This is a genomic window from Streptomyces sp. NPDC005566, from assembly GCF_040605575.1.
GTDB lineage: Bacteria > Actinomycetota > Actinomycetes > Streptomycetales > Streptomycetaceae > Streptomyces.
Genome location: NZ_JBEXDB010000011.1, coordinates 171,528 through 220,585, shown reverse-complemented (window position 1 = coordinate 220,585; position 49,058 = coordinate 171,528). Strand labels below are relative to the sequence as shown.

Annotated in this window: 36 protein-coding genes and 2 pseudogenes (1 of these 38 only partly in view); 17 read left to right on the top strand and 21 right to left on the bottom strand. The window is 68.5% G+C overall.

The features are described 5' to 3' along the window. Positions 1–1,779, bottom strand: a 1,779-nt coding sequence (locus tag ABZS61_RS19560; protein WP_356422337.1) for an FG-GAP-like repeat-containing protein, incomplete at its 3' end; no start/stop codon positions are given. Positions 1,780–2,372: 593 nt separating this feature from the next. On the opposite strand from ABZS61_RS19560, the gene ABZS61_RS19555 reads away from it, so the two are divergent. Together ABZS61_RS19555 and ABZS61_RS19550 are read left to right on the top strand one after the other, a co-directional pair. Beyond that, on the top strand, positions 2,373–6,245 hold the full coding sequence (locus ABZS61_RS19555) for a polymorphic toxin-type HINT domain-containing protein (RefSeq protein ID WP_356422334.1): 3,873 nt from the start codon (positions 2,373–2,375) through the stop codon (positions 6,243–6,245). Further along, entirely contained in the window at positions 6,242–6,757 is a 516-nt protein-coding gene (locus ABZS61_RS19550; protein ID WP_356422331.1) for a hypothetical protein, read from the top strand. Before ABZS61_RS19555 ends, ABZS61_RS19550 begins: the two co-directional genes overlap by 4 nt. Positions 6,758–7,613: 856 nt before the next feature. Here ABZS61_RS19550 and ABZS61_RS19545 read toward each other — a convergent pair. The 4 genes and pseudogenes from ABZS61_RS19545 to ABZS61_RS19530 form a co-directional block, all read right to left on the bottom strand. Continuing rightward, positions 7,614–7,857, bottom strand: a pseudogene (locus tag ABZS61_RS19545) (serine/threonine protein kinase); the annotation flags it as partial. A gap of 24 nt (positions 7,858–7,881) precedes the next feature. After that, positions 7,882–8,738 (bottom strand): annotated as a pseudogene (locus ABZS61_RS19540) (IS3 family transposase); the annotation flags it as partial. A gap of 198 nt (positions 8,739–8,936) precedes the next feature. Then, entirely contained in the window at positions 8,937–9,134 is a 198-nt protein-coding gene (locus ABZS61_RS19535; protein ID WP_356422328.1) for a DUF397 domain-containing protein, read from the bottom strand. Then, on the bottom strand, positions 9,134–9,979 hold the full coding sequence (locus tag ABZS61_RS19530; RefSeq protein ID WP_356422325.1) for a helix-turn-helix transcriptional regulator: 846 nt from the start codon (positions 9,977–9,979) through the stop codon (positions 9,134–9,136). The genes ABZS61_RS19535 and ABZS61_RS19530 overlap by 1 nt, the downstream gene beginning before the upstream one ends. Before the next feature lie 353 nt (positions 9,980–10,332). Here ABZS61_RS19530 and ABZS61_RS19525 point away from each other — a divergent pair, with 353 nt between their 5' ends. Beyond that, complete coding sequence (locus tag ABZS61_RS19525) at positions 10,333–10,839, top strand: ATP-binding protein (RefSeq protein WP_356422322.1); 507 nt, start codon at positions 10,333–10,335, stop codon at positions 10,837–10,839. Positions 10,840–10,861: 22 nt separating this feature from the next. Here the strand turns inward: ABZS61_RS19525 and ABZS61_RS19520 are convergent, their stop codons facing one another. The 5 genes from ABZS61_RS19520 to ABZS61_RS19500 form a co-directional block, all read right to left on the bottom strand. Further along, the gene (locus ABZS61_RS19520; protein ID WP_356422319.1) at positions 10,862–12,730 is read right to left on the bottom strand and encodes a DUF1998 domain-containing protein; all 1,869 of its coding nucleotides are present in this window, start codon (positions 12,728–12,730) and stop codon (positions 10,862–10,864) included. 3 nt (positions 12,731–12,733) lie between these two features. Beyond that, a complete protein-coding gene (locus ABZS61_RS19515; RefSeq protein WP_356422316.1) occupies positions 12,734–15,985 on the bottom strand; it encodes a helicase-related protein in 3,252 nt (1,083 codons plus the stop codon). Next, positions 15,982–17,895 (bottom strand): UvrD-helicase domain-containing protein, encoded by a 1,914-nt coding sequence (locus tag ABZS61_RS19510; protein WP_356422313.1) that lies wholly within the window; start codon positions 17,893–17,895, stop codon positions 15,982–15,984. The genes ABZS61_RS19515 and ABZS61_RS19510 overlap by 4 nt, the downstream gene beginning before the upstream one ends. Next, positions 17,892–22,697, bottom strand: a complete 4,806-nt coding sequence (locus tag ABZS61_RS19505) for a DEAD/DEAH box helicase (protein ID WP_356422310.1) — start codon at positions 22,695–22,697, stop codon at positions 17,892–17,894. Before ABZS61_RS19505 ends, ABZS61_RS19510 begins: the two co-directional genes overlap by 4 nt. 119 nt (positions 22,698–22,816) lie before the next feature. After that, positions 22,817–23,194 (bottom strand): hypothetical protein, encoded by a 378-nt coding sequence (locus ABZS61_RS19500; protein WP_356422307.1) that lies wholly within the window; start codon positions 23,192–23,194, stop codon positions 22,817–22,819. Between the two features lie 308 nt (positions 23,195–23,502). Here ABZS61_RS19500 and ABZS61_RS19495 point away from each other — a divergent pair, with 308 nt between their 5' ends. The 3 genes from ABZS61_RS19495 to ABZS61_RS19485 are packed head-to-tail and all read left to right on the top strand — an operon-like array spanning position 23,503 to position 27,475. After that, positions 23,503–25,599 (top strand): helix-turn-helix transcriptional regulator, encoded by a 2,097-nt coding sequence (locus ABZS61_RS19495; RefSeq protein WP_356422304.1) that lies wholly within the window; start codon positions 23,503–23,505, stop codon positions 25,597–25,599. A gap of 26 nt (positions 25,600–25,625) precedes the next feature. Further along, the gene (locus ABZS61_RS19490) at positions 25,626–26,573 is read left to right on the top strand and encodes a hypothetical protein (protein ID WP_356422301.1); all 948 of its coding nucleotides are present in this window, start codon (positions 25,626–25,628) and stop codon (positions 26,571–26,573) included. After that, positions 26,570–27,475, top strand: a complete 906-nt coding sequence (locus ABZS61_RS19485; protein ID WP_356422298.1) for a DUF6339 family protein — start codon at positions 26,570–26,572, stop codon at positions 27,473–27,475. Before ABZS61_RS19490 ends, ABZS61_RS19485 begins: the two co-directional genes overlap by 4 nt. An 86-nt stretch (positions 27,476–27,561) precedes the next feature. Here the strand turns inward: ABZS61_RS19485 and ABZS61_RS19480 are convergent, their stop codons facing one another. The 6 genes from ABZS61_RS19480 to ABZS61_RS19455 all read right to left on the bottom strand — a co-directional run bounded on the left by ABZS61_RS19480 (position 27,562) and on the right by ABZS61_RS19455 (position 31,880). Then, a complete protein-coding gene (locus ABZS61_RS19480; protein ID WP_356422295.1) occupies positions 27,562–28,806 on the bottom strand; it encodes a DNA cytosine methyltransferase in 1,245 nt (414 codons plus the stop codon). A 46-nt stretch (positions 28,807–28,852) separates the two neighbouring features. Next, the gene (locus tag ABZS61_RS19475) at positions 28,853–29,809 is read right to left on the bottom strand and encodes a DNA cytosine methyltransferase (RefSeq protein ID WP_356422291.1); all 957 of its coding nucleotides are present in this window, start codon (positions 29,807–29,809) and stop codon (positions 28,853–28,855) included. Next, on the bottom strand, positions 29,806–30,258 hold the full coding sequence (locus ABZS61_RS19470) for a very short patch repair endonuclease (protein ID WP_356422288.1): 453 nt from the start codon (positions 30,256–30,258) through the stop codon (positions 29,806–29,808). Before ABZS61_RS19470 ends, ABZS61_RS19475 begins: the two co-directional genes overlap by 4 nt. A 136-nt stretch (positions 30,259–30,394) precedes the next feature. Next, positions 30,395–30,652 carry a hypothetical protein gene (locus tag ABZS61_RS19465; RefSeq protein WP_356422285.1) on the bottom strand — a complete coding sequence of 86 codons (258 nt, stop codon included), beginning with the start codon at positions 30,650–30,652 and terminating at the stop codon, positions 30,395–30,397. Between the two features lie 147 nt (positions 30,653–30,799). Then, a complete protein-coding gene (locus ABZS61_RS19460; RefSeq protein ID WP_356422282.1) occupies positions 30,800–31,315 on the bottom strand; it encodes a hypothetical protein in 516 nt (171 codons plus the stop codon). Between the two features lie 352 nt (positions 31,316–31,667). Next, on the bottom strand, positions 31,668–31,880 hold the full coding sequence (locus ABZS61_RS19455) for a DUF4287 domain-containing protein (RefSeq protein ID WP_356422279.1): 213 nt from the start codon (positions 31,878–31,880) through the stop codon (positions 31,668–31,670). A 262-nt stretch (positions 31,881–32,142) separates the two neighbouring features. On the opposite strand from ABZS61_RS19455, the gene ABZS61_RS19450 reads away from it, so the two are divergent. Next, positions 32,143–34,221: a SpoIIE family protein phosphatase gene (locus tag ABZS61_RS19450; RefSeq protein WP_356422276.1), complete on the top strand. Its 2,079-nt coding sequence runs from the start codon at positions 32,143–32,145 to the stop codon at positions 34,219–34,221. Between the two features lie 87 nt (positions 34,222–34,308). Here ABZS61_RS19450 and ABZS61_RS19445 read toward each other — a convergent pair whose 3' ends face one another. Beyond that, a complete protein-coding gene (locus ABZS61_RS19445; RefSeq protein ID WP_356422272.1) occupies positions 34,309–35,316 on the bottom strand; it encodes an SEC-C domain-containing protein in 1,008 nt (335 codons plus the stop codon). A gap of 249 nt (positions 35,317–35,565) precedes the next feature. Here ABZS61_RS19445 and ABZS61_RS19440 point away from each other — a divergent pair, with 249 nt between their 5' ends. Beyond that, positions 35,566–35,895 carry a DUF6412 domain-containing protein gene (locus ABZS61_RS19440; protein WP_356422270.1) on the top strand — a complete coding sequence of 110 codons (330 nt, stop codon included), beginning with the start codon at positions 35,566–35,568 and terminating at the stop codon, positions 35,893–35,895. Between the two features lie 88 nt (positions 35,896–35,983). Next, the gene (locus ABZS61_RS19435; protein WP_356422268.1) at positions 35,984–36,754 is read left to right on the top strand and encodes a YidC/Oxa1 family membrane protein insertase; all 771 of its coding nucleotides are present in this window, start codon (positions 35,984–35,986) and stop codon (positions 36,752–36,754) included. 32 nt (positions 36,755–36,786) lie between these two features. Here the strand turns inward: ABZS61_RS19435 and ABZS61_RS19430 are convergent, their stop codons facing one another. Next, positions 36,787–37,131 (bottom strand): hypothetical protein, encoded by a 345-nt coding sequence (locus tag ABZS61_RS19430; RefSeq protein WP_356422266.1) that lies wholly within the window; start codon positions 37,129–37,131, stop codon positions 36,787–36,789. A gap of 309 nt (positions 37,132–37,440) precedes the next feature. Between ABZS61_RS19430 and ABZS61_RS19425 the strand changes: the two genes are divergently transcribed. Beyond that, positions 37,441–38,301 carry a fumarylacetoacetate hydrolase family protein gene (locus tag ABZS61_RS19425; protein ID WP_356422264.1) on the top strand — a complete coding sequence of 287 codons (861 nt, stop codon included), beginning with the start codon at positions 37,441–37,443 and terminating at the stop codon, positions 38,299–38,301. Positions 38,302–38,457: 156 nt separating this feature from the next. Here ABZS61_RS19425 and ABZS61_RS19420 read toward each other — a convergent pair whose 3' ends face one another. Both ABZS61_RS19420 and ABZS61_RS19415 read right to left on the bottom strand, forming a co-directional pair. Next, a complete protein-coding gene (locus ABZS61_RS19420) occupies positions 38,458–38,937 on the bottom strand; it encodes a heme-degrading domain-containing protein (RefSeq protein WP_356422262.1) in 480 nt (159 codons plus the stop codon). Then, positions 38,934–40,040, bottom strand: a complete 1,107-nt coding sequence (locus tag ABZS61_RS19415) for a Gfo/Idh/MocA family oxidoreductase (RefSeq protein WP_356422260.1) — start codon at positions 40,038–40,040, stop codon at positions 38,934–38,936. Before ABZS61_RS19415 ends, ABZS61_RS19420 begins: the two co-directional genes overlap by 4 nt. A gap of 56 nt (positions 40,041–40,096) precedes the next feature. Here ABZS61_RS19415 and ABZS61_RS19410 point away from each other — a divergent pair, with 56 nt between their 5' ends. From ABZS61_RS19410 to ABZS61_RS19385, 6 genes are all read left to right on the top strand, one after another. After that, positions 40,097–41,227 carry an ROK family transcriptional regulator gene (locus ABZS61_RS19410; RefSeq protein WP_356422259.1) on the top strand — a complete coding sequence of 377 codons (1,131 nt, stop codon included), beginning with the start codon at positions 40,097–40,099 and terminating at the stop codon, positions 41,225–41,227. A gap of 160 nt (positions 41,228–41,387) precedes the next feature. Next, positions 41,388–42,377: a hypothetical protein gene (locus ABZS61_RS19405; protein WP_356422257.1), complete on the top strand. Its 990-nt coding sequence runs from the start codon at positions 41,388–41,390 to the stop codon at positions 42,375–42,377. Between the two features lie 144 nt (positions 42,378–42,521). Beyond that, entirely contained in the window at positions 42,522–43,316 is a 795-nt protein-coding gene (locus tag ABZS61_RS19400; protein ID WP_356422255.1) for an HAD-IIA family hydrolase, read from the top strand. Between the two features lie 87 nt (positions 43,317–43,403). Beyond that, on the top strand, positions 43,404–43,955 hold the full coding sequence (locus tag ABZS61_RS19395; protein WP_356422252.1) for a hypothetical protein: 552 nt from the start codon (positions 43,404–43,406) through the stop codon (positions 43,953–43,955). Position 43,956: 1 nt separating this feature from the next. Beyond that, entirely contained in the window at positions 43,957–44,634 is a 678-nt protein-coding gene (locus ABZS61_RS19390; protein WP_356422248.1) for a class F sortase, read from the top strand. Between the two features lie 278 nt (positions 44,635–44,912). After that, positions 44,913–45,959 carry a glycoside hydrolase family 6 protein gene (locus ABZS61_RS19385; RefSeq protein WP_356422245.1) on the top strand — a complete coding sequence of 349 codons (1,047 nt, stop codon included), beginning with the start codon at positions 44,913–44,915 and terminating at the stop codon, positions 45,957–45,959. Between the two features lie 189 nt (positions 45,960–46,148). On the opposite strand, the gene ABZS61_RS19380 is transcribed toward ABZS61_RS19385, so the two are convergent. Beyond that, positions 46,149–47,141, bottom strand: coding sequence for a LacI family DNA-binding transcriptional regulator (locus tag ABZS61_RS19380; protein WP_356422242.1), 993 nt, complete (start codon positions 47,139–47,141; stop codon positions 46,149–46,151). 374 nt (positions 47,142–47,515) lie between these two features. On the opposite strand from ABZS61_RS19380, the gene ABZS61_RS19375 reads away from it, so the two are divergent. Then, a protein-coding gene (locus ABZS61_RS19375) for a discoidin domain-containing protein (protein WP_356422517.1) crosses the window boundary here: on the top strand, positions 47,516–49,058 show its 5' portion. 161 nt of this gene lie beyond the right edge of the window; 1,543 of the gene's 1,704 nt are visible here — the first part of the coding sequence; its start codon is at positions 47,516–47,518; the stop codon falls past the right edge of the window.

Sequence of the window (49,058 nt, the reverse complement as noted above, 5' to 3'; positions counted from 1 at the left end):
GGTGGCCTGGCCGCCGTTGTAGAGGACGGTGAGGTCGTCCTTGCCGTCTCCGTTGTGGTCGCCCGAGACCGGCTTGCTCTTGCTCCAGTCGAAGGAGCCCGAGCTGGTCCAGGAGGTGGTGGGGTTGTTGAACGCGGTGCCGTTGCTGGTGAACGTGAAGGCGAGGGAGACGTACTTGCCGTCGGTGGCCTGGCCGCCGTTGTAGAGGACGGTGAGGTCGTCCTTGCCGTCTCCGTTGTGGTCGCCCGAGACCGGCTTGCTCTTGCTCCAGTCGAAGGAACCCGAACTGGTCCAGGTCTGCTTGGGGGCGGCGAAGCCGCTGCCGTTGCTGGTGAACGTGAACACGGTGGAGCGGTACTTGCCGTCGGTGGCCTGGCCGCCGTTGTAGAGGACGGCGAGGTCGTCCTTCCCATCCCCGTTGTAGTCACCGGAGGTGAGCTTGCTGGCGGCTGCGCTGAAGGATCCGGTGCTGGCCCAGACCTTCTTGGGCTCGGCGAAACCGGTGCCGTTGCTGTAGAACGCGAAGAGTGAGGACCGGTGCTTGCCGTCGTCGCCGGTGCCGTTGTTGTAGAAGGCGGCGATGTCCACCTTGCCGTCCGCGTTGAAGTCCCCGGAAGCCACCTGCGGGTCCTGCGGCAGATTGCGGATCTGCTGCACCCAGTCGGTGATGTCGTCAGCGCGGGCTCCCACCGCGTCGGCCTGTGTCTCATCCTCGCCAAGGCATCCGCCCTGGCGGGACCGGCTGCCAATAGCCACGAGGGCCGGCTTGTCGTTCTCGGTGCGCAGTGCGGGTGCGCCGGCGTCGCCCTTGCAGAGGGTCGTTTCTGCCGGGGCTTTCGCGGTGAGGTCGATGCCCGTCGCCGAGATTGCTCCGGCTGAGACGGTGGCGGTGTGGAGCTTGGTCGGTGCCCATTCGTCGATGGTCCGGCCGTAGCCGGCGACGGTGAGTTCCTCGCCGGTGGCCGCTGCCGTCCCCGAGATCGCCACCGGCGTGACGTCGAAGGCGGGCTGGTCCAGCTGCACCAGCGCAAGGTCGCGTTCGGGCCGCGGTACCAGGTAGGAGATGGTGCTGGTGTGGGTTCCGGCGGAGCCCAGGTCGGACCCGCCGAGCGTGATGGTGGCCTTGTCCTTGGGGGCGCCTGGCGCAAGCTCGATGCTTTCGGCGGGGTTGTCGGCGAAGCAGCTCTTGGCAGTGACCGCCCAGCGCGGGTCGACGAGAACCGCGGTGCACGCGCGGGTGTCCCCGATGCGGAGCTTTCCTGTGAACGCGTGTGTGGTGTCTCCGGCCGGCGGCGGGGTGGTCGCGGGTGCGTTCGTCCCGGTGACTCGCATCTCCAGCAGGACAGCCTGCTTGGGATCAGATATGTCGGCCTCGCCGAAGCCCTTTGAGGTGTCGCGGGGGACTGTCAGGTTCTCGGTGGTGCCGTCGATCGAGACGTTTGCTTTGATGTCCCGGTCGTAGGTCTCGATGCGGTAGGCGCGGGGGATGCTGACGCTCAGGTAGCCGGTGTCTGCGGCTGCGAAGCAGATCCTGGACTCGTCGGTCTTCAGGTTCCGTGCCCACACCTTGATCTGGTAAGTGCCCGAGCACGAGGTCACGGTGATGTTGCCGTCGCCTGCGATCAGATCGGCGCCGGTCAGTTCGAGGATGTCGGCACGGTAAGGGTAGGCGCCGTCCTCAACGGCGTATGGGGTGCCGGTATCGGCCGGTGCCTCACCAGCTGCGGCGGCCAGAGGCGTGGGCGCCCCTACGGCGACGGCGATCGCTGCGGCCGTCACGGGCATCCATCTGTGTATGTGCACTGATGTTTTCGCTTTCCAAGACGAAACCCCCTGCGAGTGCCGGAGGGTTCAAACCGAATCGGGTGACCGTGCCGAGTACGGCATGCGGTCGTGTTCGCCTGGGGAGGCCGCCGGGTCAATATAGCCACAGGTCCTGGACGCAGCGGCATGGCCCGGTGCCTGGCCTGGCAGATGAGACGTGACCTGTCACGTTTGGATCACGTTCGGCTATTGGTGCACAACCATGTGTCCCTCGAGTGGATCTTCCACAGGAAATACACAACAAGGTCGTGCCAGGTCCGAGGACTTGGGTGGGGTCTGCCGCATTCAGCCTGGGGAGGCCGAAGCACAGAAGGCGGCAGGCCCTGTTCGGCGCGCTTGACCGAAGGAGCACTGCAGCCCGGGCGTTCTGGCTTGTGTGCCCTTCGGTCCTCACCAGGTGAAGGAACGAATCAGTGCGTCAGTTTGCAGGCCTTGAGCGTAAGGGGAGGGGATTCCGGTGGGTCGGCAGGTCAGCCCGCGGGCTCCTGCCCCTGGCTCTCGTGGCCACCCTCCTTTCGGCGGCGCCAGTCGGCGCCGAGGATCTACCCGTGCCCCCGCTCTCCGACCGGGCCCAGGCGCTGGATGCGTGGAAGTCTTCTGGACCGGCGGTCAAGGCTGCTGCGGAAGAGGCCCTCACGGGCACCGACCAGCAGGTCCGGGAGTACTTGGAAAGCGGCCAGAAGGTGGCGGAGGAGCTGGATCTGCGGGAAGCCGCGCTCACGCTCGTCACCGAGGCCGGACCGGGGGTGAGCGAAGCCGCCGCCAACGCGCTCAAGGGGACCCCGGAAGAGCTGGCTGCGTTCATGAAGGACGGCTGGAAACAGCCGTTGGAGGACGATCAGAGGGTGGCCGCCGCTAGTGCCACCGAAGCCGGTGGGGCGGGTCTGCGTGAGGCCGGCGACGCGGCGATGAACGGGACCATCGACGACGTCCGTGCCTTCCTGAACGAAGGCCAGTACAAGCGCCGCGACGACGACGCCCGGGTCCGTGTGGCGCAGATCGAAATGACAGGGGGGCCCGCTACCAAGCGGGCCGCGACCGCCGCGCTCAACGCGGGCATCGGCGAGGTGCGCGACTTCCTCGCCTACGGGCAGTACATCACCCGCGCCCAGGATCAGGAACACGCCAGCATCAGCGACTTGGCTGAGCAGACCTCCGACGCCGCGTCGGCTGCCGACAAGGCCAAGTCCAGTGCGGAAGCGCAGTCCAAGAAGGCTGTGACCGCCGCCGGCCTGGCGAAGAAGGAGGCCGCGACGGCGGCGGCCGAGACCTTGGCCGCGAAGAACGACGCGGACAAGGCCGAGGATGCTGCGCGCCGGGCGGCCGAAGCCTCCCGCCGTGCCGCCGCTGCGGCGAAGACCGCCATCTCGGCAGCCCGCGCCGCCAACGCCGCCGCACAGACCGCGATCGCCGCTGCGGCCAACGCCTCCACCGCAGCTCAGCGTGCCTCCCAGGCCGCCAGCAAGGCGTGGTCGGCCGCAGCATCGGGCAAGGTCAACGAGCAGGCAGCCGCAGACGCGCTGAAGGCCGCCACCGACGCCGAAAAGATTGCCAACACCCTCGACGCGATGCTGAAGACGGCAAAGGCGGCGAAGGACGCGCTTACCGCTTCGCTCGGGGCCATCGACGACATGCACGCGGCGGCGGCGAGCGCGAACGCCGCCGCAGGACATGCGGCTCAGGCCGGTGCCAGTGCGGGCCAGGCCAAGGAGGCAGCCGCCGCAGCTGAGCGTCACGCCGCAGAGGCCAGACGGGCCTCCCTGGCAGCGCAGGCCCACGCGGACGATGCCATTGTCGCCGCCACCGAGGCCCGCGACTTTGCACGTTCCTCGGCTGCCCATGCTCGCAAGGCCGCGGAAGCGGCACGCAAGGCGAACGAGCACGCCGGCGATGCCCAGGCCGCAGCCAACCAGGCGAAGATCAACGCCGCCGAGGCGCTGAAGGCTGCCCAGGCGGCCACCACCGCGGTAACCAAGGCCCAGGAGATCCAGGCCACCACCCGCAAGGGCGAGGCGAATGAGATCGCCGCCCGTACGACCCTGCTGGTCAACGAGGCCCGCGATGCCAAGGAGTCCGTCGACGCGGCCAAGGCCGAGGTCGTCAAGGCGAAGCAGGAAGCGCTCCAGCTCCAGACGGACTTCGACACCCTCGCGGTCCAGGCCGCCAAGCCGGACGCACAACCCGCAGAGGTCGCAGCCGCCGGCCGCCGGATGGCGATGACGGCGCTGCAGATCCGCGGCCCGTGGAGCCGCGCCGCTGCCGAGAGCGCCCTCGTCGGCGACGACGACGCCGTGCTCGTATATGCGCGCACGAGCTGGAAGCTGGCCGAGGAGGAAGACGAACGGGAAGCCGTCGACGTCCTCGCCCAGCAGTCCGCATACGAGGATGTCCGCACGGCGGCGACCGCCGCCCTCGCCGGTACCCCGGCCCAGGTCCACACCTTCCTCACCACCGGCCAGTACCAGGCGGCAGCCCCCGACAACCGCATCGAGGTGGCCCGTCTTGCAGAGGCCGGTGCAGTGGGAGTCAAGGAAGCCGCCCAAGCCGCGCTCGACAACCCCGACCCCAAGGCCCTCGACACCTTCCTCCAGCGGGGCCTGCACCAGGCGCGGATCGAGGACTACCGCGTCGAAGCAGCCCAGCTCGCCGAAGGCGGGGGGCCGGAGGTCAAGGCAGCAGCCGAAGCCGCCCTCGCCAGCCCCGACACCCACCTGATCGACTTCATCACCTCAGGCCGGCACAAGGCCATCCGGCGCGACCAGCTCAACGCCGCACACGTTGAGCAGATCCAGACCATCATCGCCACGGCCGGCGCCACCGCCGCCCTCGCCTACCAGTCCGCCCACGACGCGGCCAAAGCCGCCGAAACGGCTCAAGGCCACGCGGATCTCGCCGCAGGCCACGCACAAAAGGCCACCGAATACGCCGCCGAGGCCGCCGACCACGCCGACAGGGCGCTGAAGGCCGCCGACCGCGCCAGCGCCTCGGCCCGTTCCGCGAGCGCTTCCGCCGCCGCCGCCCAGAAGGCCGAGGACGAAGCCGCTGGCAGCGCCCGCAAGGCCAGGAACGCGGCGATATCCGCCGAGGCCAGCTACGGCGCCGCCCAGGGGTATGCCACAAGCGCCTTCCAGGCAGCGGAACAGGCCCGGCAGTCCGCCCTCAACGCTGGCCAAAGCGCCACCGAGGCCTACGCAAAGTACCGCTCCACGGTTGACCGATACCAGACAGAGCGCTACGAGGCGGAGCAACAAGCGCTTCAGGACCAGAGACAGGCCGACCACGAGGCCTCGCTCCAGCAGGACGCCGACGCGGACGGATCCTCCGGGGCCTTCACTCTGCTCCAAGGGCTCATCGGCAGCGATGTTCCCCCCGGCATGAGCCTCAAGGACTTCATCCACCTCAGGCTGGACATGTTGGGTCTGATCCCCTTCCTCGGGGAGCCTGCCGACGCTGTCAACTGCATCGCCTACGGAGTGGAATCCGGCCTCAACAAGTACGGAGTGGGCGAGAAGGACGCATGGAAGGATGCCCTCCTCTCCTGCGCGTCCATGCTCCCGATCGCAGGCTGGGCCGCCGCACCGATCAAGTCCACGCGGTGGTTGGAGAAATACGGGGGGAAAACCAGCGAGATCTTCGAGGCGCTCGGCAACCTCTTCAAGCGGAACCCGTGCAGCCCGAAGCACAGTTTCCCTGCAGGGACCCCAGTGCTCATGGCGGATGGATCTCATCTGCCTATTGAGCGGGTGCGCAGAGGTGACCTGGTGCGTTCCACCGATCCGCTCTCGGGTGAATCAGGTCCGCGCCGCGTCATGGCCACGATCTATACGCCGGACGACCGGGAGTTCACTGGCATCACGCTGAACGGTGCCACGGGGCCGGGCGCGCTGACGGCCACCGATCACCACCCGTTCTGGACTCCTGAGACGCAGAGCTGGACCAATGCGGGACAGCTCAAAGCCGGCGACGGCCTTCGCGTCGCAGACGGCACATCTGTAAGGATCACTCAGATCCGGCGATGGAACGAACTCCAGCCGGCATACAACCTGACCGTCGCGGACCTGCAGACGTACTATGTACTGGCGGGCAGAACCCCCGTTCTTGTCCACAACAGCCGGTGTCTGACCGGTGACGTTGTCGGGCCTCAGGGAGAAACCCTATGGCTTCCCAAGGGGCGAAAGGCTGTTGCCGAGGCAGACAACGGGAAGGGGTGGTTCTTTGACATCAAACCGTCAGAAGCCAAGGGTGCTGGGTTGCACCGCAGCGTGAGATATGTCCGGGTCATGGATCCAGTTACCAACGGACCGTATCCATATCCTAAGGGATACATAACCTACGCCAACGAGCTAGGCCAGTTCATACATCCGATCACCGGCAAAACTGTCGGTAAAAAAGACCCGTATTGGCACATACCAATTCCATGATCACTGTAGAAGATCTCTTCGTGTCACAGGTTTACTCTCAGGCTCCCGAGGCCATCGGCTGGGATCCCCTGAAAGAGCAGGACGCTCTGCATGACACGCAGCTCCTCGATTGCCGGGTGTCTCCGACTTCGAATCGTGCGGCGCTGCTCTTCGACATGCGTACCGCGTCGAATTATCCGACGGGCAACGCTGCTCTTCTCGTGGTTACGGGGCTGAAATCGTTCAGCTGGAGCGGAGCGCCGCAGGAGCATGGGTTGATGGCGTTCTCGGTGATGTCCAGCCACCCTTCCGCGAATGTCGACGGCGGCTTGCTGCTGGGGCTGAAGTTCTTCCCTGATGGCGAACATTCTGTGTGCGGAAATCGGATGGACTTCTACCTCCTGGAAGCCCACGGCCTACCTGAAGCGCCGCCGAGCTACCTCGGACGCTCTCTCGATCAGGTTCGGCGCGAGCTTCCGTCGTGGAGTCACCCCTGCACAGTCCTGCAGTCGGTGACCATGGCAGGCAGGTGACATAAGGCCGTGGCCGAAGCGGCTCGTCCGGGTATCCCCCGAGCGAGCCGAATCCGAATTTTAGCTGAATGAGATTCACGTGCTGTTCGCAGCATTGGTTTCCGCCCCATTCCTGGTGCCCTCCGAGGAGATGCTCTGTGAAGGAATCGGCTTATTTGGAGAGCAGGCATTTGCCTTGACTTGCGAGTTGGTGAGTGCCATCGAGGCAACGTCTGACGGGATCGGAGAGTCTTCCGGAAGTATTTAATGGAAAGACTCTTCCAAGCAATATGAAGCCCTGCCAGATCGTTTCTGGCAGGGCTTCCGTGCATCATGAGCAGGGGCAAGACGAGGCAGTTGACGCAATACAGGGGACGGTGAGGTCGTAGCCGGTGACGGCGTGCACGGCGATCAGCTACGCCCTCATCGACACAGCCGACGTCGCGCCCACCGTCGGCTAGTGACAACCGGCCAGTTAGCTTTGGGGACACGACAGCAGTTCCTATCCCTGCAGCGTGCTGCCGTTTGAGGTCGAGCAGCGGTTCGAGACCTGAGGAGGGCTGGCAGGGGGCAACTTACGGAGTCGGGCCTGCGGGCGGAGGGTTTACGAAAGTTGAGCTTGCTATGAGCGAACTGGCAGCCAACGTGCTCGGCTTGTGGGGAGGGGTGTTGCGGCCACGTCCGTGCTTGAAGTGGCGAGCGAGTGTCTGCGGATCGAGCTGCACGACAAGAGTTTTCGTGTGCCAGTCCTTGGGGCGATGGCTTGTGTGGAAGAGGAGTGCGGACGGGGTTTGCATTCGCTGGTTGGCATGGCTGTCGGCTGGGGCACCATCCTGACTGCGAGAGGTAAAGCCGTTTGGTGTGAGCTGTCGGCGGAGCCGCGCTGCCGGCACCACCCCACGACCTCCGCCGGCGTGGCCCGATCCGCCGGGTCGGCGGCCAGGCAGGGGGCGAACAGAGGACGCAGCAACGGGGTCAGGAGGGACAGGTCGGGGTTCGGAGTGCACGATCCGGTACAGCACGTTGACGGCCGGACCGTCGCCGTAGAGCGGCCTGCCCAGCACCGCGAACGTCTCCGTCTGGGCGAGCGCGAAGACGTCGGCCGCCGCCGTGATGGGGCCTTGACCCCGAATCCTGAACACGGGTTATGCGGCTGCTGCCAGCGTAGTTGGCGGGTGTTGGAGGGCGTTCTCGAAGGCGATCGGTGATCGTTGTCCGAGATGGGAGTGTCGGCGTCGGGTGTTGTAGCGGTGGAGCCATCGGAAGGCGTCGAGTCGGGCCTCGCGCTCGTTGGGCCAGCTCTTTCGCCCTTGCAGGGTTTGGCGTTTGAACGTCGCGTTGAAGGATTCGGCGAGGGCGTTGTCGGCGCTGGACCCGACCGCGCTCATGCTCCGTCGGACCCCTGCTGACCTGCAGGCTTCAGCGAATATCCTGCTCGTGTACTGGGCTCCGTGGTCAGTGTGCATGATCGATCCGGCGAGGCTGCCTCGGGTGCGGATCGCCGCGGCCAGGGCGTCGGTGACGAGGTCCGTGCGCGTGTGGTCGGCGACCGCCCAGCTGGCCAGACGTCGCGATGCGAGGTCGATGACGGTCGCCAGGTAGCAGAAATTCCCGCCCTCGACGGGCAGGTAGGTGATGTCGCCGACGTATTTCGTGTTCGGAGCCTGGGCGGTGAAGTCGTGGCCGATCATGTCGGGCGCTTTGGCCGCGGCCGGATTTGCGAGGGTGGTGCGGTGCCGGCGGCGCAACCGGACCCCTTCGATCCCGGACGCCCGCGTGATCCTGGCGACGCGTTTGTGATTGACCGCCTCTCCGCTCGTCTCGCGGAGCTCGGCGGTGATCCTCGGGGCTCCATAGGTGCCGTCCGATTCCTGATGCCGGCCCGTATCCGGGCGGCCAGCTTCGCGTCGGCCGCCTGCCGGGCGGCCCGGTCCGCAGCCGTCCGGCGCCAGTAGTAGAAGCTCGAGCGGGCGACACCGAGGATGCTGCAGAGCCGCTTCACGCCGTAACGGCGCTGGAGGTCGGCGACGTCTCCGGGTTGATCCCCAGATCGGCGGCGACCGACCTGACCGTCTCTTCCGGCCGAGACTCGTACAGTGCGACCGCATCCGCCTTGAAGGCCCGTCAGCCCGAGCTATCGGCACGGCCCTGTCCGGACGTCCGGCTACGTCGGCACTGCGCGACCGGGGCAGGCCCGGAGTCAGGTGTGGCTATTCGGGCGCTGCAGGAAGGCCACAAAACCTGTCCACGCGTTGTGGTGGAGGGAGACACGAGGCCCCGGCGGCCGCTTCGAGTCCCGCACTGCGACGGACGTACCCAGGTCCGCGACCTCAACGCACTCCGTGCCGCTGCCACCACTGTACGACGACTTGAACCACCGTGCGTCCTCGCGTTCCATCACAGCTCCTCGCAGACTCGGTTGAGAAGTGCGGCAGACGACCGGAGGTCCAGGGCCTGTGCACGCAGGTACTCGAACGCCAACTTATAGCGTTTGAGTTCCTGGGGCTTCTCCATGAACAGGCCACCGCCGATGATGTCCACGTAGATCACGTCGAGTTCAGGTGTCGCACCGCCGAGAATCACGAAACTGCCGACCGCCGCGGCATGCGCCCCAGCGGCGAACGGGAGTATTTGGATCGTGATGTGAGGCTTCGTGGACTGGTCCGCCAGATGCTGCAACTGTTGGCGCATCACGGTCCGGCCACCGACCATGCGGCGGATCACGGCCTCGTCGATCACCGCCCAGATGTGCGGCGGTTCGTCGCGGGCGAGGAGCTCCTGGCGCTTCATGCGGATGTCGACCATGTGGTCGATCTCCTGGTCGGTGCATCTCAACTCCGAGGCCCGGTGCACCGCCTCTGCGTACGCGCGGGTCTGGAGCAGCCCCGGGACGTACATACAGGCGTAGTGGCCTTCGCTCACCACCTCGTCCTCAAGGGTCAGCATGAGGTTCATGGACTCGGGGATCGGGTCGGCAAGGGAGCGCCACCAGCCCTGGATGCGCGCCCCCTTGGCCAGCTCGACCAGCGACGTGCGCTCTTCGTCCGAAGCGTCGTACTCGCGGCACAGGGCGTCCACCGCAGGCCATTTGACCGTGCCCTCTTTGGTCTCGTACCGACTCAGGGTCGCTTTGGAGACGCCGACCCGAGCGCCGGCATCTTCCAACGTGAGGCCCTTCGCCTCCCGGAGGCGGCGTAGGTCCGCGCCGAGCTGTCGCCTTCGGGTGGTGGGTCCAACTGCCATGTCTCCGGCCCTTCGCCTCGATCTCTCAGAGAGTGCACGGTGCTGTGTTCGCCGGGCAAGGCAGCGCACTACGGGGGCGTGCGGCGGCGCTCCGCGCTTCCGGCGACGCGAGATGAGAGTTCCATATTGAGAGTTTCACTGTCACTGTATTGAACAACTTGGGCACAGAGGGTGACTGTCGAGCGATGGGAGCGGTGATGGGCATGGTGGGATGCCGGTTCGGGGTCGAGAGGAAGCGGTGGGAGTTGCCGTTCTCGGCGGACGCTCAAGAACTTGCCGGAATTCGCCGACTGATGCGATTCCGTCTCGAACTCTGGGGTCTGCCCGCGGTTGTTCACCCTGCGCAGGTATGCGTGACAGAGCTGGTCGCCAACGTCATCAAGCACGTGGGAGCCGGTACGCCGACCTGTCTTGCGGTCTCGATGAACGGTGACCTTCTCCGTATCGAGGTGACGGACCCGGACGGAAAGGCGCTGCCGACTCCTGTCCGGGCCACGGACGAGACCGAGCAAGGGCGGGGCATGCACCTTGTGAACGGTATGGCGGTTCGTTGGGGTGTAGTCCTGCGTGGAGCCTCCAAGATCACCTGGTGCGAGCTTGCCACCGGGCTGCGCTCGATCGACGACCATGTGGACGGACCACAGGTGGCGAAGGCCGAAGCGCTGCTTGGGCTTTGCGTCATCGGCGCACGGTCGAAGCATTCCCGTCCAGGGCTCCGGAGCCTGGCCGAGGCGGAGGAGGTGGCGATCGATCTGATCGCCGACCTCCTCCACTGGCTCCAGGCACACGGCCTCGACCCGGACGCTGCCCTGGATCGAGCACAGTCGTACGTCGACTCCGATCTGAGAGAGGCCCGCTGAATGCGAAAGTGCGGCGGATCGGTCAGGCCGACAACGCCGCGCTGAAGAAACCTATGGAAGGGTCCTCCGGCGTTCCGACCAGGGCGGCGCGGTCGAGCAAAATGTTGTTGTTCTCGCAGCTCGTCTCGGGGAGGAGCAGGCAGGCGTGGCAGGCGGCCATGTTCAAGCTGTCCGCGCCGCTCGCCTCGGACTCCATGCACAACGGGTCGTTCGAGCACCAGCTCGCCCTGTGCAGGGCGGTCCGGAGGGAGGCCGCGAGGCGTTCCGGTTCACCCTGTGCGACGACTCCGCCGAGACTCCCGGCGGAATCACTGGTGGCCGTGTAGATCAGCACGCCGGCCATGTCCTCGTCGCTGTAGAGCCGCTCACGCAGGGATGCGGCCGGGTAGCCGCCATCCAGGCTCCATTCGTTGATCAGCACGTGGGCCAAGGCATGCAGAAGGAGGAAGCGTGGGGTGGCGGGTGAGGGCGGAACCGGCTTGTCCGAGTCGCCCGCCCGTGCCGACAACAACTTGTCGTGATTCTCGCGGATCCGGGCGGCGCGTCGGACCTGTTCCGGTTGCTCCTCCCAGACACGAAGACGTTCCGGGTCGAGGCGAATGAACACCCCCTCTCCGCTTACTTCGAAGGCAGGAAGCCAACTCGGCTTCGCAGGTGAGATCGCGGCCTCGCGCATGGGCGAGTCCGCAGGACTCGGTTCCTCCACACGCCGGAACGACTGCAACGCCCGTACCTCACGCAGTCGCTTGACCAGCATCACCTGGGCCAGCCCGTGGGACGAGCGCAGAGCGTCGAGCGACGTGGTCGGAGGCTCGCAGACGAACTCCTGGTCCTCCTCGGCCACTTCGGGGTGCGGTTTGGACAGGCTTCGGTACTCACCCTCGTAAAGCTCCCGCCGATAGTCGACGGCGCGCTTCCCGGCCTCCGTGCTACCGACCGGTTCCGTGGAGTGGGACTCGGCCGCACGCCTCTGCGCGACCTCGGCGACCACATCGTCCTCGGTGTAACTCGGGTGGTGACGCAGCAACTTCACGATGCGCACGTACGACTTGATGGAGGCGGGATCCTCGTCCTTGAGGGCTTCGTAGAAGGGCGCGACGAGTTTGGCGATGCCCTGACTCCACGGTGGGATGGACAGGGCCGAATACATGACCGGGAACCAGACCGACGAGGAACCTCGCTGGAGTGTCCTCGGTGGTTCCTGGCAGCTCTCCGCAGGAGCGTCCTTGAGCCAGGGACGACGCCCACCGCACCGGATGCCCAGGTCCCGGAGGGCCTGGCGTCGGAACGACCCCTCCATGGAAACCTCCTCCACCCCGCAGGTGCAACCGATCAACACGGCACGGAGCGAGGCGGTGGTGCCGTCGGACCGGAACGTCAGCTGGCCTCCGCAAGCCCCGGAACTCACCCGGTTACCCCGGTGCACCCATTTCCAATAGGGAAAGTCCTCCAGATGCCCGTGCGTGCAAGCAATCACGAATCGGGACGGGACCAGACTCTCCTGGCAGGTGGAGCATTCGGCCCGTCCGGACGGGGAGTTGAACCTGCGGAACGGCTGCAACTGATGGCAATGAGGGCATGAGTACATCTCCGGGAAGCGCACTGCTCGTACGCCGTCCCGTGCCGAGTCGGGATCGGGAGCCGGCGGCATCCGGAATCCGGAGACACCCAGCTGGCGGGCCAGTCTGGGTTCCGAGATGAAGGGCGCATCGGAGATGTCCCACGAGTCGATGCCGCGGATGAGGAACGACTCGTTCTCCACCGCGATCATGGCTCCGACGCCGTATGTCGTGATGAGCTGGGCGCGTCGGATCTCACCGAGCTTGCGGGCGGCGCGGGCCGGAGCGGACGGGAGGCCGCGGCGACGGGTGCGGGGCGGGACGGGACCCAAGGTTCAGCGCTCCTCGAAGAAGGTGGACGAGGCGTCTACATCGCGCAGACTCCACAATGTCTTCCACGGCGACACGTCGGCGGACTCGTCGTCGTAGTTGGCGAGAAGGGCGGGCTCGCGGGAGCCCCGTGGCGCCTCGTACACAAGGTTGGGGCGGGCCATTGCCTCGTCCCGCCACCAGTTGACGAACTTTTCGAACGCCGCTGTGGTGGCTTTGACCTCATCCGGCTCGACAGCCGCAACCCGGTCGAGCAGTGCCTTGCCGACCTGCCGGCGGAGGTCGGTATGGAAGTCCTCCACTCGTGCTGCCGCTTCGTTGGCCCGTGCGTCAGGCAGCATCAACCGGGCCAGAGCCACCACCACCGAGTGCAGTCCCCGGTCACGGGCCCGGGCGGAGAAGGGGGTGACGCTCGTGGACTCCACCTCGCGGTACAGGGCCGAGTGGAAACTTTGGAAGTTCTCGTAGTGCGAACGATCTCGGGACCGCGTGGAGTTGAGCATCACAGCAACGAGACCGGGGTGTTGCCGACCGACACGGCTCGTTGCCTGGATGTACTCGGCAGTGGTCTGTGGTTGTCCCATCACGGCCATCAGCCCGAGCCGGTCCACGTCGACACCCACAGAGATCATGTTGGTGGCGAGCAGTACGTCCAGCGCGTCCGGGCTCGGGTGCCGGCGTTCCACGTCCTTGAGCCGGCGGGAGATGTCACTGGCGTTCGCCCGGCTGCTCAGTTCCGTGAGAGCGTCCGCCCGACGCGCCTTGAGCCCGTCCCGCAAGGCGAGGTGCCCCAATCGCTCCTGGACGTCGTCGAGGACCTGGAGCTCCGCCGCCGAAAGCAGTCGCAAGCTGTTGAAGTAGCCGACCAGGGTCCAGTAGGCGTCCTTCACCTCGGGAGGGGCATCGTGGGTGTGCGCCCGATGGAGCAGGGTCGCGTAGACCCGGATCAGCAAGGTGGCCTGACTGGTACTGGAGGTCAGCAGACCGACGTAGCAGCGGGCCGCCTTGCGCTCGCGCGGCGTCTCGACGGCGAACCAGGAGTCCCGTGAGTCGAGGCCGCCGGGAGGGAATTGCTCCACCGAACGGTCGAACAGCTGGGTGCCCTGCTTATCGGCGCGACGGATCGTAGCGGTCGAGGCGATGACCTTGGGGCGTTTCGCCAGGGCATCCACGGCTGTCTCGTACAGACCGGTGAGGGTGCCGAGCGGGCCCGAGATGAGATGGAGCTCATCCTGGACGATGAGTTCGGGCGGCCGCACCCCGTCCACATCCCGGTTGAACAGAGCCGCCGACGCGGGCCGCCAAGGCATCGAGGCGAACTTGTCGACCGTCGCGATGACCAAGGTCGGACGATGAGCGTAGACAGCCTCGTCCACGAGATGAACCGGAAGGCCATGGTGGAAGTCGCAGTTCCCATTGGGGCAGTTCACCGTCATGCGTCTGGCGTCCTTGTCGACCGCGTAGTCCCGGGGGCGCAGTGGTTCGCCGCACCAGGGACAGTTGCGCAGTTGGACAGGGTTCTCGGTCTGCAACTGGAGGTTCTCGTTGCGCATGAGGTCGGCCAGTTTGCCTTCGGTGACCGCCAGGGTGTTGGGGGTCGCCGAACGGCCTACCCACATGCCGATGGAGATTTCCTTGTGCCCGAGCGCCGCAGGGTCGGCGGCCCGTAGCCGGTCCATGGCGCAGATGAGCGCTGCGGCACGCTCGAACTGCTGGAGGGTGAGAAGCCGGAGCGTGTATCGCATGAGCACGGTGACGCCTGCCCCGGCCTCCCCGTCCCGCAAGCGCCGCAGGAAGGTGGTGAAGGCGATCAGCCCGAGATACGCCTCGGTCTTGCCTCCACCCGTGGGGAACCACAGCAAGTCGGAGACTTTTCGGTCGGCATGGGTCGGATCGACGATTCCGGCCAGGCAGAGAAGGACGAAGGAGATCTGGAAGGGCCTCCACCGTCCGGCCTGCTCGTCCGGTCGGCCTGACCTACCGCGCTTGATCCACACTGTGCGTGCCCGTTGGTCCGCCATCGCGAGGTTCGCCAGCTGGAACGCCCTCAGAACGTCCGGGCGATCGGGGTCCGCCAGCAGATCTACGCCGTCGCGCATCCGGCGCAGTGCGTGTCTGCAGAGCAGAACCTGATCGGCCGCAGTCCTGCCGTCTTCCGTGTCACACAGCCGACGAGCCTGATGCTCCTGGGTCTCGATCCACTGTTCGTATCCTGCCAGCAAGGTGCGAAGCGCCGCCACGACCTCATGGGACGGGTCGGTTCCCAGTCGATACATCGCCAGTGGTCCGTCGTCGATCCCGGGATTGGAATCGGTCAGCAGCACTTCGTGGGAGGGGACGAATTCGGTCCGTATTGCGGCGACCGTCGGAGGCTTGATGGCGACGGACCCCACCGGAGGTGGAGTCCAGTCCCAATGCGCCGCGCAGCCGTGTCCGGTGGCGAAGCTGGGCGCGTGGCGGTGCAGGAGCCGGCTCAGCGCCTGCTCCGAGTCGACCGCGCCCAGAGTGGTCGGCCGCACCGCGAACACGGGGCTGCTGCCGTCCTTCGCCGTGACAGTCAGTTCCGGTTGGTAGAAGCAGTGCGCGTCGCGAAGGTCGTACTGGCCGACCTCAAGACTGTTGACGACGGTGGCTGTGACGGTCACCGTCCTGTTCGACGCGGACCGGGGGCGGACCAGCACACGTAGTTCCAGCCCAGGGTGAAGCACGAAGGGGGCGAGTAGACCAGGCTGCGTGACATCCACATCAACCGGTTCGATCCGCAGGGCGGAGCGTCGCCAATGCTCCCGCTGGCCCTTCGTGCTCCGTGCCTCGGTCCGCTTCGCGGCCACGGGCTTTCCCTTGGCGTCCTCGGGGAGGTAGACGGCCGTGCGTACGGTCAACCGAATCCAGGCGGACTCGGTCGGGTTCACAGCGAATGTCAGGCCGATGGACGAGGGCATCCGGACGTTCGCGAGCGAGACACCCAGATCGCCGGGCCCTTCCTCGATGTCCCGCCGGACGCCGAGCGGTACCGCGTCGAGCCCGTCCCGCTCGGACTCCAGCTCTCCCTGTTCGATCGTGCCGGTCCGGGACGAGTCGACGGACGGTTCCACCCGAGAGCGCGGGAACAGCACACCGACCGGGTACATGGTGATCGGCGCGTCATCCGTGAGCACCTCGCCCACACCACCCACAGGACCCAGCAGGTCCTCTCGCAGGGCGTCGAGGAGCGAGTCGCGCACCTCGTAATGCGCCTGGTGAGTCGATTCGCTCATTCGTCCCCCTCGGATTCGTTCGCGCACCAATGAAAGCGCCCCAGACCGCACAACCGGGGCGCGACCCACGCGCCGTGCGTCCCCAGCCCCGCGGCTTCGGTGGCGGCGGGGCTGCCCGCCACACTCTCCACGCAGTCGATCCTGAGGCCGGTGATCAGAGGCGGCCATCGATCGACCTCAGAGCGTGAGGTGCGGCGCAGCATTCGGTGCAGGTCTGTTCGGAAGCGCTCGGACACCACCGCGACCCGTCGCCCACCGACCACCACCGCGTACGGGGGCGACTGGTCGGAGGCGACCGGGATGCCGTGCAACAGGACGAGCTCCGCCTCGGCACCGGTGGCGATGTCGGTCACGAGGTGACGCCAGAGCTCCTCGGCGTCCTCTCGAAACTCCTCCGTACCCGGAGGCTGCTCGTGGGACACGTCCGAACCGGTCAGCTCGATGCCGTTACGGGCCCAGGCATTGCGCCCACCCAGGTACCAACGGTCGATCCGCTTGTCCTTCCGGAGCATCCATGAGTTGGGCGCGTCCAGGACGTACAGATCGTCCCGGGCTCGCGTCATGGCCACGTACAGCAGTCGGGCCTCCGCGGCAGGGTCGTAGTCGAACTTCTTCTTCTTGACCGGGACGGGCTCCTTCAGAACACGTGGTTCGACGATCAGGACCCGGTCGAACTCCAAGCCCTTGGCCCGGTGCACGGTCGAGATCACGAGCGAGGACGGCTGCGCCGCCGTGAGCTCGTCGGGCAGCCTGCCCTCGGCGAGCGCGCGGTGCAGGGCGACGACATCGAGGGTTCCGCGACCACGGCCCCGCGCTACCTTGCGTACCGACCGCCACAGCGCCTCAGGCATGGCGCCGTCCGGGATCCGCAGGTCGACCAACAGTTCTTCGAAGCGCTCACGGGTGAGGGCGGTCGTTCCGGTCGAGGCGAGCAGTTCAGCGATCCAGACAGGGGCGGAACGCTCGCGAGCCGAGCGCTGCAGTGTGTGTCGGACGTCAGCGGTGGCCAGAATGCCGGACAGGGCCAGCGCCTGGCCGTTGTCACGACACAGGATCGAGGTGGTGTCGGGATAGTCGCGCAGCGCCGCAAGTACGAACTGGTCCTCCAGGCTTCCGAAATTCGGCGTCGACAGGAGCAACGTACGCAGGTCGCCGTGGATACGCTCCGCTTCGCCGGCGGCAGCGGCCCGATCACGGGGCAGCCGCTGCAACTGGGGGCCGTAGGGCAGGGCCATCCGAGCCGTCTCACTACGGGCCCGGAAGTTGTCGCCCAGGTGGAGTTCCACCAAGTCCTCACCGAACGTGGCACGCACCCACTCCAGGAAGCGGTCCGTCTCCTCCGCCCGCTGATCCGGGTCGGACACCTGGAACCCGTACACGGCCTGGGCGGAATCACCCACCACGGTGAATCCGCTGTTCTCCTGGAAACGGTCGAGCAGCGCCTCGACCATCTCCCGTCGGACACCGACGAGGTCCTGGACCTCATCGATCACCACATGGGCCGGCGTGTAGTCGCCACCTTCGATCGCGCCCTTGTCGATCGCCTCGGTGGCGGCCTCGATGCGGCCGTCGAACGTGTACGTCCCCCAGTCCACGTCCGGGTACGCGCGGTTGAGCAGGGCTGCCGCCCAGCCGTCGAAGGTCTGGACACGAATCCGCTGGGCGGCGGCGGCATGTCGCTCGATCCGCTCGGTGAGCTCACGCACGGCGGCGCGGGAGAAGCTGAGCACCAGGATCTCCCCGGCCTCCAGCTCCTCGCGCTCCACCAACACGTCGAGCCGCCGGACGAGGGTGTGCGTCTTGCCGGCACCCGCTCCCGCCGTGACCAGGACCCGGGCGTCCCAGGGCTGTTCCACCACGGCTTGTTGCGCGGGCGTGAGCCGATGTTCGATGAGAGAGGCGACGGTCACTGGTTCCCGTCCCACAGGTACTCGAACTCGGTGAAGGCGAGCGCCTCACCGTAGTTGGTGATGTTGTCCCGCACGTTAAGGATCAGGCAGCTCTCCTTGCCACCGTTCTTCGGGCCACGCAGGCCACGTCCGATCATCTGCTGGTAGATGTTCGGGCTGTACGTCGGGCGGGCGACGACCACGGCACGGGTGGCCGGCGCGTCGAAGCCCTGGGTGAGCACGCCGTAGTTCGTCAGGACCTGGATCTTGCCCTGGCGGAAATCGCTGATTTGCTTGCGGCGTTCGTTGACGGGCGTGGTCGCGTCGACCGCGGCGGCCTTGATGTCCCGGTCGCCGAGCTTGGCGGCGAGCAGCTTGGCATGGGCCACGGAAGTGGCGAACACCAGAACCGGCCAGTCCGACGGCATGGCGGCGATCTCGTCGACGATGCGCTGGTTGCGTCCGTGGTCCTCGGCCAGCCGCTGCTCGGCGCCCTTGGGCAGAGTGGCGAACTTCTCCGACTGGGCCCGTTCGTCGGCCGTGAGTGCGATGGCGGCACCCGGCAGCTCCCTGTGCTTCACCTGCGCCAGGACACCGATGTGCTGCAAACCCTTGATCGCGACGGAGAGATCGCCGTCGAAGACCCCCGTGTCGAGGCGGCTACCGAACCGCTGCACCAGGAGGCGGGTGAGGTCCGCGTTGTTCTTGTACGGGGTTGCCGTGAGACCGACCAGGTGGCGACTGGTCCGATGGTGCGTGAGGTCGAGCTGTTCCAGCAGACCGGTGTAGCGCTTGGACATCGCGGTGTGTGCTTCGTCGATGATGACGAGCGAGGCGGTTTCTCTCAGCCAGGTGTAGTTCTCCGCCTCCAGGCAACTGGCCAGTTTCGCGTCGGTGGCGACGACCAGATGCGGGCGACCGGCGACCGGAGTTGCCTCGTTCGAGGACCAGAGCCGGCTGATGACCAGCGGCTGCTCGGGGCCGACCTTCGACCAGACGAACTTCCAACTCTGCACGGCCTGCTCGCACAGCTCTTCGGTCTGCGCGATCCACAGGATCGGGCCGGGAAGGTTCGTCCGGTCACGGATCCAGCGGATCACACCCTCCGCCGTGACACGGGTTTTCCCCGCTCCGGTCGGCAGACTGAGCATGCCGCGCTGAGGCATCGGGTTCTTCAAAAGGCCGAGCAGCGCTTGCGCGAGTTCCTCCTGGTACGGGTGCAGGGCCGGGAACTCGGAGGGACCGTCGATCTCCAGGCGGGGTTCCAGCGAGGGCACCTGGGCACCGGCGAAGGAGTCGGGGAACCCGAGATCGGTGACGAAGAGCAGGGCCTTCGGGCTCCCGGTGAAAGAGCTGGGGGCGCGGGTGGGAAAGTCCAGCGCGAGGTCGCGGGAATGGACGCGAAGGATCGCCTCACCGTGGGCGTTGAAGGCCATCTCCGCGATACGCCGCGAACTCGGCTCCCTGCCGTGCTCCTGGATCTCGCTCTCCATGAGCCCGGGAGGAAGCTCGCCACGCAGAGCCGTCTCACCGATCAGCAGATCGATCTTGTCGATGACGCTTTCGGCTTCTCGTACCTCCCGCAGACGCTTCAGGAGAGTTTGGTCATGCTCTTGCTTGTCCTGGAGGGCGAGGGCCTGGCGGCAGGCTGCCGGGCCCCAGCCCCACTTGAACTCCTTGTCCGCGGCCTCCAGCACCTGCTGCCGGTCAAGGGAATCCAGCACGAAGAGAGTCTGACCCTGTCCCTTCCGCGCGAACGGGATCTGCTTCCGGTCGCTGCCCATGGGCGTGCGCATGACCTCGTCGAGCTCGGAGCAGCGCTGGATCTTCAGGCTGCCGGCGGCTTGGCCGAGGCGTGCCTTGACCGTCGGGAACTCCTCGAACAAGGACGAAGCCCGCCCGATTTTGACGGGCTCGATCTCCCTGCTGATGACATCGGAGACCTTGAGCATTCCCCAGTCGTCGATCATCTCCTTCGCCGTCGCGACGTCCGCCTTGTCGGTGACCAGGAGGGCGGGGAGTCGTTCACGCACGAGTTCCTGGAACTCCAGCGCGTTCATCGCGACAGCGATCTCGCTGTCGGGACGCCCCTCCCACGACGATCCGACCCTGCAGCGGGTGAGTTGGCCCTCCGGGAACTCGAAACCGACCCGGTGCAGCAGCGCGTACGCGCGTCCGATGAAGACGTCGTCCTCGCTCGCCAGCAAGAGGTCCAACAACTTGCTCCAGCGCCGGAGGGGCACCTCGTCGGAGGACGTGGGCATGTTGAGCCGTCGCGCCGCCTCCTCCGAGATCTCGGCGACAGGAAGCACAGCTCGAAAACTCTTGAGCTGAGGGCCGACAGCCTCGGAGACTCGGGTCAAGCCCATGGAGGTCCTGACGAGCCCATGCTTCTTGATCATCCAGCGCAGCGGGGACATGACGGCCTTGCGCGTGCTGGCAGCGGATCCGTACTGCATCTGCCAGTGCTGCGAGATGTCGGATGCCGGCAGCGCGGACACGAAGGCAGCGCGTCCCTCTTCGGACAGAACGGGCAGCAGGTGCAGTGGTCCCAGCGTCGGAGCACCTTCGACGGCGAGGCGGGTGATGCTGGGGCGGGGAGCCGTGCTGGGCAGATCACGAAGGTGCGTGTCATGAACGACCTGCTTGTATTCCTGGAACCACGGCTCGTCATGGGGGCGATATCCGCCGGTGGGGCGGTCGAACAGTCCGAGGTCGCGGAAGGCAGGCTTGTCGCTCTCATGGAAGGTCATGTCGACGGTGACGGTATTGTCACGGCTTCCGTCGGCAGGCACCACGGGGCCCGGCAGCAGGCAGTCGCGCATCGGTCGGTAACGACCGTCCAGGGTGCGGACACGCAGCGTCTCCAGCGGCTTTGGCACCTTGGTGCGCATCCGGTCGACCTGCAGGCTGCCGCCGGCGCTGCGCAGCAGTATCCAGAAGTTCGCCCACGCATTGTTGTCGTAGTTGTCGAATCCCTGATCGAGGACACCCTCGAACCGTCCTTGCGCGTCGGCGACCCTGATACCGATGGTGTGCAGGTGACGGGCCATTTCGGGGCGTTCGGAGATCGACGGGTGTACGTAGACCATGTCGTCGCGGAGTGTGTCGGCAGAGGTGCGGTGGAAGATCTCACCGGCTACGGGTGCGACCAGCCCGTGCTCCTCAGTGAGGATGATCCGGGCTTTGCGGGCCTCGGCGGTGAGCGCGGAGTCGTCGCGCAGCCGTGCGGCCTGATCCTTGAGCACCATGAGGGACAAGATCTCGATGGCGTTGGACGAGGCCTCTGCCGAGCCGTCGGAGACTAGAGCTTCGAGCCAGTCCTTGACGCTCTCGGGTGTCTTCCCAGCCTGATCCAGGATGTGGTTCATCTTGCCGCGTCGGACAGCGGTGTCGGACGCGTCGACGGACGGGTGCAGCCAGCCGGCCGGGCGACCGCTGTACTCGGCCCAGATCTGGACCCATTCCCTGTCGAGGCCGGGCGGCGTGACGAAGAGCTCGCGAGGCCGCTGGAGCACACCGTTCTGGTCGGGCAGGGAGGGGCTGTCGGCGGCGTATTCCCACACACGACGGAGGAAGTAGTCGTCCGCCCAGTTGAGCTTCTCCTTGGTGCGGCCCGGCAACAGAGGGAGGTATGCGGCAGGGTCCTCGTCGGGCACGAGATCGGGCAGTGTGTCGATCACCAGTCGGGCGGCCACCTGGAGCAGTTCCCTGTTGAAGTGGCTGCCGTCGAGTAGGTGTTGGCGGTCCTCATTGGTCTTCCACGGGGCGTTCAGGATGCCGGTCAGCGAAACTTCGTATTTGGTCGGGAAGAACGCCCAGAACGTGCCCTTCCCGCCGGGCACGGTGTACAGGCCGTTACGCACGGTGTATTCGGGCACCGCCCAGGAGACCTCAAGCACCGGGCGGCCGTGAAGTTCGCCCGCACTCTCCTCGGCCTCGCCGGTAGGGGAGTAGGAGGCCGAGAACACCTTCCACTGTTCCGTCGTCTGCTTGGCACCGCTCGCCACCTCCCTGAGCGTCCGGTGGTTGTCCCTGTGTTCGATCGAGATCTCCCGGCGGACCGGTGGCATCGAGCGACGGTCGTGCAGGAACAGTTCACCGACATGGGGGGAGAACAACTGGAAGTGGGCGGGGAAGGCATCGGTCTCGCGTCCGTTGCGACCCTTGTGGCCGACGATGTCGCGGGCGAGGCGTTCAGCGGCGCCCGCCATCAGAGGCAGGCGGACGACGGTGGTGGCCCAGTGCAGCAGCTTGTCCAGGGTGTTGTCATCGGCGCGTTCCTGCTCGACGTCGAGGGGACGAGCCATGCGGAGCACCGGGGTGTCCATGTCGAAAGACCCCTGCCGGCCGAGAGCCTGTGCGATCTCGGCAGCGGACCACTCCTTGTCGAAGCCGAAGCCGAAGGCACCGTTCCCGCTGAAGAACTGGGGCGAGTCGCTCACCGAGAGCACGGACTTGACGCCGACACCGAACCGGCCGATCTGCCCGCCGCGCTTCCGGGAAACGCCCATCCGCAGGATCGTCTCCGCCCCCTCCGGCGTGACGGGACTGCCCACGTTCGCGCAATAGAGGTGTGTATCGGTGAGGACCACGTGCAGTTTGCCGCCGGGTGTGGCTGCGATCTCGTCCGCCGCGTTCTGCACGAGCTCGTACAACTGTCGCTCGCCGTAGCCGCCTTGGGTGATGCGGCGCTCGCCGTTGGCGTGCTCCTGTATCAGCCCCGGATCGACCTGGTAGGTCTTCAGGACGGTGGCGGACTGCCGGATCACGGTCTCGATCACGGGCGGGAGCGATGAGTCGGCGAACTGCCGGTCGGTCATGAGGCACCTGTCTCGAATGAGAGAAAACGAACCGAGGATGCGCGGGGGGATACCGGGGTGCCGGCGCATGGCGCCGGCACCCCGGGTGAAGAGGGTGGCGCAGCTGATCGGAGGGGGGGTCAGCTGTTGGTGGTGACCGTGATGACGGTGGTGACCGTGACGGTCGTCGTGGTGATCGTCACGGTCCGCCCGGTCGTGCGGATCCTCCGGGTGCGGGTGACCTGGCGGTGGGTGCGAGGGCGACCGGCGCGCCGAGGGGTGGTGGGGCGGCGGGTTGCCCTAGAGGTGCGGGGCGGCGCGGGAGAGAAGACGGGAGGGGTGGGAGTCTGCTCCGTGTGCGAAGTCTGCGTGAGGCGGGCAAGGCGCCGCCGTTCCGAGGCCAGGACCTGGGGGAGGATGCCGTGGCACGTCAGAAGTTCGGCGCGGAGGTCGGGGTCCTCCAAGTTGTCGTACTCCGTGATGATTCGCGCCATCCGGGCATCATCGTCTTTGGTCATGTGGGTCCCCTCCCGTTGGGCTCACCGACGTGTGCCCGTGACTGGATGACGCATGAGAACGCTGCAATGCAGACCCTGAGGGCAGAGCTCTACCCTTGAGGAGGTGGCATCGACCAACGACCCTGGCTGGGTTGGGAGTTGCCAAGAAAGACAGTAGGGCATGCTGTGGATGTCTGTCGATCAGAAGTTGAAGAGAAATAGACGAACCCTGCTGGCGCTTGAATCGATCACAGTCGTCAAGCAACATTTGACGTCACGTCGATGTCAAGTGAAGGTGTTACGGTGAACCCGCTCGGAACCAAGGGGAAGTGGGTTCGGTGGAGGACATCGAGGACTTCGGCGTCTGGCTCGGACGCCAGCTGCGCCGCAATGGTATGTCGCAGGCGGATCTCGCCCAGGAGCTGAAGCTGACGCGTGCGGCCGTGTCGGCATGGGTCACCGGCAGAGCGCGCCCGAGGGCGGAGGTGCTGGTCAAGATCGCCGAGATCCTGGAGACGGACGTTGCCACCCTGATCACCAGGGACTCCGATGCCGGATCGGATCGTCCAATCGGCTGGTACCACCGGGCCGCGCATCAGGACGGCGGTCGGGAGTACGGCAACGCGGCTGTCTTCGCCTTCGATGCGAACCTGGCTGTGTTGGCCAGGGAGGTCACGCAGAACTCCCTTGACGAACGACTGGATCCGGAGCGGCCGGTGCGGGTGCGATTCACCCTGCACGAACTGACCGGTGAACACCTGCACTCCTTCCTCTCCGCGCTGAAGTGGGACCAGCTCGAGCCCCACTACGCCGCGGCGGCGCAGTCCCGGCACAAGGTCGGCAGGGCTCTCGCCGAAGGGCTGCGGGCGTTGCGTGACGACTCCTCCCTCCTACTCCTCAGGGTTGACGACTACAACGCCTCGGGTCTTACCGGTCCCGAATACGGGGACGGGCGATATGCCGCTGTGGTCCGCCGGCAGCTGGACAGTCACAAAAGCAACGACCGAGCCGGCGGGTCGTACGGATTGGGTAAGGCCACGCTGTGGGCGGCCAGCCGGCTCGGCCTGGTGCTGATCAACAGCACCCTCTCCGAAGCGCATGAGGGGCGGACGGTCCGCCGGGTGGTCGGTCGTCTCGACCTTCCTTGGCGTGAGGTTGATGGGGTCGCCTACGCGGGACCCGCCTGGCTCGGTGAACCGGATACGGAGAAGGAGCACGAAGGCGTGTCCCGCTCCTGGTGGGCCGATGAACGAGTGGTCGCCGACCTGCGTCTTGACCGGGACAGCGATGACCCGGGAACCTCCTTTCTCGTTGTTGGCGCTCACGACGCGGCCGGAGGCAACAACACGCTGGAGGATTTGCACGCGGCTCTCAGTCGGGCGTTGTCCGACAACTTCTGGGCGGCGATGACCTCGGGCCGTTCGACGTCGGCCGTGCTCGAAGCATCGGTCCGTGCCCTTCGCAACGGTGAATTCGTGGTTCCGGAGCAACGGGTTGATCCACTCGGTCGACACCCGGCTCTGGTCCATGCGCTGCGGGCGTACCTCGACGGCGAGACGGTCGAGGAACTCACGGGCTCCGGACAGGTGGCAGCCAAGGACGTGGCCTTCGCCGTCCCGCCGCTGCGGGCCGCCGGGCGCGGAGCCGAGGGGTACGACCACCGTGCCGTACTCCTGGTCACTCCCGCTGCGGACAACGACGAGAGGCACAGCCGCATAATCTGTATGCGTGGCACCCGCATGTCTGTCACGGCTCGTGCCCCTCGGAGCCTGGGCGCGGGAGTGGACCCCTTCCAAGCCGTCCTGCTTGCCGGTTTCGCCACAGGCGACGACGGCTTGGCGACGCATGCAGCCGAGGCGTTCCTACGGGCCGCCGAACCGCCGGAGCACGACAGGTGGGGGACGACCGAGGAACTCACTGCCGCCTACGCCAACGCTCCCCGCCGATTGACCGAGTTCAACGCGGCCATGGATGCGGCCCTGCGGGGCGTGGTCGGTCGGCGGGCCGTCGGCCAGGACTCGACCGGGCCCGAGGTCCTTCGGAAGCTGCTGCGTATCGATGCGCCTGTGGCAGCGAGCGGTCGTCGTGGCCTGGGGCACCCACTCGTGGACCGGGTCGTCGGGAAGGTGGACGGGGACGGGGCCTGGACCTTGGACGTGACGCTGACCGTCCCGCAGCGCGACGGCCGCTGGGAACTACTGCCGGTGGTCAAGTTCGACGTGCGGTCAGGAGGGCGCCCCTCGTTGGAGTGGGCAGAGCTGTCCCCCAGGGAGAACTGCCAGGTCGTCGACGGCCGGTTGCTCGTCGATCCGGATGTACGGTCGGCGCGTTTCGCAGGTGTCACGGCTGTCCGCAGCCACCCTGTGGCCGCAGCCATGGCCGGTGTGATCGTGGACATCCAGCAGGCACGGGAGACTTCGGCGTGAGCACTGTGTACGCGTACCCGACCTTGGTGGGGAAGATCGAGGTCACCGTTCGAGCGGCGAGCATGGACGGGAAGCCTCTACAACTGTCGCTGATCTCCCAACGCGATCAGGTCGTCGCCCTTCATCAGGTCGAGCGGGACGACTGGACCGAGGGCGTCCTAGACCTGGAAGTCTCCCTACCCACCGATGAACTGGCCGAGGGTCCGTGGTCGGGAGTCAGCTGCGTCGCCGTGCTGACCGAGGGAGCCACCAACACCCGCGTGGTGAGTCGATTGGAACGTCGTCGTGGCGACACGCACTGGCGAGGGGAGGCCCGGGTACGCCGCTCCACGCACGCGGCACGCGTGCTCCTCGACGTGAGCGTCGTGGGCACTCACGGTGGGGTCGACGGGCGTGTCATCGGCAGGACGGATACGCCCTGGGTCGTGGACCTGCTTGCCCGTACACCGACCAGGCAGCGCGATCTGGAGATCCTGGAGAAGGATTTCCGGGACGGGCCCGACGAATGGCTGCGCCGGTTCGCGGATGCGCCTTGGCTGATCGACACCAGTGGGGATCTGCCGACGGTCTTGATCAATACGTCCTTCGAAGGGCTTGGCGAGCTGCTGTCCGGAGCTCGCGGTCCGCTGGAGAAGGCGACGGCCGGAATGGTGGCCGCGCAGATCGCGGGTGAGGCCTGGGCGACCATGTTCCACTCGGCACTGAGTGACCTCGAATTCGATGAGGACGGTACCCCGCACCTTCCCGGTGGATGGCGGGAGTCGGTGCTGCGATCCATGCTTCCTGAGGTGTTCCCCGGGCTGCAGCTCCCCGAAGCCTTGGCGGAGGCACACGGTCGCCGAAGCGATGGTCGAGGGTGGGCGGAGATCCAGGCGCGGATCCACTACGCAGCAGGAAGACGAGGACAGGTGCCCAAGAATCTGACGGCAACCATCCGCGCCGTGAATCGTGCCCAGGAAGGTCCGCGTCGATGAGCCCACACCACAGCGAGCCCCCCGAACGGCTCGCATCGCTCCCGGGCAATGTCGCCACGGGTCTCCTCACCCACGGGGTGCGGGCGGGCCGGGACGGCCTGCCGCAGGTGGCTATTCTTCGGGCGAGCACCCCCATCGAGAGCGACTCCGCCCGTTGGAGCGTCGAACCGGTGCGAGAGCTTGTCGAAGAGGCCATGAGCCGATTCGACGCGGTGAGGACCGATGCCGATGCCTGGCTGGCACCCCGACTGCACGCAACCTTGCGGATGACCCGCGCCGAAGCGGCGAACGCCGGTCTGTGGAACTTCTTGGCCCTGGCTGTGGCGCCGGACTACGTCCTGTGGCGACACCTGCCGCTCGGAGGGTCACCCGACGGCGACACCAGGGAAGTGACCGGCGTCAGGTTCGTGGGTCCTCACTACAGCCAGGCCTTTGCCCGGTTGTGGTGGGCCGCCGAGATGTTCCGCGACGGGGCCGACTACACCCCTGCGGAGATCGCCTGCGGGAATCAGGACATGATCAACACGGCTCTCAGGCTCTCCACCATCGATCACAAGCCCACTGCACTGGCTCTGGTGCGGGTTCTCGAAGACCTGTCCCGACAAGGGGCCACGCGGCTCGGGGACCGGGTCAACGCCCTCTGCACAGCGGTCAACGTGGCCGGGAGCACGCTTATGTACGAGGTGATCGCTCCGGATGACGTCCCCGATCACCTCGCGCTCTCTGAGTGGATCGAAGAGGTGGAATCAGCTTCGGCCGTCCCGTGGGACCGACTCCCTGAAGGGCCGGTCGACGGCACAGCTCGGCGTTCGTCCTGCGAGGTCCTGACGCAGATGTTCGAGCGGTTTGCCGCAGAGGCGCCGTTGCGGGACCGGGCTCGGTCGAATCCTGCACAGGGCTGAGCCTCGTCGAGTCCCCGGACCGCATGGGGCGCTGACCAGGTGCAGTCAATCCTGCCCGGGGTTTGTCGCGGCAGGCCCCGGACGGCTCACAGGTCCTCGGCAAGGGCCTCAGTCGTCGGAGTGTCCGGGTGCTTCGGTGTCCACGTCGCCAGCTTGGTGATCAAGTCGTCTTCCGGCGGCCCGAGTCGGAGTGCGCTGCTGAGGATGTGCAGGGAAAGGAGCGGCGGAATGGCGTTCCCGATCTGCTGGGCCACATCGGTGGACCGCCACGGGTACGTCCTCGGGAACGACTGAAGCAAGCCGGCTTCCTCGAATGTGAGTCGCTCCAGCTCCTCGCCGATTTCCTTTGCCCCGGACTTGGTTTCCTTCAGGAGGAAGACGCGGTTGCGCCGCACCTTCCCGGTGATAGTTGCCGCGGGTTGGTCGGAGGTGCGGCGTCCCCGGTTCTTGGGGTCGCCCCCCGATCCGTAGTTGGAAACCACCTCGAAGTCGTGCGGGCGCTCAGTGAGTACGTCCTGCATGGCGACCCAGGGCTTGACCGGCCTCTTCCCCTTTCGGGGTGTGGCGAACAGCGACTCCTGGTCTTCGCACTCCGGAGCGTCCTGCTCACGAAGGCGAGTGATTCCTTTGCGGTAGCGCTGGTGCGTCGGCTCGGGAAATTGGACAGGTCTGTCCACATTCCCCGGGTCCCACTGAGCGATCAACACCGCACGTCGGCGTGTCTGTGGGACGCCAAAATCCTCTGAGTGCAGAACATGGGCATCGGCGGCGTAGCCGACTCGTCGGAGGAGCTCGGCGTAGTGTTTCCAGACCGGCAGGACGGTGGGCACCTGTTCGAGGACGATTACGTCGTACGCCTTGCCTCGTTTGAGCTTGGCCTCCATGATCCAGCGCAGCGGCTGGAGTACGAAGCCGGTGCGATCGTCGGACATTTTGTCCGTCTTTTCCTTGACCTCTCTCCATGCAGCCTCGAACTGCTTGAGATCGTCATGGCCGACCAACTGCGTGGCAAGCGCTTTGACCTGTTCCAGAGCCTTGTGGCCCTTTCGATTGCCCGCGACGGAGAAGGACTGGCACGGAGGTCCACCGGTGAGGACGTTCGCTCGGGCGACCTCGTCATCGCACGGACCGAGCGCGGCGACGTCTTTCACCGTGGTGGTCAGAAGGCCGGCCGCCCGACGGGTTGCACGGGTCGCGTCGTCCCACTCGACGCCGATGCTTTCCACTTCGTCCATGATCGTGGCGGCGATGTCGAGACCGCCTGGACCTGCGAAAAGATCGACGATCATGAATTGCGCACAGGGGAGCGACGGAGGAACTGGGCGGGTCATGTTGAGTCAGTGTAGCCGGCCGACGTGCCCGCCGTTCCCGGAAGGATCAGGCCTCCAGAGCGACTGAGACAGCTCGTCCGAGGGCGGCCGCGACCGGCGGTGGTGAGGCATGACCGATCTGCCGGTACCGCGCCGTCTTTCTGCCTGCGAACTTCCACTCGCGTGGAAACCCCTGCAGGAGCGCAGCCTGCGAGTCCGTGAGTTTGATCATGTCGGAGGAACTGCCGAGATCGGGCCCCGGTACCTCATCGGCCAGGGCACCTCCGTTGACCCTCATCCGCGCCCATGCCTTCTTCGTCCCTGTCGGTCCCAGATCCGCTCCGCCGCGATTGTCGGAGCCGCCCACGAGCGTGGGGGCCACGCCGAGCGCTTGATCTGCCCATGCGTCGGCGCCGAGCCATCCGCGGGCTGCCATGGAGCGGTGAAGCGCACTGCCTACCGATACGTGCTCCTCGACCGTCGGCAGCGGCTGCCGGAAGAGACTGGAATAGCGCTCCTTAAGAGCGACCAGAACGCCCTGCTTGCGGTCCTGCGGTACGCCGAAGTCGGCCGCATTCAAGGCGAACCAGTGCAGCCGGTATCCGAGGTGCTCCAGCTCCTTGCGGATGAATGAGCGCAAGGGCTCGAATTCTGAAGCCGACGCAAGCCCCGGCACGTTCTCGACGAGGAGCGCGCGCGGTTGGATGGAGTGCGCGAGAAGGACCGTTGCTTCCAAGAGGCGCTGTTCCTCCTCGGTCTCCAACCTCGCGGCCGTCGCGCTGGATTTCACCCGGGGAGGGCCCGCAGAGAGAAGATCCACGTCGTAGGTCTCCGGATGCTCGTCCGGCACGAAATCCAGGAGGTCCATCTCGAGGACGTTCCACGACGGGCGGTTCAGGTGCAGCGTCTCGCAGGCCACCGCCTTGTTGTCGAGCAGCAGTACCGGGTCGAAGCCCGCCTGTTCAAGACCCAGCGCGAGCCCGCCCGCCCCCGCGCACACGTCAACGAACCGCAATCCGCTCACAGATCCCCATCCCCTTGTCCTGTCCGCCACGCGGACTTCTCGCGGTCGACAACTTCGGCCACCTGCTGGGCCACTTCTACCGGGCGCTCGTGTTCCCAGAAGCGCAGGACGGTCCACCCCTCGGCCACCAGATGTGCTGTCGTTTCCGTGTCCCTCGCCATGTTGCGATCGAGCTTCTGTCGCCACCACTCGGCGTTCGCCTTGGGTTGCGTAGCGTGATCGGGGCAGCCATGCCAAAAGCAGCCGTCCAGGAACACCGCCACCTTGGCCCGGGTGAAAGCGATGTCGATCGTCCGGCGGGACATGTGGGGCACGCGCTCGTTGAGCCGGTAGCGATAACCGGACGCGTGCAGCAACTTTCGAACCGCCACCTCGGGCGTGGTATCTCGGCTCGCCTGGCGGCTCATCCGGGCGGAAACCCCGGGGGAGGAGGGTTTGGCAGTGTTCATCACTGCCAAGTTTCCTACGCTCCGCCTTCTTCGCGATCAATGATGGCCAAATCGCTGGACCACGTCCCCAGTATCGATGGCACCTCTGGAAGAAGGTCGAGGCTCTTCGCCCCGTAGTCCTGCTTGCCACCGGCCGTCATGGCGGCGTCGAGTGCGCCTCGTCGTCCTTGTCGGAGCCGGCGTCGATGACGAGACGGTCCTCATCCCGGAGGAAGCTGATGACGACATTACGAGCGCCCGCGTCAATGGAGTTGTCCGCGAGGTCGGCTGCCGCCGCCTCGAATCCGTACCCCTGGTGCGTCAACGATTCGACGCAACCGGGCGTGGACGGGAGGCGCTGCCGGTCGTCGGGATTCTCGTACTGCCGGTCCGCAGAAGGCTGGTAGGGCCGCATGGGAGCGTCCTCGCGCAATTCCGGTCGTCGTGGCCGGGCGAGCGGGGGTTTTGTGGCGCATTACCGCTGCCCGCGAAGAGGGCACCGTCCGCGCAGCCGAGCGCCCCCCTGTCGGCGGGGGCGCTCGGGGGTTCGTGGGGGGCGGGGTCAGGCGCGTACTGCGGTGATCACGACGCCGTTCCCGGCCTGGATCCTGAGTGTGGTGCCGTCCCAGGTGACGGGTAGCGGGAACGGTGTGGTGTCCACCGGGGAGCCGTCGTCGACCGGGGCGGATTCCGCGGAGTGGCCCCACTGCAAGGTGAGCGAGGCGTTGTCGCCGACCGTGCCGGGCATGCCGGTGGCGGCCCACACGTTGTCCGTACTCGTGTTGTCGATGCGGACCAGGAGCTCGTTCCCGGTGAGCTCGAAGGAACCCATCAGGTCGTCCCCGTCGAGGCTCCAGTTCCGGCCGGTGAACTCGATCCGTCTGTACTCGTCGTTGACCTGACCCTGCGGGGTGAAGGCGAGGTTCCACGCGCCGGCTACGAAGGCCTGGACCGCGGCCCCGGTGACCGTCGGCCTGGCGGGCTTGCCGACTGCTCCCGGTGCGTCGTTGCCGTCCTGCTTCCCGCCGCAGGCTGCCAGGGCGACGGTCAGCAGGCCGAGGCCGCCGTACCTGATCATGTCCCGCCTTCGGACGGACGTTCCCAGCTGCCCGAGTCCGTTCAGCACCGCTGCCTGCCTTCCCCTTGTACGGCGCTGCCCTGCGGTACGCAGGGCAGCAGGTGCGGTGCCGGGCTCCGGGCGCGACCGCGCAACCGGCTCGTGTGGGCCGGGCGGGTCGACCGGGCCTGCCATCCGGCCACCTGTCCGCTCTGTCATTGTTCGGGAGCCAGAGTGTGGCGCAGGTATGGCCGTGATGTCAGTGAATTGCGCGTATGTGGGTGTACTCGTCCTTCGAGGTGCGGAAAGTGGTATCGGGGCGCGGGGCGTCGACTGTGCCCGGACCGGCGAGCAGCCGCCGGCAAGGGTGGCGCTACTCGGCCTTGTTCTCGGCGAGTGTGTGCGCGACCAGGGCGTTGGCGTGGCCGTGGCCCAGGCCGTGCTCCGTCTTGAGCCAGGAGACGAGCTCCATGTGCTTGGTCAGGGGCGAGGTGCGGATGAGGTCCTTCCACTCCGCGATCGGGCGGCCGTACTTCTTCTCGATCGAGGGGAAGTAGCTCGCGGGGCCCTTTACCGGTGCGGTCATGTCGTTGCGTCCCATCCGTGTTCATGTGCGCCGTCAGGTGGTCATCAGGTGAGGTCGAGTCCTGTTGCGCTTATGACTGCGGACGCGCCCGAAAGTGATCGGTCGGCCGCGTCGGCCTTTCAGATCCTGATACCAGTACCGGCGCGACCGTCCGAGGCCTCAGGTCGCGGGCGGCGGGCCGGGGGCAGATGCTGGGGGCGTCGATGTCGGTGTACGGAGACTCGCTCCCGGGTCCCGTGAAAGGGGCGAAAGGGCAGGGCTGATGGCTGATACGCCCCTGACCGGGGCCGACGGGGCCGACGCGGACGTCTTGGGCGCGGCCCTGCTGGATGCCCTCTTCACACAGTCGCGGGTACGGGTCCTCGTGCTCGACCCGCGGCTCCACGTCGTACGCGTCAGTGGCCCGTCCGGCGCGGACGCGGACATCGGGCAGCTCCGCGGGCGCTCGTTCGTCGAGGCGTACGGTTTCGTGGACCCGGAGGGCGTGGAGGCTTTCGTCCGTGAGGCCCTCTACACCGGCAGCCACGGCACGGAGCGGTCGTTCCGGGCCAGGCCTGCCGACGGGGCGGACGGCCCGCGCACCCTGTCCGTATCGGCGTTCCCCCTGCGGGACCCGCTGGGTCAGGAACTGGGGGCCGCGGTCGCCGTGGTCGACTCCACCGACCGGGTGCGGTCCGAGGCCCGGGAGGCGGCCCTCTCCTCGGTCCGCCAGAGCGTGGGCCGGACGCTGGACGTCGAGACCACCTGCCGCGAGCTCGTCGACGCCATCACACCCGGCTACGCGGACATCGCCGTGGTCGAGGTCGTCGACGCGGTACTGCGCGGCGAGGAACCCGCGCCCGGACCCCTGGCCCAGGGTGTACCGCTGCGCCGTGCCGCCTCCCGGGGCAACAGCGTCGACCCCGCCCACCCCCTGGGAGACGTACGGGCCGTCGCGCCCGCGACCCCCTACGAGCGGGTGCTGTCCGATCTCAAGCCCCGGCTGATCTCCCTGAAGGACGCCCCGTGGGCGAGCGCCGACCCCGCCCGTGCCCGCTCGATCCGCTCGGTCGGCGCCCACACCCTCCTGGTCGCACCGCTGACCCTGCGGGGAGCGGTCCTGGGCATGGTGAGCCTCTACCGGTGCAACGACTCCGAACCGTTCGGCGACGAAGACCTCCCGGTCGTGACGACGCTGGCGTCCCGGGCCGCCCTCAGCATCGACAACTCCCGCCGCTTCGTGCACGAGCACACCATCGCCAGCACCCTCCAACGCCGCCTCCTGCCCCGGCACCCGGCAGCCCGGACCGGCGTCGAGACGGCCCATCTGCTGATGCCGGGCGGAGGGACCGGCTGCTGGTTCGACACGATCGCCCTGTCCGGTGCCCGCACCGCGCTGGTCATCGGCGAGGTGGCCGAGCAGGGCATCCACGCGGCCACCACCATGGGCCAGCTGCGCACCGTCATCCACGCACTCGCCGCACTCGATCTGGAACCCGACGAGCTGCTCGCCCGTCTGCACGACACCGCGAGCCGGCTGGCGCGGGAGCGCGCGGAGCTGCCGACCAGCGACCCGCTGCACAGGAGCCCACTCGCGGCGACCTGCGTGTACGCCACGTACGACCCGTTCAGCCGTACGTGCACGGTCGCGTCGGCCGGTCATCCGGCCCCGCTCGTCATCGGCCCGGACGGCTCCGCCTCGGTGGCCGGTCAGCCCGAAGGGCCGTCACTCGGCTCCACCGAGCAGACGCCGTTCGCGACAGCCTCGTTCACGCTCAGCGAGGGCAGCATGCTGGCGTTCTACAGCCAGGCGATGCAGAGCCATGCCGAGTCCTCGACCGGCGCCCTGCGCCGGGTGCTCTCCCACCCCGAGCGGCCCTTGCGGGAGTTGTGCGACGCGGCCGCCTACGCGCTCCCCGAGACACTCGACCTCCAAGGGGCCACCCTGCTCCTGGCGCGGACCCAGGGCATGCCCGCGGACCGCTTCGTCGCGTGGGAACTCCCGCACGACAACTCGGCCCCCGCGGCCGCGCGCCGTCTGACGGCCCGGAAGCTGGCCGAATGGAACCTGGACGAGGACACGATCTACGCGACCGAGCTCATCGTCAGCGAACTCGTGACCAACGCGGTGCGCTACGGCCGGCCGCCGTTGGAACTGCGCCTCATCCTCGACCGGGGACTGACGTGCGAGATCCGCGACACCAGCCCGACGGCTCCGCACCTGCGCCATGCACGGACGGTCGACGAGGGCGGCCGTGGTCTCTTCATCATCTCCCAGCTCGCCAGCCTCTGGGGTGCCCGCTACGCGCCCGAGGGCAAGACGGTCTGGGCCGAGCAGTCACTGCCGCCCGAGCCCGCCTGAGTCCGCCCGGCTCCGCCCGAGCCCGCCCCGGCCCGCGGCGCGGTCACCCCGGGCGTCAGCAGCCCGGGGTGAGCAGCCCCCGGCGTGTCACGCGGTGCCGTGGCACTCCCGGTACGAGCGCCCGGAGCCGCACCAGCACGCCGCACTGCGCGCCGGGGGCCACGGGACCGCACGGCCGCGGGCCGCGAGCGTGGTGGCGTACTGGGGGAGCAGGTCGGGGTCGGACGGGGAGGCGGCCTCCGACGCGGCGAACGCCTCGTACGAAGGGACCGTGCCCGTGACGATGCCGAGGTTCGGGGTGCCCGTGGCGTGCAGGTCCCGCAACGCGGCTTCCAGGCGCGCGAGGTGGTCGGCGTGGCCGAGGTACTCCTGGGTCAGCTCCGGATACGCGGTGAGGAGCTCACGCAGCTCGTCCTCGGGCCAGTGCAGCACCGCGACGGGGAACGGGCGGGAGAGAGCCGTGCGGTAGGTGCCCAGCTCGGCGCGGAGGCGGTTGATCTCCGCCCGCAGCTCGCCCGGATCCGAGGAACCCAGGGCCCACAGACGCTTCGGGTCGTGGAGTTCGTCGAGCGGCACGGCCGCCGTGTGGAGTGCGTCGGCCAGCTCGTCCCACGCGTCGTGGCCGACCCCCATCAGCCTGCGCACCCGATGGCGTCCGGTCAGCAGCGACTGGGTCGCGTACGGCACCTCCTCGCCCGGGGACAGCAGGAGTGTCAGCGCGGCCGAGAAGACGTCGTGGGCCGGCTCCAGCTCGTCGTGGGCCTCGAGCGTCTCCGCGATGATCTCCCACGCCGCCGCGTCGAGCGGGCCGGCGGCACGGATGCCGTCGATGATCGCGCGGGCCTCCGCCTCGTGGCCGTACTCCCAGAGGTTGGCCGCTTTGAGTGCCTTGACCCGGTGCGGGTTCTCGACGGCGGTATCGGGGGCGGCGAGCAGCTCGTCGTACAGAGTGGCGGCACGGGCGCGGTCGCCGGCGAGCTCCAGGTGGGCCGCGGCCTGGAGGAACAGCGGCTCGTGGTCCTCGGGGTACTGCGCCGCGGTGCGCAGCAGGCGCTCGGCTTCGGTGGTGTGGTCGGCAGGCGTGTCGGGGCGCATGAACCACACCGTACTGCGGTACAGGGGCTGGGTGAGAGAGCAACGGACGGAGCCGTGGTGGAGGCCACAGTGCAGGCGGGTTCCGGCGGATCCGGCCGGCGGTGCCCTGCTCCCGCACGGCCGGAGTCCTCAGCCGCTCGGAGCAGGCCGGGAGACCGATCGTGTATAACGGCTGAGGGACATGAAGGACCAGCAGGACATGCCGGGCCAGGCGCGCACGCGCCGCACGACAAGGAGGAGGAGGGACCGATGAACGACATGAACCGTCTGCGTCGCACGGTCGCCCGACTGCTCCGGCCCGCCGCGTTCCTCGTCCTGTTCCTCACCGAGGTCCTGCTCGCCGAAGGCGGGAGCTTCTCCGCCGCGGTCGCGCTCGCCGCCACCGCCGCGGCCGGATCGGCGCTCCTCGTCTGCTCCGTCATCAGCGCACGCTGCGCCGCCCCCGTGCCCCGCACCCGGGTGCGCACCGCGATGCGCGACAGGGAGAAGCGCACCGCGTTCCTGCCGCAGCGGGATCCCGACGCCAGGGGGCGCACCAGGCCCCGAGCGCCCGGGTCCGCCCTCCTGACGGCCGCGTAGGGACCAGTTCCTCCTCGTACTCCCCGCGCGGGTCGTCCTGCCGAGTTCCACTCTTCCCGGCACGACGAGACCCCCGGAGGGCTCACCCATGTCCGCATTCATGTCCGCTTTCGCGAGCCTGGTCGGCGCACTCGCCGATCTCCTCGATCCGCTGTTCCGGACCGCGTCCACCGCCGCCGCGATCGTCCTGTTCACCGCCCTCGTACGGCTGGCCGTGCACCCCCTCTCGCGGGCCGCGGCACGCGGGCAGAAGGCCCGCACCAAGCTCCAGCCGCAGATCACCGAGCTGCGCAAGAAGCACGCGAAGAACCCCGAGCGCATGCAGAAGGCGCTCATGGAGCTGCACGCGAAGGAGAAGGTCTCGCCGCTGTCCGGCTGCCTGCCCAGCCTGCTCCAGATGCCGGCCTTCTTCCTGCTCTACCACCTCTTCTCCAGCCAGAAGATCGGCGGGGACCCGAACTCGCTGCTCGGCCACGAGCTCTTCGGCGCGCCCCTCGGCGAACGCTGGCACAACGCGCTCGCGGACGGCGGCCCCTTCGGTGCACAGGGGCTGGTCTACCTCGCACTCTTCGTGATCGTCGCCGCGGTCGCCACGTTCAACTACGGCCGGACGAAGCGTCAGATGGCGGCGAACCCGATGACCCCCGCGACCGGCCCCGACGGCCAGCCGATGCCGGGCATGGGTGCGATGACGAAGATGATGCCGCTGATGTCGTTCCTGACGCTGTTCTCCGTGGCCTTCGTGCCGCTGGCCGCGGCCCTGTACATCGTCACCAGCACCACCTGGACCGCGATCGAGCGGGCGTATCTCTACCGGGACACCCCGGCCACGGAGGCCGCGCTGGCCCCCGCGCTCTGAGGTGGGCAGACCGCGGGGGCGGGCGGGCTCGATCAGCTGAAGACCACGGAACGGACCTTCAGGCGATCCGAGGCGCCGCCGCCGGGGCGCAGCGTGTAGTAGACGTCGCCCTCGCAGTCGGCGGAGAGGAAGACCGTGGCCGACGCGTCCGTGATGTTCTTCGGGGCGTACGCGGGCGGCAGCGCGTCGGAGTCGGCGCCGGGGAGGTTGACGCACGCGCCGCTCGGCGGGTCGTTCAGGAAGCCGACCGCCTCGTAGCCCTCTTCGGTCTCGTACGTGTACCTGAACTGGCCGGAGGCGGCGGAGGCTGCGGTCGGCAGCGTGACGACGAGGGTGAGGGCGCCGAGGGCGGCGGCGACGGTGTGGCGAAGGCGCATGGAAGCGGTCCTCTGGAAGAAGGAGTGGATCTGTCCCACGCTGCCCCTGCACCGGTGGGGCGATGCTCACCGCCACTCCGACGGCCGCCGGAGAAACCGTTTTTCCTCACCCGTTGGAGGGCATGCGGGTCTCTCCATCCGGGAAGGCGCAACCGGCGCGCCCCGGAGTCCGTGGAGGACCGCCACGACGTGGTCCCAGTAAGTGAACAGGGTCTTGCGGGGTGATCGGATGTCTTGGAGGATCAGCCAAGCCCTTCGTTGGCCGCAACCCACCGGCGGGCCCGATCTCGACCAAGGGGAGATGGACCGTTGAAGCTGCTCCGAGTAGGTACGGCGGGAGCGGAACGCCCCGCGCTGCTTGACCGTGACGGCACGCTGCGCGACCTTTCCGGGCTCGTCACCGACATCGACGGCGAGCTGCTCGGCGACGCGTCGGCGCTGGCCCGGGTGCGGGAGGCGGCGGCGACCCCCGATGTGCTGCCGCCGCTCGACGCGGACGGGCTGCGGATCGGGCCCCCGCTCGGCCGGATCGGCAAGATCGTGTGCATCGGGCTGAACTACCACGACCACGCCGCCGAGACGGGCGCGGCGATCCCGGCGGAGCCGATCCTGTTCTTCAAGGCTCCGGACACCGTCGTCGGGCCCGAGGACACGGTGCTCGTGCCGCGCGGCAGCCGCAAGATGGACTGGGAGGTCGAGCTCGCGGTGGTGATCGGCCGTACCGCCCGCTACCTGGACTCCGCCGAGGAGGCACTCGGCCATGTCGCCGGGTACGCGACGGCGCACGACGTCTCGGAGCGCGAGTTCCAGATCGAGCGCGGCGGCACCTGGGACAAGGGCAAGAACTGCGAGACGTTCAACCCGCTGGGGCCGTGGCTCGTGACGGCGGACGAGGTCCCGGACCCGCAGGCGCTGCCGCTGAAGCTGTGGGTCAACGGGGAGCTCAAGCAGGACGGCACGACGGCGGCCCAGATCTTCCCGGTGGGGGAGGTCGTGCGCTACCTCAGCCACTTCATGACGCTGTACCCGGGAGACGTGATCAACACGGGTACGCCCGCGGGTGTGGCGATGGGCCGGCCGGAGCCGAAGCCGTATCTGCGGGCCGGGGATGTCGTGGAGCTCGAGGTGGCAGGACTCGGGCGGCAGCGGCAGGAGCTCAAGGACGCGTAGGTCCTGGGCGGGGGTGGTGCCGGGCCCGTCCGGCTGACGGTTTGTCCTCAATCGCCGGACGGGCTTGATTTGGCCGGCCCGGGATGAGGGCGCGGCCCGGGGAGGGCGGGCGCTGTCCTCAAACGCCGGACGGGCTCTGTTTGGCGGGCCGTCGCGTCAGGCCGTGCGGCGGGTGGCGAACTGCTCCAGGGCCTCGACCACCAGCGCGTGGTCCTCGGCCTGGGGGAGGCCCGAGACCGTGACCGTGCCGATCACGCCCGCGCCCTCGACCGAGATCGGGAACGATCCGCCGTGCGCCGCGTACGTGTCCGGGTCCAGGCGGGAGGACTCCTCGAAGGTGGTGCCCTTCGCCCGGAAGCGGGTGCCCACCAGGTAGGAGCTCTCCCCGTACCGCTCCACGACCTTGCGCTTGCGGTCGATCCAGGCGTCGTTGTCCGCGCTCGAACCCGGCAGCGCGGCATGGAACAACTGCTGCGCGCCGCGCCGGATGTCGATCGCGACCGGGGCGTGCCGGTCGCGGGCCAGCGCGACGAGGAGTCCGCCCAGCGCGTACGCGTCGTCGTAACTGAAATGCGGGAGCGTCAGACGCCGCTCCTGCGCGATGAGCTCGGAAATGGTCGGAGCGCTGGGGTTCATGCGTGCTGCTCCTCGTCGTGGTGGGGAAGAAGGGTGACCGAGACGCCTTCGCGGGCCGAGCGGCGGGCGGCCTCCAGGACGTCCAGCGTCGCAGCGGCCTGCAGGGCGGTCACCGGGTTCTCACCGGTGCCGCGCAGGGCCGCCGCGACGGCCGCGTAGTACGCGGGGTAGTCGCCCGGGAGCGTACGGACCGGCTTGCCGCCCCCGGTCAGCGGCGACTCACCGGCGCCGAGCCGGCCCCACAGCTCCTCGGGCTCCTCGCCCCAGGGCTCGCCGGCCGACGGGCGGACACCGTCGCGCAGCGCGGCCTCCTGCGGGTCCAGGCCGTGCTTCACATAGCCGGCCTTCGAGCCGAGCACCCGGAAGCGCGGGCCCAGCTGGGCCGTCGTGGCACTGACGTACAGGTGCGTACGGACGCCGTTCGCGTGCGTGATCGCGAGGAACGTGTCGTCGTCGGCCGCCGCGCCGTCCCGGCGTACGTCGGACTCCGCGTACACCTGCACGCCGGGCCCGAACAGGGTGAGCGCCTGGTCGACGACGTGGCTGCCCAGGTCGAACAGCAGTCCGCCGATCTCCTCCGGGTCGCCCGACTCGCGCCAGCCGCCCTTGAGCTCCGGACGCCACCGCTCGAAACGGGACTCGAAGCGCAGTACGTCGCCGAGCTCGCCGTCCTCGATCAGCTGCGTCAGCGTGCGGAAGTCGTTGTCCCAGCGACGGTTCTGGAAGACGGAGAGCAGCAGCCCCCGGCTCTCGGCCAGCGCGGCCAGCTCGCGGGCCTCGGCGGCCGTGCCGGCGAGGGGCTTGTCCACGACCACGGACAGGCCGGCTTGGAGCGCGGCCGTCGCGATCGGGACGTGGGTCCTGTTCGGGGAGGCGATCACGATGAGGTCCAGCTCGTCCGCGCGCGCGAGGAGCTCGTCGGGCGAGGCCGCGAACCGCACTTCGGGGAACTCGGCGCGGGCCTGCGCCTGCCGCTCCTCGTTCGAGGTCACGACCGTGTCGAGGACGAGGCCCTCGGTCGCGGCGATCAGCGGGGCGTGGAAGACGGAGCCCGCCAGGCCGTAGCCGACGAGTCCGACGCGGAGAGGAGCGTTGGCAGTCATGCAAACCACTTAAGCAACGCTGTTGCCAAAGTGCAAGCTATAGGGACAATGGTCGGGTGAACAGGAGCAACACCAGGGGCGGCGGCGGTGCGAATCTGCCGACCCTGCGCCACCACAACGCCTCGCTCGTGCTCGACCTGCTGCGCGTGGCCGGTGAGCGCGGGATCAGCAGGCTGGAACTCGCCGAGCGCACCGGACTCACCCCGCAGGCCGTCAGCAAGATCACCGGCAGGCTGCGCACGGAAGGACTGGCGGCAGAGGCCGGCCATCTCGCCTCCACGGGCGGCAAGCCCCGCACCGTTCTGCGCCTGGTCCCGGACGCGGGGTACGCCGTCGGGCTCCACCTGGACCGTGACGAGCTGACGGCCGTCCTGGTCGATCTGGCCGGTACCCCCGTCGGCACCCGGACCACCCCTCTCGACCTCGGCGCTCCGGCCGCCGAGGTCGTCGCGACCGCGGCCCATGCGGTGGAGACGGTACGGGCCGGGGCGCCGCGGACCGAGGACCGGCCGGTCTTCGGCGTGGGGGTCGCGATGCCGGGCCCCCTGGACCACCGGGCCGGGGTGCTGCACCGCGTCACCGGGTTCCCGCAGTGGGACGGCTACCCCCTCCGGGACGCGCTCGCCGAGCGGACCGGGCTGCCCGTCGTCCTCGACAAGGACACCAATGCCGCCGCCCTCGGCCTCGCCCTGCGCGAAGCCGGCGCGGCCGACTTCGCGTACCTGCACCTGGGCACCGGGCTCGGCGCCGGGATCGTCCTCGGCGGGACGGTGCACCGCGGAGCCCGTACCGGCGCGGGGGAGTTCGGCCACCAGACCCTCCAGCTCGACGGCCCCCCGTGCGGCTGCGGCGGGCGAGGCTGCATCGAGGCCCTCTGCCTGGCCGCCGTGGCCCGCGGAGACATCACCGAGGCGGCCCGGGTCCTCGGGGCGGGCGCTGCCAACCTCGTCGGGCTGCTCGACATCGACCGGGTCGTCCTCGGCGGTCGCACCGTCGCCGCCGACGAGGACGCGTACGTCACCGGGGTGCGCGCCGTGATCGAGGAGCGCGCCCGCCGGGACGGCACCGGCGCCCCGGTGCCGGTCACCGTCGCGGGCGGCGGCGACCGACCGGTCGCCGAAGGCGCCGCCCAGCTGGTCCTGGCGCCCGTGTTCGGCCGGGTGGGCGAGGGCGGGGAACAGGGCTGAACGAGGGTGGGGCGGGGCCGGTCGAGGGGATCGTGACGCCCGAACGGGCGTTTCTTCCCCTTCCTCGGTGGCATCCCCCCGCTCACGCGTGGCAGCGTCGCGTCCACAGTCGGTGGCCCTCCCGCCCCGACCGTTCGCGAGAAGCAAAGGGTGTCCCCCTATGCCCCCCAAACCCCCCGCACGACTGCGCGACGGCCGTGCCCTCACCAGCCTCGGGCTCGCAGCGGGCCTGGCCGTTCCCGTCGTCGTCCTCGGAGGCCCGGCCGCGACGGCCGTCCCGGTCATGGCGCCGGCGGTTCCTTCCGCGGCCGTCGGCCTGCCCGATGCCGGACAGCCCGTCTGCGGCGATCCGGACGGCGAAGACTTCCCGATCGACACCAGGATCCACGGCGGCCCGGACACCTACGCCTCCGGCGGCGGCTACGGGACCTGGTACCTCGACCTGACCAACACCACCACCGAGTCCTGCCACTCCATCCATCCCGTCCTGGTCCTCACCGACGAGGACCGGACGCTGACCCCCGAGCAGATCCAGCTGGAGTTCACCGAACGGGCGCACCCCGACGAGGAACACCGGGTCACCTGGGAGTCGACCGACCGGGACGAGCAGATCGGCGTCTTCGGCAGCGGCGAGGAGGGCGGCGAGGAGGCCGACGCATTCGCCGGCTTCACCGTCCCCGCGAGGAAGACCGTCACCGTGGAGGTCCGGATGGCGTTCACCTCCGACACCCGGCCGGGCCCGGTCACGGCGAACGCGGCCATCGTCCAGCGGCGCTCCGCGAAGGACGAACTGAAGCAGGCGGACGGCAGGGCCGACGGCGACTGGGTGGGGGAGTCGGCCGACTACCCCTTCGTGATCGTCGAGGGCGCCATCGACGGCGGAACCGACACCGAGACCGACACCGGCAGCACCGACACCGGCACCGACACCGACAGCGGCACCGGAACGGACCGGGGTACCGGCAAGGACAGCGGCACCGGCACGGACCCCGGTGTCCCGCGGCGTGACGCTGCGGGTAACCCCCTGCCCGAACTCGCCCGCACCGGCGAGCGGTACGCCGCGCTGGCCGGCGCCGGGGCCGGGGTGCTGCTCCTCGGCGGAGCCGCCGCGCTGATCCACGCCCGGCGCCTGCGCCGCGGCCGCCGCTGAGCCCGGCCACGGGTTTTCCCTTGATCAACCAGTTCCGTCCAGCCGAACGGGCACCCTAAAATCAAGGACGTCGGCGCTGCACAACGCGGTGCCGCCGGCGTCCGGCACCCCGAGTGCACAGTGCGTACGGCAGGAGCACCTCCCATGGCAGAGCGCAAGCCGATCGAATCCTGGCTGACCGACATGGACGGGGTCCTGATCCACGAAGGCACGCCGATCCCCGGGGCCGACGCCTTCATCAAGCGGCTGCGGGAGTCCGGACTGCCGTTCCTGGTCCTGACCAACAACTCCATCTACACGGCCCGCGACCTGCACGCCCGTCTCAAGCGCATGGGCCTGGACGTGCCGGTGGCGAACATCTGGACCTCGGCCCTGGCCACCGCCCAGTTCCTGGACGACCAGCGGCCGCAGGGCACCGCGTACGTCATCGGCGAGGCGGGGCTCACCACCGCCCTGCACGACATCGGTTACGTCCTCACCGACCACGAGCCCGACTACGTGGTGCTCGGCGAGACACGTACGTACAGCTTCGAGGCGCTCACCAAGGCGATCCGGCTGATCAACGGCGGGGCCCGCTTCATCTGCACCAACCCGGACGAGACCGGCCCGTCCGCGGAGGGCCCGCTGCCCGCCACCGGCTCCGTCGCCGCGCTGATCACCAAGGCCACCGGCAAGGCCCCGTACTTCGCGGGCAAGCCCAACCCGCTCATGATGCGGACCGGACTCAACGCGATCGGCGCCCACTCCGAGACCTCCGCCATGATCGGCGACCGGATGGACACCGACGTGCTCGCCGGTCTCGAGGCCGGAATGCAGACGTTCCTGGTGCTCACCGGGCTCACCACGCACGCCGACATGGACCGCTACCCGTTCCGGCCGTCCACGGTCGTCGACTCGATCGCGGACCTGGTCGAACTCGTCGACCTGCCCGAGGAGTAACCGTCCGGGGGCCGGAGGTCACCCGACCGGCCCACAGCGGATGCGGGGAGCAGTGGCGCAGGTGAACCTGCCATCAGGAGGTTTACGATGCGTTCACTGCCCCTCACATTCTGTGCCACCCTGGCGGCCGCGAGCATAGCCCTGCCCGCGTCCGCCGCACCGGCCGATTCCGAGACCAAGAACCACAAGGGATCGGTCTCGGTCAACCCGTCCACCGTCTCCCCCGGCGGGGAGGTCGAACTCCGTGTCGACGCCTGCGGCAGGAGCAGGTCGGCCACGGGGAACTCCGAAGCCTTCGTCTCCGAAGCGCGCTTCGCACCGGCCGACGGCAAAGGCCTCTTCGCCGAGGCCCGGATCCGCTCCGACGCCGCACCCGACGACTACGAGGTCTGGGTGACCTGCAAGGACGGCCACGGCAAGGCGACCGGCACGTTCACCGTCGTCCACCACAGCCGACCCTCGCCCGTCGCCCCCGTCCGGGCAGGCGGCGGAGGCACCGCGACCCTCGCCGAACAGGCCGGCACCGAACAGAGCGGCCCCGGGACCCGGCACGCGGTGATCGGGCTCGCCCTCGGCGCCGCAGCCGCCGCGGCCGTCGCGTTCCGCAGCGCGCGACGCCGACGTTCGGCGCTGGACTGACATGCCTGCCTCCGACCGTCCCGCAGGATCCGGGCGGTTGCTGACCGGTGTCGCGTGGGCCGTCCTCCTGCTGGGACTGTGGCTGTGGGGCCGTGAGGCCACCGACGGCAGCTCCGCGCCGACGACCGGTGACGTCGCCGCGGTGGGGCGCCCTCTGGGCGTACCGCTGCCACCGGCGCACGAACCCCTCGACGGGGCCACGCCGCAGCGGGTCGAGATCCCCTCGATAGGGATCGAGGCACCCGTCGTCGGACGCGGCCTCGACACCTCGGGGGCCATCGACCCGCCCCCGTACGAGATGCCGCAGACCGTCGGCTGGTACGACAGCGGCACCGAGCCCGGCACCGAGGGCGCCGCGCTCTTCGTCGGCCACGTCGACACCGAGACGAAACCGGCCGTGTTCTACGGGCTCAGCGCGGCCCGGCCCGGCGAGAAGATCCGGGTGAGCCGGTCCGACGGAATCGTCGCCGAGTTCACCATCGACGACGTCCAGGTCATCACCCGGGAACGCTTCGACGCCAAGAAGGCCTACGGCCCCCGCGAGGACGGGCGGGCGGAACTCCGCCTGATCACCTGCGGCGGCACGTACGACCGGAAGTCCCACGCGTACACGGCCAACGTGGTCGTCTCCGCGTATCTGACGGGCGAGAAGCGCGGCGCGGCCAGGAGCAGCGCCTGAGGGGGGACCCGGCCCCTACACCGGGCCCGGCCGGCGGCCCGCTCCCCCTCGGAGTCGCCGGCCGGGCCGGTCCTCGACCGCGGTGCCCGGACTGCGGGAGAAGCCCGGCACAGCACGGGAGGTCGGTGGTCCGCACTGCAGGACACTGTAGAGCGGGGGACCGGTGCGGCCCAGTAGGTTTTTGACAGGACGTCCGGGGTCCGGAGGAGGCGTCCACCGCCCTGACCGCTGTGCCAGGATGGATCCGACCGGTAGTACATCGCTGCGAGGGGGAATGGATGTACGGCAGTTGCACCGGCCGGTCCGACGTGCGCACGCGCGCGAGGACGACCGGACTGAGGGCCGGTACGGCAGCCGCGATCGGGGCGGTCCTGCTGCTCGCCGGGTGTTCCTCGTCCGACGACGGGAACAAGGGTGCGCCCGCCGCCGTCGACCAGCAGCCCAAGGGGACCGACCCGTACTGGGTCAACCCCGACGGGAACGCGGCGAAGCAGGTGGCCTCCTACGCGGAGGACGGCGACAAGAAGAACGCCGACCTGATCCGGAAGATCGCCGAGCAGCCCGTGGGCGAGTGGATCGGCCCGGAGAATCCGCAGGAAGCGGCGAAGGGCTTCACCGAGGCGGCCGAGAAGGCCGACCGGGACGCCCTGCTGGTCCTGTACAACATCCCGCACCGGGACTGCGGACAGTTCTCGAAGGGCGGGGCGGCGGACGGCGATACGTACCGGGCCTGGGTGGAGAGCGTCGCCAAGGGCATCGGGGACCGCCGGGCGACAGTCGTCCTGGAACCGGACGCGGTGCTGCACCTGGTCGACGGATGCACCCCGCAGGAGTTCCACGAGGAGCGGTACGACCTGCTGAGGGGCGCGGTCGTGCGGCTCAAGCAGCAGCCGGGCACCACGGTCTACGTGGACGCGGGCAACGCGGGGTGGCAGACGCCCGACGCGCTGTTCCAGCCCCTCCAGAGGGCCGGCGTCGCGGAAGCCGACGGCTTCGCCGTCAACGTGTCCAACTTCCAGACGACGGCGGCCAGTACGGAGTTCGGCAAGCAACTGTCCGCGAAGGTGGGCGACAAGCACTTCGTGATCGACACGAGCCGCAACGGCAACGGCCCGTACGACGGCGGCGACCCCGCCGAGAACTGGTGCAACCCGCCGGGACGGGCGCTGGGCGAGCCGCCGACGACCGAGACGGGCGACGAACTGGTCGACGCGTACCTGTGGGTCAAGCGGCCGGGTGAGTCGGACGGCGACTGCAAGGGCGGGCCCAAGGCGGGCGACTGGTGGGCGGAGTACGCGCTGGGCCTGGCCCGCAACACGAAGTAGCCGAGAGCCCCGTGCGGCCCCCGCGGGCCGCACGTGGTGTCCTCGGCCGACAGGCCCGGTCCGGCCGTGCACAGCGGAAGCGGCCACCGGCGACCCGGAATACACGTCCGACGCGTGGCATGCGGCGGCCTCCCCCGAACGGGAGGATCCCCGCACCCCTTCCGGCCTCGACTCGTTCGAGGCGCCCGGTCAGGTCGATTCGCGCACCACGAGCTCGTTCGGCATGATCACAGGTTCCCTGGGGCCGCCCTCGATGAGTCCCAGCAGGAGCCGGACCGTCGCTCTGGCCTGATCCGCCATGGGACTGCGTACGGAAGTGAGTGCCGGAGTGGTGTACGAAGCGGCTTCGATGTCGTCGAAGCCGACGACGGCGACGTCCTCGGGGACCCGACGGCCCGCCTCCCGCAGGGTGCGCAGGGCTCCGATCGCCATCAGGTCGTTGCTCGCGAACACGGCGTCCAGCGCGGGGTCGTCGTCGAGGAGCTGTCGCATGGCCTCCGCCCCGGAGACCCTGGTGAAGTCACCCAGCGCGACGATCGACCGGCGCCCGGTGTCACGCAGCGTGTCCCGGTAGCCGTCGAGGCGTTCCCGGGACTCGTGGAGCTCCAGCGGGCCGGTGATGACGGCGATCCGGCGCCGGCCCCGCTCCAGCAGGTGCCGGACGGCCAGGGCCGCGCCGCTCGCGTTGTCCAGCCCCACGTACGGGACGTCCGGTGCGCTGGTGCGGTTGAACGAGGCCGTGGGCAGGCCCGTCCTGGCCAGCGCGGCCGGCAACGGGTCCGTACCGTGCAGGGCGATCAGCATGACGCCGTCCACGTGTCCGCCGGCGACGTACTGCTCGACCCTGGCCCGGCTCCGGTCCGACTCGGCCAGCATGAGCACGACTTGTTTGCCCGCGGCCTCCAGGTCCCTGCTGACGGCTCGCACGACGGTGGCGAACAGGGGATCGTCGGAGACGACGCCCTGAGGCGGGTCGGAGACGACCACGGCCACGGCGTCGGTCCTGCGCGTCACCAGGTGCCGGGCGGCGGCGTTGGGCACATATCCGAGCTCACGCACGGCCCGCATGACGACGTCGCGGATCTCCGGTGCCACCGTCGCCTCGCCGTTGACGACGCGGGAGACGCTCGACTTGGACACCCCCGCGCGCGCGGCGACCACTTCCAGCGTGGGTCGTTTCATCCCAGTCCGTTTCGGTCGGCGGTGTCCCAGGGTCTTCGGGGAGCGTTTTCTGACGAGGATGACGTCCGGGCGCCGCCCATGTCAACGCCGTCACGGAGGTGGGCTGTTGTGCCGGGGCGGCGTGATCGACCGCTGTGCGCAACGGAGTTCTTTGCCCAGGCAGGACCCGTTACGGCCCGGCAGGAAGCGGCATGACGGACCGTCGAGAAACCGTTCCACCGTGCGGCACACGGGAGTTCACGGCATTTCCGGCGTGTGAACCAAAGCCTTGACAGCCGTTGTGGGCTCGCCCATTCTCACCCCTCAGGGAGCGCTCCCCCGACTTCCCCCCCTCCTGAGGAGCCGCCGTGCGTCCACTGCTCCGCCGCCTCGGCATGTCCGTCGCCGTCGCGGCCACCCTGCTCAGCTTCACCGCCCTTCCCGACCCGCCCGCCCGCGCCGCCGCCGTCTGCGGCAGTGCGGACGCCGCGCGCGGCAGGCCCGCCACCGCGTCCAGCACCGAGGGCCCGTTCGGCGCGCAGAACGCCGTCGACGGCGATCCCGGCACCCGATGGTCCAGCGAGTTCTCGGACTCCCAGTGGATCCAGATCGACCTCGGCTCCGCGAAGAACGTCTGCGGTGTGGGGCTGGCCTGGGAGGCGGCGTACGGCAAGGCCTTCCGGATCCAGGTGTCGAACGACGCCGCCACCTGGACCACGGTCCACGAGACGACCACCGGTTCCGGAGGCACCCAGGACCTGACCGTCGCCGGAACAGGCCGCTACGTCCGGCTCGCCGCGACCCAGCGCGCCACCGCCTACGGCTACTCGCTGTGGTCCTTCACCGTACGGACGTCCGAAGGCGACCAGCCCGGCGGCGGGGACACCCTCCTCTCGTACGGCCGGCCGGGCGCGGCCTCCTCCTCCCAAGCCGACTCCAACTGCTGGGAATGCACCCCGGCCCGGGCCTTCGACCGCGACCCCGCATCCCGCTGGGCCGCCAGCCCCACCACGGGCTGGACCGACCCCGGCTGGATCTCCGTCGACCTGGGCGCGACCGCGCAGATCCACAAGGTCGTCCTCCAATGGGACCCGGCCTACGCCAAGTCCTTCCAGATCCAGGTCTCCCCCAACGGCACCGACTGGACCCCGATCTACTCGACCACCACCGGCACGGGCTTCAAGCAGACCCTGACCGTCTCCGGCACCGGTCGCCACGTCCGCATGTACGGGACGGAACGCGCCACCGCCTACGGCTACTCCCTGTGGGAGTTCCAGGTGTACGGAACCGGTGGGGCGCCGCTACCCACCCCGCCGCTCCCGGCCGATCCGGCGAACCCGCCGAAGCTCCTGTGGAGCGACGAGTTCGACGGCGCCGCCGGTGGCCGGCCCGACCCCGCGAAATGGCGGGCCGACCCGGGCACCGGCCAGAACGCCGAGCTGCAGTACTACACCGACCACCGCAACGCCGCACTGGACGGAGCCGGTCACCTCGTCATGGAGGCGCGCAAGGAGGCAACCCCTGGCCAGGGATGCCCGCCCGACCCGCTGACCGGCAGCACCACCTGCCAGTACACCTCGGCACGGATGAACACGGGAGCCACCTTCCAGTTCACCTACGGACGGGTCGAGGCCCGCGTCAAGGTCCCCAAGGGCAACGGCCTCTGGCCCGCCTTCTGGATGATGGGCGGCGACTTCCTGACCGGCCGGCCGTGGCCGTACAACGGGGAGATCGACATCATGGAGATCCTCGGCAAGGACGTGAAGACCGCCTACTCCACCGTCCACGCCCCCGCGTACAACGGCGCCGGCGGGATCGGAGCGCCGTACCGGCTGCCCCAGGACGCCGACTACTCCGACGACTTCCACACCTGGACCGCCGACTGGACCAGCAAGGGGATCGTCTACAGCCTCGACGGACGGACCGTCCTCACGCTCG

Bases quoted from the DNA above. Each gene is read 5' to 3' on its own strand.
- ABZS61_RS19440 (WP_356422270.1), top strand. From the start codon at position 35,566: ATGAACGACATGAACCGTCTGCGTCGCACGGTCGCCCGACTGCTCCGG.
- ABZS61_RS19465 (WP_356422285.1), bottom strand. From the start codon at position 30,652: ATGCGGCCCTACCAGCCTTCTGCGGACCGGCAGTACGAGAATCCCGAC.
- ABZS61_RS19385 (WP_356422245.1), top strand. From the start codon at position 44,913: ATGTACGGCAGTTGCACCGGCCGGTCCGACGTGCGCACGCGCGCGAGG.
- ABZS61_RS19450 (WP_356422276.1), top strand. From the start codon at position 32,143: ATGGCTGATACGCCCCTGACCGGGGCCGACGGGGCCGACGCGGACGTC.
- ABZS61_RS19500 (WP_356422307.1), bottom strand. From the start codon at position 23,194: ATGACCAAAGACGATGATGCCCGGATGGCGCGAATCATCACGGAGTAC.
- ABZS61_RS19515 (WP_356422316.1), bottom strand. From the start codon at position 15,985: ATGAGCGAATCGACTCACCAGGCGCATTACGAGGTGCGCGACTCGCTC.
- ABZS61_RS19390 (WP_356422248.1), top strand. From the start codon at position 43,957: ATGCCTGCCTCCGACCGTCCCGCAGGATCCGGGCGGTTGCTGACCGGT.
- ABZS61_RS19480 (WP_356422295.1), bottom strand. From the start codon at position 28,806: ATGACCCGCCCAGTTCCTCCGTCGCTCCCCTGTGCGCAATTCATGATC.
- ABZS61_RS19420 (WP_356422262.1), bottom strand. From the start codon at position 38,937: ATGAACCCCAGCGCTCCGACCATTTCCGAGCTCATCGCGCAGGAGCGG.
- ABZS61_RS19400 (WP_356422255.1), top strand. From the start codon at position 42,522: ATGGCAGAGCGCAAGCCGATCGAATCCTGGCTGACCGACATGGACGGG.
- ABZS61_RS19435 (WP_356422268.1), top strand. From the start codon at position 35,984: ATGTCCGCATTCATGTCCGCTTTCGCGAGCCTGGTCGGCGCACTCGCC.
- ABZS61_RS19535 (WP_356422328.1), bottom strand. From the start codon at position 9,134: ATGGAACGCGAGGACGCACGGTGGTTCAAGTCGTCGTACAGTGGTGGC.
- ABZS61_RS19550 (WP_356422331.1), top strand. From the start codon at position 6,242: ATGATCACTGTAGAAGATCTCTTCGTGTCACAGGTTTACTCTCAGGCT.
- ABZS61_RS19470 (WP_356422288.1), bottom strand. From the start codon at position 30,258: ATGAACACTGCCAAACCCTCCTCCCCCGGGGTTTCCGCCCGGATGAGC.
- ABZS61_RS19485 (WP_356422298.1), top strand. From the start codon at position 26,570: ATGAGCCCACACCACAGCGAGCCCCCCGAACGGCTCGCATCGCTCCCG.
- ABZS61_RS19395 (WP_356422252.1), top strand. From the start codon at position 43,404: ATGCGTTCACTGCCCCTCACATTCTGTGCCACCCTGGCGGCCGCGAGC.
- ABZS61_RS19530 (WP_356422325.1), bottom strand. From the start codon at position 9,979: ATGGCAGTTGGACCCACCACCCGAAGGCGACAGCTCGGCGCGGACCTA.
- ABZS61_RS19455 (WP_356422279.1), bottom strand. From the start codon at position 31,880: ATGACCGCACCGGTAAAGGGCCCCGCGAGCTACTTCCCCTCGATCGAG.
- ABZS61_RS19380 (WP_356422242.1), bottom strand. From the start codon at position 47,141: ATGAAACGACCCACGCTGGAAGTGGTCGCCGCGCGCGCGGGGGTGTCC.
- ABZS61_RS19445 (WP_356422272.1), bottom strand. From the start codon at position 35,316: ATGCGCCCCGACACGCCTGCCGACCACACCACCGAAGCCGAGCGCCTG.
- ABZS61_RS19505 (WP_356422310.1), bottom strand. From the start codon at position 22,697: ATGACCGACCGGCAGTTCGCCGACTCATCGCTCCCGCCCGTGATCGAG.
- ABZS61_RS19460 (WP_356422282.1), bottom strand. From the start codon at position 31,315: ATGATCAGGTACGGCGGCCTCGGCCTGCTGACCGTCGCCCTGGCAGCC.
- ABZS61_RS19405 (WP_356422257.1), top strand. From the start codon at position 41,388: ATGCCCCCCAAACCCCCCGCACGACTGCGCGACGGCCGTGCCCTCACC.
- ABZS61_RS19415 (WP_356422260.1), bottom strand. From the start codon at position 40,040: ATGACTGCCAACGCTCCTCTCCGCGTCGGACTCGTCGGCTACGGCCTG.
- ABZS61_RS19430 (WP_356422266.1), bottom strand. From the start codon at position 37,131: ATGCGCCTTCGCCACACCGTCGCCGCCGCCCTCGGCGCCCTCACCCTC.